Source organism: Candidatus Pantoea bituminis, assembly GCF_018842675.1.
Lineage (GTDB): Bacteria > Pseudomonadota > Gammaproteobacteria > Enterobacterales > Enterobacteriaceae > Pantoea > Pantoea phytostimulans.
The window spans coordinates 3514582-3572252 of the sequence record NZ_JAGTWO010000004.1 but is presented as its reverse complement, the minus strand read 5'-3'; the positions used below and the strand labels follow the sequence as shown (position 1 = coordinate 3572252).

General features: G+C 50.7%; 52 protein-coding genes, 4 pseudogenes and 1 riboswitch (1 of these 57 running past the window's edge). Of the genes and pseudogenes, 34 read left to right on the top strand and 22 right to left on the bottom strand.

Features of this window, described 5'->3' with window-relative positions; genetic code table 11:
- Positions 1–507 precede the first annotated feature (507 nt).
- A complete protein-coding gene (gene pgi / locus KQP84_RS20530; protein WP_215847920.1) occupies positions 508–2154 on the bottom strand; it encodes a glucose-6-phosphate isomerase in 1647 nt (548 codons plus the stop codon).
- A gap of 423 nt (positions 2155–2577) precedes the next feature.
- Positions 2578–2770: riboswitch (Lysine riboswitch) on the top strand.
- Between the two features lie 118 nt (positions 2771–2888).
- Here pgi and lysC point away from each other — a divergent pair.
- The 3 genes from lysC to panS all read left to right on the top strand — a co-directional run bounded on the left by lysC (position 2889) and on the right by panS (position 6315).
- The gene (gene lysC, locus KQP84_RS20525) at positions 2889–4241 is read left to right on the top strand and encodes a lysine-sensitive aspartokinase 3 (protein ID WP_215847919.1); all 1353 of its coding nucleotides are present in this window, start codon (positions 2889–2891) and stop codon (positions 4239–4241) included.
- A gap of 279 nt (positions 4242–4520) precedes the next feature.
- Positions 4521–5213 (top strand): aquaporin Z, encoded by a 693-nt coding sequence (gene aqpZ, locus KQP84_RS20520; RefSeq protein ID WP_215847918.1) that lies wholly within the window; start codon positions 4521–4523, stop codon positions 5211–5213.
- Positions 5214–5397: 184 nt separating this feature from the next.
- A complete protein-coding gene (gene panS / locus KQP84_RS20515; protein WP_215847917.1) occupies positions 5398–6315 on the top strand; it encodes a ketopantoate/pantoate/pantothenate transporter PanS in 918 nt (305 codons plus the stop codon).
- Positions 6316–6371: 56 nt separating this feature from the next.
- On the opposite strand, the gene KQP84_RS20510 is transcribed toward panS, so the two are convergent.
- From KQP84_RS20510 to KQP84_RS20480, 8 genes and pseudogenes are all read right to left on the bottom strand, one after another.
- The gene (locus KQP84_RS20510) at positions 6372–6710 is read right to left on the bottom strand and encodes an SMR family transporter (RefSeq protein WP_215847916.1); all 339 of its coding nucleotides are present in this window, start codon (positions 6708–6710) and stop codon (positions 6372–6374) included.
- Between the two features lie 39 nt (positions 6711–6749).
- Entirely contained in the window at positions 6750–8375 is a 1626-nt protein-coding gene (locus KQP84_RS20505) for a Na/Pi cotransporter family protein (RefSeq protein ID WP_215847915.1), read from the bottom strand.
- Positions 8376–8485: 110 nt separating this feature from the next.
- The gene (locus tag KQP84_RS26290; RefSeq protein WP_370661506.1) at positions 8486–8860 is read right to left on the bottom strand and encodes a TOBE domain-containing protein; all 375 of its coding nucleotides are present in this window, start codon (positions 8858–8860) and stop codon (positions 8486–8488) included.
- 195 nt (positions 8861–9055) lie between these two features.
- Positions 9056–9477 (bottom strand): annotated as a pseudogene (locus KQP84_RS26285) (ABC transporter ATP-binding protein); the annotation flags it as partial.
- A 2-nt stretch (positions 9478–9479) separates the two neighbouring features.
- Complete coding sequence (locus KQP84_RS20495; protein ID WP_215848358.1) at positions 9480–10265, bottom strand: ABC transporter permease; 786 nt, start codon at positions 10263–10265, stop codon at positions 9480–9482.
- Positions 10266–10274: 9 nt separating this feature from the next.
- Positions 10275–11114, bottom strand: coding sequence for an ABC transporter permease (locus KQP84_RS20490; RefSeq protein WP_215847914.1), 840 nt, complete (start codon positions 11112–11114; stop codon positions 10275–10277).
- The gene (locus KQP84_RS20485; RefSeq protein WP_215847913.1) at positions 11111–11923 is read right to left on the bottom strand and encodes an alkaline phosphatase family protein; all 813 of its coding nucleotides are present in this window, start codon (positions 11921–11923) and stop codon (positions 11111–11113) included. The genes KQP84_RS20490 and KQP84_RS20485 overlap by 4 nt, the downstream gene beginning before the upstream one ends.
- 20 nt (positions 11924–11943) lie before the next feature.
- A complete protein-coding gene (locus KQP84_RS20480; RefSeq protein WP_215847912.1) occupies positions 11944–13005 on the bottom strand; it encodes an ABC transporter substrate-binding protein in 1062 nt (353 codons plus the stop codon).
- 216 nt (positions 13006–13221) lie between these two features.
- On the opposite strand from KQP84_RS20480, the gene KQP84_RS20475 reads away from it, so the two are divergent.
- From KQP84_RS20475 to ubiA, 4 genes are all read left to right on the top strand, one after another.
- Positions 13222–13929 (top strand): UTRA domain-containing protein, encoded by a 708-nt coding sequence (locus tag KQP84_RS20475; RefSeq protein ID WP_215847911.1) that lies wholly within the window; start codon positions 13222–13224, stop codon positions 13927–13929.
- A gap of 82 nt (positions 13930–14011) precedes the next feature.
- Positions 14012–14404, top strand: a complete 393-nt coding sequence (gene psiE / locus KQP84_RS20470) for a phosphate-starvation-inducible protein PsiE (RefSeq protein WP_215847910.1) — start codon at positions 14012–14014, stop codon at positions 14402–14404.
- Between the two features lie 87 nt (positions 14405–14491).
- Positions 14492–15004, top strand: coding sequence for a chorismate lyase (ubiC, locus tag KQP84_RS20465; protein ID WP_215847909.1), 513 nt, complete (start codon positions 14492–14494; stop codon positions 15002–15004).
- Between the two features lie 29 nt (positions 15005–15033).
- Positions 15034–15900, top strand: a complete 867-nt coding sequence (ubiA, locus tag KQP84_RS20460; protein ID WP_215848357.1) for a 4-hydroxybenzoate octaprenyltransferase — start codon at positions 15034–15036, stop codon at positions 15898–15900.
- Positions 15901–15976: 76 nt separating this feature from the next.
- Here ubiA and plsB read toward each other — a convergent pair.
- Positions 15977–18399: pseudogene (plsB, locus tag KQP84_RS20455) on the bottom strand (glycerol-3-phosphate 1-O-acyltransferase PlsB).
- A 128-nt stretch (positions 18400–18527) separates the two neighbouring features.
- On the opposite strand from plsB, the gene KQP84_RS20450 reads away from it, so the two are divergent.
- From KQP84_RS20450 to KQP84_RS20435, 4 genes are all read left to right on the top strand, one after another.
- A complete protein-coding gene (locus tag KQP84_RS20450; protein ID WP_215847908.1) occupies positions 18528–18896 on the top strand; it encodes a diacylglycerol kinase in 369 nt (122 codons plus the stop codon).
- Between the two features lie 105 nt (positions 18897–19001).
- Positions 19002–19616, top strand: a complete 615-nt coding sequence (lexA, locus tag KQP84_RS20445; protein WP_215847907.1) for a transcriptional repressor LexA — start codon at positions 19002–19004, stop codon at positions 19614–19616.
- 108 nt (positions 19617–19724) lie between these two features.
- Positions 19725–21047 (top strand): MATE family efflux transporter DinF, encoded by a 1323-nt coding sequence (gene dinF / locus KQP84_RS20440; protein WP_215847906.1) that lies wholly within the window; start codon positions 19725–19727, stop codon positions 21045–21047.
- A gap of 173 nt (positions 21048–21220) precedes the next feature.
- Positions 21221–21433, top strand: a complete 213-nt coding sequence (locus tag KQP84_RS20435; RefSeq protein ID WP_215847905.1) for a CsbD family protein — start codon at positions 21221–21223, stop codon at positions 21431–21433.
- Between the two features lie 71 nt (positions 21434–21504).
- On the opposite strand, the gene zur is transcribed toward KQP84_RS20435, so the two are convergent.
- Complete coding sequence (gene zur / locus KQP84_RS20430) at positions 21505–22026, bottom strand: zinc uptake transcriptional repressor Zur (protein ID WP_215847904.1); 522 nt, start codon at positions 22024–22026, stop codon at positions 21505–21507.
- A 440-nt stretch (positions 22027–22466) separates the two neighbouring features.
- On the opposite strand from zur, the gene KQP84_RS20425 reads away from it, so the two are divergent.
- The 3 genes from KQP84_RS20425 (at position 22467) to pspG (ending at position 25259) form a co-directional block, all read left to right on the top strand.
- Positions 22467–23717, top strand: a complete 1251-nt coding sequence (locus KQP84_RS20425; protein WP_215847903.1) for a conjugal transfer protein TraF — start codon at positions 22467–22469, stop codon at positions 23715–23717.
- A 104-nt stretch (positions 23718–23821) separates the two neighbouring features.
- A complete protein-coding gene (dusA, locus tag KQP84_RS20420; RefSeq protein ID WP_215847902.1) occupies positions 23822–24817 on the top strand; it encodes a tRNA dihydrouridine(20/20a) synthase DusA in 996 nt (331 codons plus the stop codon).
- A 175-nt stretch (positions 24818–24992) separates the two neighbouring features.
- Positions 24993–25259 (top strand): envelope stress response protein PspG, encoded by a 267-nt coding sequence (gene pspG / locus KQP84_RS20415; protein WP_215847901.1) that lies wholly within the window; start codon positions 24993–24995, stop codon positions 25257–25259.
- A gap of 185 nt (positions 25260–25444) precedes the next feature.
- Here pspG and KQP84_RS20410 read toward each other — a convergent pair whose 3' ends face one another.
- Positions 25445–26428 (bottom strand): quinone oxidoreductase, encoded by a 984-nt coding sequence (locus KQP84_RS20410; protein WP_215847900.1) that lies wholly within the window; start codon positions 26426–26428, stop codon positions 25445–25447.
- A 95-nt stretch (positions 26429–26523) separates the two neighbouring features.
- On the opposite strand from KQP84_RS20410, the gene dnaB reads away from it, so the two are divergent.
- The 6 genes from dnaB to KQP84_RS20380 all read left to right on the top strand — a co-directional run bounded on the left by dnaB (position 26524) and on the right by KQP84_RS20380 (position 31658).
- The gene (dnaB, locus tag KQP84_RS20405) at positions 26524–27930 is read left to right on the top strand and encodes a replicative DNA helicase (protein WP_215847899.1); all 1407 of its coding nucleotides are present in this window, start codon (positions 26524–26526) and stop codon (positions 27928–27930) included.
- Between the two features lie 128 nt (positions 27931–28058).
- On the top strand, positions 28059–28538 hold the full coding sequence (locus KQP84_RS20400) for an Lrp/AsnC family transcriptional regulator (RefSeq protein ID WP_215847898.1): 480 nt from the start codon (positions 28059–28061) through the stop codon (positions 28536–28538).
- 239 nt (positions 28539–28777) lie between these two features.
- Entirely contained in the window at positions 28778–29392 is a 615-nt protein-coding gene (locus KQP84_RS20395) for a YitT family protein (protein ID WP_215847897.1), read from the top strand.
- Positions 29393–29452: 60 nt separating this feature from the next.
- On the top strand, positions 29453–30646 hold the full coding sequence (locus tag KQP84_RS20390; protein WP_215847896.1) for an amino acid aminotransferase: 1194 nt from the start codon (positions 29453–29455) through the stop codon (positions 30644–30646).
- 269 nt (positions 30647–30915) lie between these two features.
- Positions 30916–31332 (top strand): secondary thiamine-phosphate synthase enzyme YjbQ, encoded by a 417-nt coding sequence (locus tag KQP84_RS20385; protein WP_215847895.1) that lies wholly within the window; start codon positions 30916–30918, stop codon positions 31330–31332.
- Positions 31333–31334: 2 nt separating this feature from the next.
- On the top strand, positions 31335–31658 hold the full coding sequence (locus KQP84_RS20380; protein ID WP_215847894.1) for an MmcQ/YjbR family DNA-binding protein: 324 nt from the start codon (positions 31335–31337) through the stop codon (positions 31656–31658).
- A gap of 63 nt (positions 31659–31721) precedes the next feature.
- On the opposite strand, the gene KQP84_RS20375 is transcribed toward KQP84_RS20380, so the two are convergent.
- Both KQP84_RS20375 and uvrA read right to left on the bottom strand, forming a co-directional pair.
- Positions 31722–32786: an NAD(P)-dependent alcohol dehydrogenase gene (locus KQP84_RS20375; RefSeq protein WP_215847893.1), complete on the bottom strand. Its 1065-nt coding sequence runs from the start codon at positions 32784–32786 to the stop codon at positions 31722–31724.
- 232 nt (positions 32787–33018) lie between these two features.
- A complete protein-coding gene (gene uvrA, locus KQP84_RS20370) occupies positions 33019–35847 on the bottom strand; it encodes an excinuclease ABC subunit UvrA (protein WP_215847892.1) in 2829 nt (942 codons plus the stop codon).
- Positions 35848–36071: 224 nt separating this feature from the next.
- Here uvrA and ssb1 point away from each other — a divergent pair, with 224 nt between their 5' ends.
- Complete coding sequence (gene ssb1, locus KQP84_RS20365; protein WP_215847891.1) at positions 36072–36623, top strand: single-stranded DNA-binding protein SSB1; 552 nt, start codon at positions 36072–36074, stop codon at positions 36621–36623.
- A gap of 73 nt (positions 36624–36696) precedes the next feature.
- On the opposite strand, the gene KQP84_RS20360 is transcribed toward ssb1, so the two are convergent.
- The gene (locus tag KQP84_RS20360; RefSeq protein ID WP_215847890.1) at positions 36697–37218 is read right to left on the bottom strand and encodes an isochorismatase family protein; all 522 of its coding nucleotides are present in this window, start codon (positions 37216–37218) and stop codon (positions 36697–36699) included.
- 128 nt (positions 37219–37346) lie between these two features.
- Between KQP84_RS20360 and KQP84_RS20355 the strand changes: the two genes are divergently transcribed.
- Both KQP84_RS20355 and KQP84_RS20350 read left to right on the top strand, forming a co-directional pair.
- Positions 37347–38174, top strand: coding sequence for an AraC family transcriptional regulator (locus KQP84_RS20355; protein WP_215847889.1), 828 nt, complete (start codon positions 37347–37349; stop codon positions 38172–38174).
- A 78-nt stretch (positions 38175–38252) separates the two neighbouring features.
- On the top strand, positions 38253–39212 hold the full coding sequence (locus KQP84_RS20350; protein ID WP_215847888.1) for a DMT family transporter: 960 nt from the start codon (positions 38253–38255) through the stop codon (positions 39210–39212).
- A gap of 931 nt (positions 39213–40143) precedes the next feature.
- Here the strand turns inward: KQP84_RS20350 and KQP84_RS20345 are convergent.
- A complete protein-coding gene (locus KQP84_RS20345) occupies positions 40144–40539 on the bottom strand; it encodes a transposase (RefSeq protein ID WP_215847887.1) in 396 nt (131 codons plus the stop codon).
- 527 nt (positions 40540–41066) lie between these two features.
- On the opposite strand from KQP84_RS20345, the gene KQP84_RS20340 reads away from it, so the two are divergent.
- Both KQP84_RS20340 and KQP84_RS20335 read left to right on the top strand, forming a co-directional pair.
- Positions 41067–42323, top strand: a complete 1257-nt coding sequence (locus KQP84_RS20340) for an oligosaccharide flippase family protein (RefSeq protein ID WP_215847886.1) — start codon at positions 41067–41069, stop codon at positions 42321–42323.
- Between the two features lie 8 nt (positions 42324–42331).
- A complete protein-coding gene (locus tag KQP84_RS20335) occupies positions 42332–43282 on the top strand; it encodes an ATP-grasp fold amidoligase family protein (protein ID WP_215847885.1) in 951 nt (316 codons plus the stop codon).
- Positions 43283–43336: 54 nt separating this feature from the next.
- Here KQP84_RS20335 and KQP84_RS20330 read toward each other — a convergent pair whose 3' ends face one another.
- Positions 43337–43618, bottom strand: a complete 282-nt coding sequence (locus tag KQP84_RS20330; protein WP_215847884.1) for a YjcB family protein — start codon at positions 43616–43618, stop codon at positions 43337–43339.
- 281 nt (positions 43619–43899) lie between these two features.
- Positions 43900–44325, bottom strand: a complete 426-nt coding sequence (soxS, locus tag KQP84_RS20325) for a superoxide response transcriptional regulator SoxS (protein WP_215847883.1) — start codon at positions 44323–44325, stop codon at positions 43900–43902.
- 100 nt (positions 44326–44425) lie between these two features.
- Between soxS and soxR the strand changes: the two genes are divergently transcribed.
- The 4 genes and pseudogenes from soxR to KQP84_RS20305 all read left to right on the top strand — a co-directional run bounded on the left by soxR (position 44426) and on the right by KQP84_RS20305 (position 49114).
- Positions 44426–44911: a redox-sensitive transcriptional activator SoxR gene (gene soxR / locus KQP84_RS20320; RefSeq protein WP_215847882.1), complete on the top strand. Its 486-nt coding sequence runs from the start codon at positions 44426–44428 to the stop codon at positions 44909–44911.
- 40 nt (positions 44912–44951) lie between these two features.
- Positions 44952–45616: pseudogene (locus KQP84_RS20315) on the top strand (glutathione S-transferase).
- A gap of 350 nt (positions 45617–45966) precedes the next feature.
- Positions 45967–47316, top strand: coding sequence for an NCS2 family permease (locus tag KQP84_RS20310; protein ID WP_215847881.1), 1350 nt, complete (start codon positions 45967–45969; stop codon positions 47314–47316).
- Between the two features lie 149 nt (positions 47317–47465).
- Positions 47466–49114 (top strand): annotated as a pseudogene (locus KQP84_RS20305) (Na+/H+ antiporter).
- Between the two features lie 138 nt (positions 49115–49252).
- Here KQP84_RS20305 and KQP84_RS20300 read toward each other — a convergent pair.
- Positions 49253–50155, bottom strand: a complete 903-nt coding sequence (locus tag KQP84_RS20300; protein ID WP_215847880.1) for a LysR family transcriptional regulator — start codon at positions 50153–50155, stop codon at positions 49253–49255.
- A 103-nt stretch (positions 50156–50258) separates the two neighbouring features.
- Here KQP84_RS20300 and KQP84_RS20295 point away from each other — a divergent pair, with 103 nt between their 5' ends.
- The 4 genes from KQP84_RS20295 (at position 50259) to KQP84_RS20280 (ending at position 52422) form a co-directional block, all read left to right on the top strand.
- Positions 50259–50684 (top strand): CidA/LrgA family protein, encoded by a 426-nt coding sequence (locus KQP84_RS20295; RefSeq protein ID WP_215847879.1) that lies wholly within the window; start codon positions 50259–50261, stop codon positions 50682–50684.
- The gene (locus tag KQP84_RS20290) at positions 50677–51372 is read left to right on the top strand and encodes an LrgB family protein (protein ID WP_215847878.1); all 696 of its coding nucleotides are present in this window, start codon (positions 50677–50679) and stop codon (positions 51370–51372) included. The genes KQP84_RS20295 and KQP84_RS20290 overlap by 8 nt, the downstream gene beginning before the upstream one ends.
- 90 nt (positions 51373–51462) lie before the next feature.
- Positions 51463–51735 carry a YfaZ family protein gene (locus KQP84_RS20285; protein ID WP_215847877.1) on the top strand — a complete coding sequence of 91 codons (273 nt, stop codon included), beginning with the start codon at positions 51463–51465 and terminating at the stop codon, positions 51733–51735.
- A 141-nt stretch (positions 51736–51876) separates the two neighbouring features.
- Positions 51877–52422, top strand: a complete 546-nt coding sequence (locus KQP84_RS20280) for a YfaZ family outer membrane protein (RefSeq protein ID WP_215847876.1) — start codon at positions 51877–51879, stop codon at positions 52420–52422.
- Between the two features lie 44 nt (positions 52423–52466).
- On the opposite strand, the gene actP is transcribed toward KQP84_RS20280, so the two are convergent.
- The 3 genes from actP to acs form a co-directional block, all read right to left on the bottom strand.
- Positions 52467–54122 carry a cation/acetate symporter ActP gene (gene actP / locus KQP84_RS20275; RefSeq protein WP_215847875.1) on the bottom strand — a complete coding sequence of 552 codons (1656 nt, stop codon included), beginning with the start codon at positions 54120–54122 and terminating at the stop codon, positions 52467–52469.
- Entirely contained in the window at positions 54119–54448 is a 330-nt protein-coding gene (locus KQP84_RS20270; RefSeq protein ID WP_215848356.1) for a DUF485 domain-containing protein, read from the bottom strand. Before KQP84_RS20270 ends, actP begins: the two co-directional genes overlap by 4 nt.
- Positions 54449–54581: 133 nt before the next feature.
- Positions 54582–56537, bottom strand: a complete 1956-nt coding sequence (acs, locus tag KQP84_RS20265; RefSeq protein WP_215847874.1) for an acetate--CoA ligase — start codon at positions 56535–56537, stop codon at positions 54582–54584.
- Positions 56538–57123: 586 nt separating this feature from the next.
- Here acs and gltP point away from each other — a divergent pair.
- Positions 57124–57671: the start of a glutamate/aspartate:proton symporter GltP gene (gltP, locus tag KQP84_RS20260; protein WP_215847873.1), read on the top strand. The gene runs 754 nt beyond the window's last position; the window shows 548 of its 1302 coding nt (coding positions 1–548); it begins with the start codon at positions 57124–57126; its stop codon lies off the right edge, out of view.

Sequence of the window (57671 nt, the reverse complement as noted above, 5' to 3'; positions counted from 1 at the left end):
TGCGCACCAACAACGTAAAGACTGCGGGGTTGCCCATTGCGGGCGCGTTCAGTATAGGGCAACAAATTACCAGAGTTCAGCGTATGTAAAAGCCAGCGAAAAAGAGGGCGCAAGACGCTCATAATTAAGCCAATTTGGCGTTAATCACTTTTTAAATCGGAGGTTTACGCCATCTAGCCAGATATTTGGCTGGCGCTATGAATATTTCAAAGTGTTTTGTGCCATTTTATTAAATATTGGTACGGAATAGGAATAATCAGATTTTCCTGATCACAGACAAATAATAATTACGTTAATAATCAATGGTTAGTTATTTTTCGGATGCGTTTTAGGGCCAGTTTTAATAGGGTTAAACCCAAGAAAAAAACAGCAAGTTCAGAATTTACTGAGGTTATTTTAAGAATTATCTAACGGTTGAGCAGGGGAAAGGGGTTAATTAGCGCTCAATTGCAGCTTTTATGGCAAAAAAGGGCGGCAATAATGCCGCCCAGTGAAATCAGCAATAAATTAACGCCAGGATTTATAGCGGTTAATTAAGGCATTGGTGGAACTGTCATGGCTCTCAATTTTGTCGTCATTTTCGAGTTCAGGCAGAATACGGTTTGCCAGTTGCTTACCTAATTCCACACCCCACTGATCGAAAGTGAAGATATTCAGAATGGCGCCCTGAGTGAAAATTTTGTGCTCATACAGTGCAATCAGTGCGCCCAGGCTGAACGGCGTAATTTCACGCAGCAGAATCGAGTTGGTTGGGCGGTTACCTTCAAACACTTTGAATGGCACGATGTGCGCAACGGATTCCGCTGTTTTACCGGCGTCAGTAAACTCTTTTTCAACCACTTCACGCGACTTACCAAATGCCAGCGCTTCGGTTTGAGCAAAGAAGTTCGACAGCAGTTTTGGATGATGATCGGTTAAGGCATTGTGCGTAATCGCAGGTGCGATGAAGTCACACGGAACCAATTTGGTGCCTTGGTGAATCAGCTGATAGAACGCGTGCTGACCATTGGTGCCAGGCTCGCCCCAAATGATTGGGCCGGTTTGGTAATCCACCGGATTGCCTTCGCGATCGACATATTTACCGTTGGATTCCATATTGCCTTGCTGGAAATAGGCCGCAAAACGGTGCATGTATTGGTCATACGGTAGAATAGCTTCGGTTTCAGCACCAAAAAAGTTGTTGTACCAAATACCAATCAGCGCCAGCAGCACCGGCAAGTTTTGTTCAGCCGGCGTGTTGGAATAATGCTTGTCCATTGCATGCGCGCCGCTTAGCAGCTGCTCGAAGTTATCGAAACCGATGGAAAGAATGATCGACAAGCCAATCGCTGACCAGAGTGAATAGCGTCCGCCAACCCAGTCCCAAAATTCGAACATGTTATTGGTATCGATACCGAACTCACCCACCGCTTTCGCGTTGGTCGACAGCGCGGCAAAGTGTTTCGCCACATGCTGCTGATCGCCCGCCGTCTTCAGGAACCAGTCACGCGCGCTGTGGGCGTTTGTCATGGTTTCTTGCGTGGTGAAGGTTTTAGATGCCACCAGGAACAGCGTGGTTTCCGGGCTGAGATCTTTCAACGTTTCGGCGATATGGGTGCCATCAACGTTGGAGACAAAATGCATGTTCAGATGATTTTTATAGGGGCGCAGCGCTTCGGTCACCATGAAAGGGCCGAGGTCCGAGCCGCCAATACCGATATTGACGACATCGGTGATCGGTTTGCCGGTATAGCCTTTCCATTCGCCGCTGATGATGCGCTCAGAGAAGCCTTTCATCTTATCCAGCACTGCGTTCACTTCCGGCATTACATCTTTGCCATCAACCACGATTGGCGTGTTGCTGCGGTTGCGCAGCGCAACGTGCAGAACCGCTCGATCTTCGGTGCGGTTAATCTTCTCGCCAGAGAACATGGATTTGATGGCACCGCTCAGATCGGTCTCTTTCGCCAGCGCCTGTAATTTATCGAGGGTTTCCTGAGTGATGCGGTTTTTCGAGAAATCCACCAGCATCTGATCATCAAAGGTGGCAGAGAATTTGGCAAAACGATCGGCATCTTGGGCAAACAAGTCGGCGATTTCTACCGTTTTCATCTGTTCAAAATGCTGTTGCAGCGCTTTCCAGGCTGCGGTTTGTGTCGGATTGATATTTTTCATGGCAACACTCTTGTTGATATTAAGAACCGTCATTCCATCGGGGTCACAGCGTACCCGGTTAGCGTTTCAGTATGACCACAGTTGCAACTGAAAGGAAAAAATTTGTCACCGCAGTGATTGTGTTGGTATCGAACCATTCGCGGGCAGGTGCGGCCTGGCGCGTCGTTTCGCCAGATTTTTCTGGCCTCAATTTTCGGGTTAGTTCGATGCAAAAACAGGGCGTAGTGTGGCGAAAATCTGCTTCTCCTTCCTTGTGCCGCATCAGGAAATAGCCTGCTGGCTGAACCCATTTAGCACTCTAATTGCTGCGGCGCGGGCAAATTTGCCACGGGGTGCTCTGAAAATGAAAAATCCTTCAGGCAACAGCGTTGACAGCGGGGCCAGAAACCGATATTTCTATGCGCCTACTTGCGCCACTAAGCGCAAGCCAGAAGAGGCGCGTCGCCCAGGCAGTGTGTTGGAGGAACCGTAATCCAGTGAAAACACATCAGGGGAGCGACGCCGAGGTGGTCAATTCGCGGTGGATTGATTGTCGGCTACAGGGGCTGAATCCCTTGGGTTGTCACCAGAAACGTTCCCAGTCGGACGTTTTGCAAGGTGGGGCGCTTCTGGGTGACTCGTCTACCCGATCTGGTCTGCCCATTTCTGCTCTTTCCTTGTGCCAAGGCTGATAGAATGTCTCTCGTCCGCAGTTAAACGTGCGGGAGCAAGATAACCTGACACGAGGTCGTAACATGTCTCAAACTCTGATTGTGGCGAAATTTGGTGGCACCAGCGTTGCCGATTTCGAAGCCATGAACCGCAGCGCCGATGTGGTGCTGGCCAATGCCAATACGCGTCTGGTGGTGCTTTCCGCCTCTGCGGGCATTACCAATCTCCTTGTTTCTCTCGCTGAAGGTCAGGAACCGTCGCAACGCGTCCTGCTGCTGGAAGAGATCCGCCGTATTCAATACAACATCATTGATCATCTGCAACGTCCCGACGTCATTCGTGACGAAATCGACCGCATGATCGAAAACATTGCCATGTTGTCTGAAGCTGCCGCGCTGGCAACCTCTACCGCGTTAACCGACGAACTGGTGAGCCACGGTGAGTTGATGTCGACGCTGCTGTTTGTGGAGATTCTCCGCGAACGTCAGGTAAACGCTGAATGGTTTGATGTGCGTAAAGTGATGCGGACCAACGACCGTTTTGGCCGCGCTGAACCGGAAGTCAACGTGTTGGCAGAACAGACGATCGCGCAACTTAAGCCGCGTATCGAGCAAGCGCTGGTGGTAACGCAGGGCTTTATCGGCAGTGAAAGCAAAGGTCGCACCACCACGTTAGGCCGTGGCGGCAGTGATTACACCGCAGCGCTGTTAGGCGAAGCGCTGCATGCTGCACGCATTGATATCTGGACCGATGTGCCCGGTATTTACACTACCGATCCTCGCGTCGTGCCAACAGCGAAGCGCATTGATGAAATTACCTTCGAAGAAGCGGCCGAAATGGCAACCTTTGGTGCCAAGGTGCTGCATCCCGCTACGCTGTTGCCTGCGGTTCGCAGCGATATTCCGGTATTTGTAGGTTCAAGCAAAAACCCGTCTGCGGGTGGCACACGCGTTTGTAATGAAAGTCAGAACCCACCGCTGTTCCGTGCGCTGGCGCTGCGTCGCAAGCAAACCTTGCTGACCTTACACAGCCTGAACATGCTGCATGCACGTGGCTTCCTTGCCGAAGTCTTTAACATCCTGGCGCGCCACAGTATGTCGGTTGATTTGATTACCACTTCCGAAGTGAGCGTGGCGTTGACGCTCGACACCACCGGTTCAACCTCCACCGGTGACAGCCTGCTGACACAGGCTTTGCTGACTGAACTTTCGTCGCTGTGCCGGGTAGAAGTGGAAGAGAATCTGGCGTTGGTGGCCATTATCGGCAACAACCTGTCGAAAGCTTGCGGTGTGGGCAAAGAGGTCTTCGGGGTACTCGAACCTTTCAACTTGCGTATGATTTGCTATGGTGCCAGCAGCTATAACCTCTGTTTTCTGGTGCCAGGCACCGATGCGGAGAGCGTAGTACGTACTCTGCATCACAACCTTTTTGAATAAACGCGGATATTTTACGACTAAATATTTCGTTAATAAGCCAAGCCGGACAGGGTCCGGCTTTTTTATTTATTATCTTTGTTTAAGTAAGTAAATATCACACACCCGCCTTGAAAGTCGTCCCGGCTATTTCTGACAAACCGCGCTACACCAGCAAGATGTGTCTTGAATCACCTCTTTTTGCTCAATAAGTGAACTGAAATCCCTCTCTCCGGTTGCGCTTAATGCGTGCTAATCGATAATCAGCGCCGCTGAATTATTTCAGTATTCTAAGGGAAAGTTATGCAAAAGTTCGTGGCGGAGATCCTCGGCACATTTGTGCTGGTGTTAGGCGGTTGTGGCAGCGCAGTGTTGGCTGCAGCGTTTCCAGAGTTAGGTATTGGCTTTGCTGGCGTCGCGCTGGCGTTTGGCTTGTCCGTATTAGTGATGGCCTACGCGGTGGGTCATATTTCGGGTGGTCACTTTAATCCAGCGGTCACTATTGGCTTGCTGGTCGGTGGCCGCATCCCGTCATCACACGTTTTACCCTATATTATTGCGCAACTTATTGGTGCGGTAGGTGCAGGTGCCGTGTTGTATTTGATTGCCAGCGGTAAAGCGGATTTCGATGTTGCTGCCAGCGGTTTTGCATCAAATGGTTACGGCGAACAATCACCGGGCGGCTACAACTTGATGTCAGCGATGATCATTGAAGTGGTGCTGACGGCCATTTTCCTGATTGTCATCATGGGCGCGACAGATAAGCGTGCACCGGCAGGCTTCGCCCCTATCGCAATTGGCCTGGCCTTAACCTTAATTCATCTGATCAGTATTCCTGTCACCAACACCTCCGTTAACCCAGCGCGCAGCACCGGCGTTGCCTTGTTTCAGGGCGATTGGGCGATTTCACAACTGTGGGTCTTCTGGCTGATGCCCGTCATTGGTGCGGCAATTGGTGGTGTGATCTACCGCTTTATACTGGAAAAAGCAGAGTAATTTTGACATTTTCAGGCGGATTGGCAGCAGTCGATCCGCATTTTCCCTTCAGACCTCATCTCCGCCTTACGTCGTGATAACGAAATGTTATGATCCTACTTCCGCCTTCGCAGCCGTTCCTGCGTCGCGTATTTCTATGGCAAACCTGCGTAAAAACACAACATTCTTATAAGGAAGTCTGGCCATGCTCGCCACTTTAACCCGCCTGTTCCCACTGTGGGCCGTGCTGTTATCTGTTGCCGCTTACTATTCCCCAACGACATTTCTTGGTATTGGTCCCTGGGTTACTTACCTGCTGATGCTGATTATGTTTGGTATGGGTGTAACGCTCAATATTGATGATTTCAAACGGGTGCTGGTGCGCCCGGCACCGGTCATCGCCGGTACGTTTTTGCATTATCTGGTCATGCCATTGGCAGCCTGGGGATTGGCCAAACTGTTTCATATGCCGCCGGATCTCGCAGCGGGCATGATTCTGGTGGGAAGCGTTGCCAGTGGTACCGCATCTAACGTGATGATCTATCTGGCGAAAGGGGATGTCGCGCTGTCTGTCACTATCTCATCGGTTTCCGCGCTGGTGGGCGTGTTTGCCACGCCGCTGCTAACACGTTTCTATGTTGATACGCATATTCAAGTCGATGTGGTCGGCATGCTGTTGAGCATTGTAAAAATCGTCGTCATTCCAATCAGTTTGGGTTTGATCATTCACCACAGCATGAACAGCGTGGTACGTCGCGTAGAACCTTATTTACCTGCGTTTTCGATGATCTGCATTCTGTTAATCATCAGTGCAGTGGTCGCGGGCAGCCAGAGCTTTATTGGTTCGGTGGGCTTGGTGGTGATCGTCGCGGTGATTCTGCATAACGCCATTGGCCTGCTTGGCGGCTATTGGGGTGGCAAACTTTTTGGATTCGACGAATCTACCTGCCGCACGCTGGCGCTGGAGGTCGGCATGCAGAACTCAGGTCTGGCGGCGACGCTGGGCAAGCTCTACTTCTCACCGCTGGCCGCGTTGCCTGGCGCACTGTTCTCGGTATGGCACAATCTTTCGGGTTCGCTGCTGGCAGGCTACTGGTCAGGCAAACCGATCAAGAAGAAGTAAGTTGATACTGCCCGCTACATTTCCTGGAACTGTAGCGGGTTTTACGCTGCGCGGTGTTATCCGTGAGTGACCGATTTTGAAAACAGCTGAATCACCACCACGCCGGCAATAATTAATCCCATTCCCAGCAGCGCCGGTAGATCCAGTTTCTGTTTATAAATAGCCCACGACAAAATGGACACCAGCGTAATGCCCATTCCTGCCCAAATCGCATAGGCGACGCCGATATTCATGGTTTTGACTACCTGAGACAGGCCATAAAACGAGATGGCGTACCCAACCACCACCACAACGCTGGGCAGCAGGCGAGTAAAACCCTCCGATGATTTCATCATGGTCGTTGCTAAGGTTTCGGCGCAGATGGCGATCGCTAATATGATATAAACGTTAAACATCCTTTCTCCTTAAATGCGCAATGACATGACGCAAACAAGTCATTCATAATCTCGCTCATCATCGGGCTGTTCTAACACCGTGTAAGCGGTGGCACAGAACAGAGAATTCAGACGTTTCATATCCCCTAATAAACCCAAATGTAGCGAGCTGGTTTCAATACTTTGCACATTCTTCTGATGCAAGCGATCCACATGCGCATGCGAATAGCGGCGAATCATCAGGCGAAAGCGATGCTTGGCGCGGCGTAGTCGTTTGGCGCTGGTGACATCATGTGAAAGAAATACGGACAAGCTAAGCCGTAGGTTAGCAATCAACTGTTCGTGTAATGCTTCCAACTCTTTTAATCCTTCAGCGGAAAAAGCACGCCGTGCGGCAAGGGACTTGTCGGCAACATCGCTGCTCATGCGCTCAATAATGTCGCCGGCCTGCTCGAGATTCAGCGACATCTCGATAATTTCGCTCCAGCGCCGCGAATCTTCTTCGCCTAAATCCTCTTTTGGCATACGCGCCAGGTAAAGTTTGATGGCGGTATAAAGCACATCCACATCGTCATCTAATCTGCGAACCGTACGCTCTTCACGCGGTTCGCGGTGTACGACCTTGCTGAAGGCATCAAGCATCTGCTCCAGCACGTCACCCATCCGTAATGCCTCACGAGCAGCATTGACCAGCGCCAGCGCTGGTGTATCCAATGCGCTTCGATCCAGATGCTTGGGTTTAAGAATAAGCGCGCTTTCGGTGTCATCACTGATCAGGCGACGGCACAAACGCGCCATAGGATCAGCAAAAGGCACCAGCACCACACAGCGAATCAGGTTGTAAAAGACGTGGAAGAAGATCACTAACTCTTCATCGCTGACCGGCAGTTTATCGAGCCATATCGCGACCGGATTGACGAACGGCAAGATGATGACGCAGCCAATCAACTTGAATAACAAGCTGCCCAATGCGACGCGTTTGCCCGCAGCGTTGGAACCGCTGGCGTTGATCATTGCCAGCAATCCGCTGCCGAGATTGGCACCAATCACCAGGCAAAGCGCGACTTTGAATGAGATCACGCCGGTGGCGGTTAAGGTTGCAGTGATTAATACCGCCGCCAGGCTTGAGTAACTAATAATGGCGAAGACCGCGCCAATCAGCGCATCCAGCATGATGTCGCCGGTCAGGCTGGAAAACAGCACTTGTACACCGGAAGCTTGCGTAATCGGCCGTGCGGCCTCGACGATCAGCTGTAGCGCTAAAAGAATCAATCCCAACCCAATGCTGGCCCGACCGAGTTGACCGGCTCGCGTCTGTTTACGCCCGAGGAAAAACACCACGCCAAAAAAGATAAACAGCGGTGAAAGCCAGGAGAGATCAAACGTCAGAATACGCGCCATGATCGCCGTGCCGACATCTGCGCCCAGTACCACCACTAAGGCGGGCGTCAGGCTGACCAGGTTTTGCGCGACAAAGGAAGTGACTAAAAGCGTGGTGGCATTACTGCTTTGCACCAGCGTGGTAACGCCGATTCCGGCAAGGAATGCCATGGGTTTTTGTTCAATACTGCGACTTAACACGCGCCGTAAATCAGCACCATAAACGCGCATAATGCCAGTACGCACGATATGCGTGCCCCATACCAACAGTGCGACCGCGGAAAGGAGATTAAGCAGGGTTAACACGTATAGATGCTCCTCGACCATCAGGCTTTAAACAGCACAGATTGCCAGCCTGACGGAGAGAGCAATCTGTGAAGGATATTGCCGAGCGAAGCGCGATTTTTTCCTGTGTTTTAAGCCACCTGGCGCAACGTCGACATCTCTAACTGTAGACCAATCTGCATGCCAACAGGGTGTAAATCCGCCGCCGTGCGGTTCAAAACGTCAATGGAAAGTTCTATACCGTGCGCGCTGACACGATAACGGATTACGTTGCCAAGCAGAGTGTGGCTAATGATCTCAGCCGGGATGCCGCTACCTAACGGGGTGAAACGTATCGTCTCTGGGCGGATCGCGACCTGTGAATGGAATGTTTGCCCGGTGAGTTGCGTGGCTTGCTCTGCGCTTAACAGGTTGTAGTGGCCAATAAAACCGGCGGCAAAGTGATCAACCGGCTGGGTATACAGCGACTCAGCATCGCCGTTTTGCACAATTTTCCCTTTGTTCATCAGGACGATACGATCAGAGAGCGTTAACGCTTCTTCCTGATCGTGCGTCACGAAAAGGGTGGTGAGTTTGAGCTCTTTCTGGATACGGCGAATCTGATCGCGTAGATGGCGACGAATGCGCGCATCCAACGCCGAGAGCGGCTCATCCAGCAGCAGTAAACGTGGGCGCGTCACCAGCGATCGCGCCAGCGCCACACGCTGACATTGCCCACCGGAGAGCTGATGTGGATAGCGGCGGGCAAACTCGGTTAACTCTACCAACGCCAGTACTTCGGTTACACGCTGCTGCACTTCATGGCCCGGCAGCTTTTGCATTTTCAAACCAAAGGCGACGTTTTTTCTACTGTCATATTGGGGAACAGCGCATAGCTCTGAAACACCATGCCGATGTGGCGATTTTGTGGCGACAGCGGCACGATGTCTTTGCTCTGCAATAAAATCTGCCCGCTATCCACCGAGGTCAATCCTGCCAGACAGCGCAACAGCGTAGATTTTCCGCAGCCGCTGGGGCCGAGTAACGTCACGAACTCACCCTCTTCGGCACTGAAATCAATCTGCTGGAAAATCTGCGTTGGGCCGTAGCTTTTATTCAGTTGTTTGACTTCAAGGTAGCTCATGATCAGCCTCGCTCAGGATTCAGGACGTTGGCCAGCCAGGTCACCAGCAGCACCACGAAGAAATAGGAGATAACCAGTGCGCTGGTGAAGTGGCCGCTGCCGTTGCGCATATTGAAGAGATAAACCTGCAACGTTTCATAGCGGTTGCCGACCAGCAGGTTAGCGAATACAAACTCACCGATCAAAAACGAGAATGAAAGCAGTACCGCAATTAATACGCCTTTACGCAGGTTCGGCAGCACCACGAACAAAGCCGCTTGCCAGGTGCTGGCACCTAACAGATGCGCGGCGTCGATCAATTCTCTCAAATTAATTGCCTGCATATTGTTCGCGATAGCGCGGTAAATAAAGGGCAGAGCGATAGTGAAATAACAGCCGATAAGAATCCACGGTGTGCCGGTCAGCATCAGCGGCGAAGACGAATAGAGCTGTAATAAGCCAACCGAAGAGACAACGGGCGGTACGGCAAACGGCATTAAAATCAGCACATTCATTACGGCATCGAGTCGTGGATAGTAGTAAGCGATTACAAACATTGCAGGCAGCACCAGCACTAGCGAAAAGATCAGCGCGCCAAAGCAAATCAGCAAAGAATGGCCGAGTGCTGTTAAAAATCGGCCATCGCTCCACAGCTGAATAAACCACTTCAGCGAGTAACCTTCAGGAAGGATCGTGTTGCTCCAGTCCGATGAGACGGCATAGAGCAAGGTCGCTACCAGCGGCAGTGCCAGTATGAGAAACAGCAACCACACGATCAAACGATGATAAATCTGTTCCGCACGCGACATCATTGCTCCCTATTTCGCGTTGAGATAGCTGCGGCGCACCAAATACTGCTGCACCACGGTAATCAGCGCCATGATCAGCACCAGCAGCATGGCCAGCGCGCTGCCAGTGTTGGGATCCAGCGAGATATCACCCGAAACCAATGCCGCAATCCGTACCGGAACGACGTTGAAATTGCCGGTGGTCAGGGCATAAATGGTGGCGTAAGCGCCCAACGCATTCGCCAGTAAAATGACAAAGGTGCCAAGCAGTGCCGGAAACAAAATCGGCAGGCCGATATGCCACCAGTAGCGCCAGCGGCTGGCACCCAGCAGCGCGGCAGATTCCTGCCAGTCACGTTTTAATCCATCAAATGCCGGATAAAGCAGCAGTACGCCAAGGGGGATCTGGAACCAGGTGTAAACCAGCACCATGCCGTTACGCGAGAACAGCTTGAAGCTTTCAATCAATTCATAATGGCGCAGCAGTAAGGTCAGGCAGCCATTCAGGCCGAGTAGAATCACGAAAGCAAACGCCAGCGGCACGCCAGCAAAGTTGCTGGTCATGTTAGTGAACGACATCATGAAGCGTTGTAAACGCCCGCTACCGACCTGATGCAGTGAATAACCGGCAATCAGGGAAATCAGCAGCCCATACACACTCGACCAAAACGAGATGTCTAACGAGAAACGGAAGGCCTGTAAATAAAAGGGTGACGTCAGGATGTCGTGATAGTTATCCCAGCCCCAGGCTTCATTCATCTCGCTCCAAAAGCTGTTGATAGCAATCCATACCAACGGGGCGAGCTGAAAAGCGACCCAAAACAGCGCGAAGGGGAGCAGAAGCAGCAAAGCTAACCTCTTTCCCCTCATGCGTTCGGCTCCGCCAGTAAGCCACGACAGATGGGCTTGTCATGCGCAACACCCAGCAGTTCGCACACCGTGCCGCACAGTTCAGTTTGCTGTGGCGCAATCTCGGCTTGAAGTGAGAAAGCGCGGCCAAACACAAACAGCGGAACCTGAGTTTCTTCCGGCAAAATACCCCCGTGCGAGCGATCGTCATTCATGCCGTGATCGGCGGTAACAATCACCTGATATCCTTCTGCCAGCCAGGTCGGCATCCAGTGCGACAAATAACCATCTGCCATGCGCGCTCGATTACGGTATTGCGGTGAAGACAACCCGTGTTTATGGCCTGCATCGTCAATGTTCATCGGATGAATGAACATAAAGTCAGGGTTGTGGCGCAGGCGCAAACTTTCTGCATCTTCAAACAGATGAGAATCGGGGTAGCTGTCGTCAGAGTAAAAATGCCCATATTGAATGGGCAAGTCCGGCGCGTCGGTATGACGATCGCGCGCCGGAACGAACGGTGTTTGATTATAAAGCTCACTCACCCAGTGGTAGGCCGCTGCCGCCGTGGTCAGCCCAGCTGCACGCGCATAGTGAAAAATGCTGCGCTCACGACTCAATCGACTCACGCCGTTATGAATTATTCCGCTCTTAACCGGCGGAATGCCGGTCAGGATGCACTCATACAACGGACGCGACAGGGACGGCAATTCGCAGGTAAGGGTGTAATAGTGACCATGACCTTGCGCACATTCGGCATACAAGTAGCCCATTGCATGTTGCGCGACCTGATTGTTTAAGCCGTCCAGCACCACGAGGATCGTTTTCATTCCGTTCTCCTTGCCACGCGCTACTGTTGCATATTGATGATGACGTTTTCCTGCCACAGGCGCGGCAGCATTTTGGAGGATTTATCCCACGCAGCCTGATCCTTGATAGGGCGCGCATTTTTGTACTCAGATTGCGGCAGCAGCTTGGCTTGTACATCAGCAGGTAAAGTCAGATGTTCAGCGCGGATCGGGCGTGCATAGCCTTTTGCCAGATTAATTTGGCCAGCGTCAGAGAAGATATATTCACGCGCCAGTTTGGCCGCGTTCGGGTGTTTGGCATATTTGTTGATGATGGTGGTGTAACCGGAGGTCACTGAACCATCGGAAGGAATCACGATTTCATAGCGGTTTTTATCGATTTGATCGCGATAGTTGAGGCCATTGAAGTCCCACAACACCGCCATCTGAACTTCGCCTTTCTCAATGTTAGCAATCACCGGATCGGTTACGCCGAGACGACCTTGCTTCGCCAACTCAGCAAAGAAATTAAGCGCGGGTTTCAGGTTCTTTTCATCGCCACCTAACGCGTAGTTTGCTGCCAGCACACCGTTAGCCGCCTGAGCTGCCACGCCGACATCGCCGATAGTGATTACATACTTACCTTTCTTCAGATCGGCCCAGCTGTGCGGGACATCTTTCACCTGCTGTTTATCCACCAGAAACGCGATAGTACCGGTGTAGGCCAGCGCCCAGTTGCCTTCTTTGTCTTTCGCCCAGGCTGGAATCTGATCCCAATGTGTGGGTTTGTAGGGTTGTGCAACACCTTTAGCCACAGCGATGGGACCAAATGCCGCACCCACATCACCGATATCTGCACTGGCGTTCTCTTTTTCTGCATCGAATTTAGCCAGCTCCTGCGCCGAGGACATATCGGTATCGCTGTGCTTCAAACCGTATTTGCTGTTGATGTCATTCCAGGTATCTTTCCAGTTTGCCCAGCTGTCCGGCATACCGACGCTATTGACCTGACCTTCACTGCGGGCGGCTTTTTCTAAGGCGGCAAGGTCATTATCGGCAGCCTGCGCAGCAGGCAAGGCAAGGAATACAGCACTGGCTACTACAGAGGCGATAAACGCTTTCATCTCAGTTGCTCCCGGTGTAAGTTGAGTGGCCTGTCTGGTCTAGTCCAGCAAGAACCGAGCCAATGTAGCGGGTGTATATGAATGATTTATGACAAAGACGTGCAGGGCGAGGGGATGCGTAATATTTCCCATAAAATCCATTCGGAATGATCGAGTACGGAAAGGTTGTCATCGAACTGACGCAGTGCGAAAGCGCACCAAAATGAGGCTATTGTTGTGGAGTCGATAGCACCTAAAACGGCAGATGTGATTGCCAGCGCCTTGCTGGCGCGCATTAAAGCGGGTGAGTTCAATGGTGGCCGACTGCCTGCAGAACGGGCGTTAAGTGAAGCGTTTTCCACTACGCGTATCACGCTGCGCGAAGCACTGGGGAAGCTGGAAGCGCAAGGCGTAATTTATCGTGAACTGCGCCGTGGCTGGTTTATTGCACCTCCGCGACTTATCTATAATCCTCTGTATCACAGTCATTTTCATGCCATGGCAGCCGAGCAAGGACGTCATGCCAGCACCGAAGTCATAGCCGCACAGGAAGTGTCTGCGCAGGGCGCTGTAGCCGCCGCGCTGATGCTGGAAGAAGGGGAAACGGTTTTCTGTATTCGTCGTCTGCGTCGCATTGATGGCCGGGCCGTGTTGTATGTTGAGCATTACCTCAATCCACACTTTTTCCCCGGCCTGCTTTTCGAAGATCTTACGCGCTCTCTGACCGATCTCTACGATCAGCGTTACGGCATTCGCTACGGCGGCGCACGTTTCACCATTCTCCCTGGCCCCTTACCCGACGTTGCCGCCCCGGCGCTTAATGTCGCAGCCGGCAGCCCAGGATTGCTTATCACGCGAATCAATCGCAACCAGCAGAAGCTGGTCATTGACTGCGATTGTGAATACTGGCGTTACGACGCGCTCTGTGTTGAGGTGGAAGCATGATTGTGATTTGCGTCACGCTAACGCATGATAGCGCCAGCGAATAATCGACTTTTCAGAGACACAACATGAGTGAAAAAATCCTATGGCGCAGCACTTTGCAACCGTATTGCAATGGGTGCTGAATTTAGGTCTGCTGAGCCTGGCCATTATATTGGTGGTATTCCTTGGTAAAGAAACCATCCATTTAGCCAATGTTTTACTCAACAGCAGCGAACAGGCTTCGTCCTATTTGCTGATTGATGGAATCGTGATCTATTTCCTCTACTTTGAGTTTATTGCCTTGATTGTTAAGTATTTTCAATCGGGTTATCACTTCCCATTACGCTATTTCGTGTATATCGGTATTACGGCGATTATTCGTCTGATTATCGTTGACCACAAAAATCCGTTCGATACGTTGTGCTATTCAGCCGCCATTTTGGTGCTGGTTGTAACGTTATGGCTGGCAAACAGTCAGCGACTAAAACGCGAATAAACCAGCTAAGGGTTCTGCACGACGACAGGTGTTCACTGGGCCGCTCTGCGTTAAACTAGCGCCCTGCAAATTTTTGGGAGTGGTGCTATGTCGCAAGATGCGCTCAGCCTATTACGTGCGCTCAACTGGCTTTCGCCCACGCAACCGGCGCTTTCGCCTGTGCTATTGGATTGGTTGATGGAAGAAGATTCCATGACGCGGCGCTTTGAGCAACATTGTCAGCGAGTAACGGTGCAGCCGGTGCGCGAAGGTTTCATTAACGCCAGCGAGCTTACTGACGAACTGACATTGCTACCAAACGATGAACGCTATTGGTTGCGTGAAATTATTCTTTTCGGTGACGACGAACCCTGGCTGGCCGGGCGAACGCTGGTGCCGGAAAGTACCTTGAATGGCCCGGAGGCAATGTTGCAGCAGTTAGGCACACGCCCGCTTGGCCGCTATCTTTTCTCCTCTTCAACGTTGAGCCGTGATTTTATCGAGCCGGGAAAGGTCGATGATTTATGGGGCCGTCGCTCTCGCCTGCGCTTGTCAGGTAAACCGCTGCTGCTGACTGAACTGTTTTTGCCCGCTTCGCCGCTCTATCGCGATCGGGGTTAAGGAATTGCATTGTGCAAAAGACATTACAAATGAGTAAGTTGCAGGCATACAGCCGCCTGATGCGTATCGATAAACCGATTGGCACCTTGTTGTTGATGTGGCCTACGCTGTGGGCATTGTGGCTGGCTAACATGGCGGTGCCACCCATTTCCGTGCTGGTGGTGTTTGTTTTGGGCGTTATCGTGATGCGTGCTGCGGGATGCGTCATTAACGACTATGCCGATCGCAAGGTGGATGGTCACGTCCAGCGCACGCAAAATCGTCCGTTACCCAGCGGTGCGGTGAGTTCAAAAGAGGCAAAATATCTGTTTGTTGGGTTGGCATTAGTGGCATTCGTACTGGTGCTGACCATGAACCTGATGACTATTCTGCTCTCCGTCGTGGGGCTGGCGCTGGCTTGGGTTTATCCTTTTATGAAGCGTTATACCCATTTGCCGCAAGTGGTGCTGGGGGCGGCATTCGGCTGGGCTATTCCAATGGCGTGGGCCGCAGTTAGTGAGTCCTTACCTTTTGTTTGCTGGTTGGTATTCATCGCTAATATTTGCTGGACGGTGGCTTATGACACGCAATATGCCATGGTTGATCGCGATGATGATCTGAAGATTGGCGTGAAGTCGACAGCGATTCTGTTTGGTCGTTTTGACAAACTGATCATTGGGTTACTGCAGCTGGCAACGCTAATACTGATGGCGTGGGTAGGGTTAGTACTGCAGTTAAATGGCGCATTTTACTGGTCTTTATTATTGGCTGCTGCGCTGTTTGTGCATCAGCAGCGACTGATTGCCCAGCGCGAGCGTCAGCTCTGTTTTCAGGCCTTCCTCAACAATAACTATGTTGGGTTGGTGCTGTTTATCGGTGTGCTGATGAATACGGCGCCGTTCAGCCATATTTTCTAACGCATTCTTGGCACTCAATAAAAAGGCGACCTGTTTAAAGAGGTCGCCTTTTTTTGACATCAATATGACCAAACGCTTACTCGTGCGCCACTGCGCTCTCAATCGTCAGGCGTACATCGCTGGTAACCAGGTCGGCCAAAATAAGCCAGGTTGCCTGCGTCTGTAACACGTCTGCATCACCGCTGTCGCTGATATAGCCTTCGTGGCGTAGCGTCAGCACCAGTGAGGTAAAGACCGCTTTGTCGAAGAACTCCGGCGCATTGATGCCGTGCAGAACTGAAAGGCGCTGCGCTAACGTGCGGCTCTCTTTTTCCAGCGTGCCGCGGTTAATTGCAGGCTTAGCGCTTAGAATCGAGAAAGTAATGGCATACCGTTGCAATGTTTCGCGAATACCGGCCGCCAGCAGTTGCAGAGTGCGATAGCGTGCGGCAGTAAAACGTAACTGACCATTTTCGATAGTGATCAGGCCCTGACGCGCCAGTTCTTCACAGAAATTGGACAGCAGCTGCGGCAACTCATCGGTTTGCCAGCGCAGGAAAAGCTCACTCTTCAGCATGGGGTAAATCAGGCTAACCTGACGCAATAACTCAGCTTCGCTCAAATTCGGATGCTGCTGCACGATAGCGGCAATCAGCGACGGCATCACCAGCATGTGATGAATATTGTTGCGATAGTACGTCATCAAAACCGCCTGCTCACGCGGCAGAATGATGATATCGCCAATGCTGTCTTTCTCACTTTCAAACTTGTTCATGCCCATTGCATGATCAAGCAGCGCTTCGGCGGTAAGATCCGGCACGGTTGAGTTGGGTGAGTAAGGCACGTTACGCAGTAGCTGGGTATAGCATTCGAGCTGCTCAATCAACTGTTCACGCGTGAGTGAGCGCTGACGCGAAGCGAGCAGGGCTGTCACGCACAGGTTCATGGCATTGGCAGCGCCTGCTTCATTAATCCTCACCATCAACCGCGCGGCAATGTCATTCACCGTTGGCGTTAGCCAGCTTGGGCGTTGTGGCTCAATAGGATCGATTGCATCACGCCATTCTGGCACTCGCTTGTTGAGATAATTGACCAGCGGCAGCGGTTCGCCAAAGTTGACGTAGCCCTGGCCCAGGTTGCGCAGCTTACGCAAGCCGCGCACCATCTGCATAAAGCCTTCTTTCTCTTTGGCTGCGCCACGTAACTCTTTAGCGTAGGTGCCGACTTCCATCACGTGTTCATAGCCGATGTAAATGGGCACTAACGTAATCGGACGATTACCCCCACGCAGCATCGCCTGAAGCGTCATTGCCAGCGTACCGGTTTTAGGATCAAGTAAGCGACCGGTGCGAGAGCGTCCGCCTTCAACAAAGTACTCAACGGAATATCCGCGGGTAAACAGCTCACCCAGATATTCGCGGAATACGGTGGAGTAAAGCTTATTGCCTTTGAAAGTACGACGAATAAAGAAGGCGCCCAAACGACGGAAAATCGGTCCAGCAGGCCAGAAGTTGAGGTTAATACCCGCTGCGATGTGAGGCGGTACTAATCCTTGATGGTAAAGCACGTAAGAAAGCAGCAAATAATCCATGTGGCTGCGATGGCAAGGCACATAAACAATTTCGTGACCATCTTGTGCTAACTGACGTACGCGCTCGCCGCCGTTGACGTTAATGCCCTGATAAAGACGGCTCCACAACCAGCCCATTACGCGGTCGGTAACGCGAATCGCCTCATAAGAGAAGTTGGCTGCAATTTCTTTCATCATCTCAACCGCATTTTGCTGCGCTTTTTCATGAGAGATTTTTTGCTGCGTGCCTCATCTTCAACGGCTTTCTCAATCGCTTTCGATTGCAGTAACCGATTAAAGAGATCCTGACGAGCCGGCAAACGGGGGCCGATCGCGGCCAGACGCTGACGTGCAAAGTGAATACGCGCAACACGCGCTAACTTCTGAGCGATGGATTGATCTGTACCGTGTTCAGTCGCCATGCGGCGCAGCGAAACGGTGGGTGAGAAACGCACAAAGCTGTCGCGCCCGTGCCAAATCACCGCAAAAAATTTCTGTACGCCATTTAATACGCGCAGATGCGGCGTATCTTCACCCTGAACTTCGCGCCCCGGTGCACGACCAAACATCACCGTTACCGGCAGCATTTGAATGTCGAGTGCCGGGTTGTTGCGATGCAAGTCGAGGTAATCATGGAAGATTTTCACCGACTCAACGCTGGGCACAAAATAGGGAAATACGCGCGGGCCATCGTGGATAAAAACGTGGCGTGGAAGCAGCGATCCATCAATCTCGAGTGGAGAGAGGGGATCGGGCAGATCGTGCTTAATGCACTGCGCGCGTAATGTCAGTAAGTCGGCCTTCGAATCGTACGGCAGAACATACATAATGGGCCGGGTAGGATCCAGACCATGTTCAGAAACGGGATCGGCCGGAATAGCCTTACTCTTTACCAAAAACGAGAGTGGTAAATTCAGTAATTTATAATAAAGTTTACGCCAACCTGACATAGACAACATGAAGCCTCTTGTTAGCAAAGCGCCGCAAGCATACCAGAAAGCGCAGCGAAGATCTGTGGTGGTGCCATTAGCCGGCAGCCCAGACATTGACGTCAATCCGTTGAAAGGGTTCCCATAATATGGCAAATAATGCCACCGGTCTTATTAGAATTGTGAAAGCTGCCGGTTATTCGTGGCAAGGTCTTCGTGCTGCATGGCAATACGAAGCGGCGTTCCGCCAGGAAGCTATCGCCGCGTTAATCGCCATTGCGGTAGCGTGTTGGCTGGATGTGGACACCGTTTCTCGCGTATTGATGATTGGGGCCGTCGTGCTCGTGGTCATCGTTGAAATCCTCAATAGTGCGATTGAATCTGTCGTTGACCGCATCGGGCAGGAGCACCATCCCCTTGCCGGGCGTGCAAAAGATATGGGTTCAGCCGCCGTCTTGCTGAGTATCTTACTGGCCGTTTTCGTCTGGATCGCTTTGCTTTGGTCGCATTTGCGATAGGCTTTCCAGAACCCGTCAAACGGCTGATTATTGCCTGACTTTTGGTTTCCATTTCACCAATACCTGTATATACTCACAGCGACTGTATAAACAACCAGGGGCGGGATGAAAGCGTTAACCAGCAGGCAGCAGCAGGTCTATGACCTGATTCGCGATCACATCAATCAAACAGGCATGCCGCCAACGCGTGCAGAAATTGCCGCACAGCTGGGATTCCGTTCACCCAATGCGGCAGAAGAGCATCTCAAAGCATTAGCGCGTAAAGGCGTTATTGAGATTGTTTCTGGCGCTTCTCGTGGTATTCGTCTGTTAATGGAAGAAGAAGCCTCGGAAGGTTTACCGCTGATTGGCCGCGTGGCCGCAGGTGAACCGCTGCTGGCGCAAGAACACATTGAAACGCATTACAAAGTTGATCCCGGTCTGTTTAAGCCTTCAGCTGATTTCCTGCTGCGCGTAAGCGGTATGTCGATGAAAGATATCGGCATCATGGACGGTGATTTGTTGGCGGTGCACAAAACGCAAGATGTGCGTAACGGACAAGTGGTTGTCGCGCGTATTGATGATGAAGTGACCGTTAAGCGCTGGAAAAAACAGGGTTCAATTGTTCATCTTCTGCCAGAAAATAACGACTTTGAACCGATTGTGGTCGATACGCGTGCCCAGTCGCTGACCATTGAGGGTCTGGCTGTTGGCGTCGTTCGCAACGGCGAGTGGCTGTAATCTTCCTATAGTCGCTTTTGTTCGCCAGTCTGATGCTATTCTGTCTGCCCAAATTTAGCCGCTGCTGTCTTACCTGCTGATGCAGCGGCGCTGAGCACGGATTTGCGAATGCGTTTTTTGACTGCAACTGATAAAAATCTTTGGCGGCTTGCGCTGCCGATGATCCTTTCTAATATCACCGTCCCGCTGCTGGGATTGGTCGATACCGCTGTTATTGGCCACCTTGATAGTCCTGTTTACCTCGGCGGCGTCGCTGTAGGCACCACTATCACTAGCTTCCTGTTTATGCTGCTGCTTTTCCTGCGTATGAGCACCACCGGTTTAACGGCACAAGCATTCGGTGCGAATGATAAAGCTGCGCTGGCACGTGCCCTGACTCAGCCATTAATGATGGCGCTTGTCGCCGGCGTAATTTTCATTTTCTTACGCGACCCTGTCAGCCAGCTTGCCACGCGTATGATTGGCGGTAATCCACAAGTGCTGGAGCAGGCAACGCTGTTTATCCATATTCGCTGGCTTAGCGCCCCCGCGATGCTGGCGAATCTGGTGATCCTGGGCTGGTTGCTGGGTGTGCAATATGCGCGAGCGCCGGTGATCCTGCTGGTAGTGGGTAATCTGGTCAATATTTTGCTCGACCTGTGGCTGGTGCTTGATTTGCATTGGGGTGTCGCTGGGGCGGCAACCGCAACCGCATTGGCAGAATATGTCACCCTGGCGGTGGGATTAGCCATGGTATGGCGCGTGTTGAAACTGCGGGGTATCAATATGGCGTTGCTCAAACAGAGTTGGCGCGGGGATATGCGCCGACTGTTACGACTTAACCGCGATATCATGCTGCGTTCGCTCATGCTGCAACTCTGTTTTGCCTCGCTGACCCTGTTAGGTGCCCGTATTGGGCCCAATGTAGTCGCAGTCAATGCGGTATTGCTGATGTTCATCACATTCACCGCTTATGCGCTTGACGGATTCGCCTACGCCGTAGAAGCCTTTGCAGGCGAAGCGCATGGTGCTAAAGATGGCGCTAAATTGCTGCGCGTCTGGCGCGCCGCCTGTCGGCAAGCTTTCCTGGTCGCACTTTTCTTCTCCTTGATTTACATCCTGTTTGGCACGCATATCGTTTCTATGCTCACTTCAATCGACGCGCTACGGCAAATGGCAGATCGCTATCTAATCTGGCAAATCATTATGCCGATAGTCGGTGTTTGGTGTTATTTGCTAGACGGAATGTTCATTGGTGCAACGCGTGGTCGTGAAATGCGTAACAGTATGGCGATTGCGGCGTTAGGCTACTTCATTACCTTACTGACTTTACCGTGGTTGGGTAACCACGCTTTATGGCTGGCAGTCATGGTGTTTCTTGCCTTGCGCGGCCTGTCGTTATGGTGGATATGGCGGCGTCACTGGCAAAACAACAGCTGGTTTACCGCTTAAAATAGGGTGTGGTACAGAACCGCGCTCTACAGAATATTCTGTAATGTTCCAGCAGATCTAAAATCCTCTACTATAATTAACTTTCAATAGCGCAAATGAGTAGCGCTTTATATCGATATTATCTTGCATGGCGAGATATAAGTTGAAACCTGAAGGATGACCGGAGGTCTGCTATGAATCACGACGAAGCGAGTGGTAACTGGAAGCAGTTCAAAGGCAAAATCAAAGAAAAATGGGGCAAGCTGACAGACGACGATATGCAAGTCGTTGAAGGTAAACGCGATCAGCTTGTTGGTAAAATCCAGGAACGTTATGGCTACGCTAAGGATGAGGCGGAGAAAGAAGTCACAGACTGGGAAGGCCATAACAAAGATTATCGCTGGTAATTAAGACAGTTTAAGGACGATGCTCCTACCCACCGGTACGCTCATACCGGACAGGCACAAGGATGTGCCAACTATCCCTTCTTCCCACGCTTTTTCACGTCAACGTGATGATCGTGTTCACAGCTCTCATGGTGTGTACAAGCTTCAACCGCAACGCATTTCTCACATAAACCGTGCGCCTCAATGACGCTATGACGTAGAGCGAAATGTGCATCCGTGGCCAGCGAACCAATGATGTTTTCTACGCCCTGTGCATGTTTTTCAATAACCGCCGCACAGCGATCGCATACCAGCATAACAGACGTATGCGCAGGTGCATCAAAATGGTGGCACATCACGTAGCTGTTGTTGGATTCAACACGATGAATAAAACCCTGCTCAAGCAAAAAATCCAACGCGCGATATACGGTAGGAGGTTTAGCCTGCGGCTCACTTACGCGTAACTGATCCAGCAAATCGTAGGCGCTGATTGAACCTGGCAGCTCAGCCATCAAACGTAATACTTCTGCACGCTGCGTAGTCAGACGAACACCGCGCTGCAGGCACAGTTTTTCCGCCTGGGACATAATTTGCTCTGACGTCATCGTCGACATGAAAATTCTCCGCTAAATAAGTGATGTTATTTTATCACACAAATTTTGTTCACGCAGGCGTTGCACCGGGCGTGAAAAACAGGCATTTACGTCACTTTCTACGCGTTAAAATTTCAGTTAAGTGCTGAAGCCTCGCTTAAACAGATCCAACCTATTTCAACAGGTTGAGGATTTTTCCGCCATTTCGCTTTGCATCTCACTGAGTTAAGTATTAATGTTCAAAAGTATTTAAGGAATGGCTGGTCTTGCACCTTTCTTTTTGCACCAACTTGAACAATAACAACGCTAATCTGATACAAAAACATCCAATCCGTTGAATTGAGACACTGTTTCCTTCGAATTCACAGCAATAACGTGTTAGCTGACGTTCACAATAGCGCTAACAACCTATTCAGTCGTTGAATGATTCGACGGCACTTTTTACAGGTGATGACAGGCAGATGGTGAAAAAATTCGTTCAGCGCTCAGCGCTGGCTTACCCGGTGATGTTAAGTGCACTGTTTATTTCTTCTTCCGCCATGGCGGCAGGGACATGGTATGACGCACGCAATGATGCCATGGGTGGAACCGGCGTCGCTTCATCAACCTATGGCTCTGCCGTGCTGGCAAACCCGGCGTTGATGACGCGCGCCAACCCTGAAGATAAAGTCAGCATTATTTTCCCTTCAGCGGGTGTGCAAATCACTGATAACGACAAGCTAATTGACAAAGTCGATGATATTTCCGATACCGTTGATCGCTATCAGGACGTTATTAATAATCTGACTTTTGCCGACTATTTACGTGGCTACCCTGAATTACGGGCGGCAACGGGTGATGTAGCAAATCAACTGAGCGATTTAAAGGGCAACAAAGCGGATGGCCGTGCGGGTGTGGCTGTCGCCGTGACCATTCCTAATGAAACCCTGCCTTTCGCTTTCATAACCAAAGCCTACGGAACTGTCCATGTGCAGGCCAACGTAGCGCAGAGTGATATTGATTACTTACAAGGTGTTGCCAATGGTTCCGTCATCCCAGTGCCTGGCGATGAGGACAATTTGCGTTCCAGCGCCAATGGCCTGGCGGCGCTGATTACCGATTACGGTATTTCCGTGGCGCATGAGTTCACGATTGCCGGCCAACCTGTTTCAATCGGGGTTACACCTAAGATTCAGAAAACCTGGCTTTATAACTACACCGATAGTCTCTACAACTACGACAAAAGCGATATCAACAGCTCACGTTATCGTAGCTCTGATACCGGCTTCAACGTTGATGCAGGCTTAGCCACAACCTTTGCTGAAAACTGGACCTTTGGCTTGACTGGACAAAACCTGATTTCACGCGATCTTGATACAAAAGAGGTCAACGGCTACCGCGATACTTACCAAATTCGCCCGCTGGTAACCACAGGTCTTGCCTGGGATAAAGGTCCATTTACCTTAACCGGCGATGTGGATTTAACTGAAACCAAGCGCTTCAAATCAGAGGGCAGTAATCAATATGCTGCGGTCGGTGGTGAATATCGGGTGTTAGACTGGTTGCAGCTGCGTGCCGGCTATCGAGCAGATATGCGTTCTAATGATGAAAACGTTATTACCGCCGGTTTCGGCTTATCGCCATTTAATAACGCGGTGCATGTAGATCTTGCAGGTACAGCAGGTGCCAATAATACCTGGGGCGCAATGATGCAGCTCGGGTTCAATTTCTAACGATCTGCATGGATAGAAAAGGGTGGGCGATGCAATGTCGCCCACCCTTGTGGTATTCTTGCACAGAATATCATCACTCATAACCACCGGATTCTCTGCGCTTCATGACCGATACCTTCTCTTCGCAACGTTTTTCCATTGCACCTATGCTCGACTGGACCGATCGTCACTGTCGCTATTTTCATCGCCAGCTCACCGGCGACACGCTGCTCTATACCGAAATGGTTACCACGGGCGCAATCATTCACGGTAAAGGTGATTACCTTGCATATAGTGAAGAGGAACATCCGGTTGCGCTACAGCTTGGCGGTAGCGACCCCACGGCATTGGCGCAGTGCGCTAAGCTGGCAGAAGAGCGCGGTTACGATGAAATTAACCTGAACGTAGGCTGTCCATCTGACCGCGTACAAAATGGTCGCTTCGGTGCATGCCTGATGGCAGAAGCCGATTTAGTGGCGGACGCTATCAAAGCCATGCGGGATGTCGTCAGCATCCCGGTAACGGTAAAAACCCGAATCGGGATTGATGAGCAGGATAGCTATGAATTCCTGACCCATTTTGTTGGCACAGTAGCAGAGCGTGGTGGATGCGATACCTTTATTATCCATGCGCGTAAAGCCTGGCTTTCCGGGTTAAGCCCAAAAGAAAACCGTGAAATTCCACCGTTGGATTATCCACGTGTTTACCAGCTCAAACGTGACTTTCCGCATCTAACGTTGGCAGTTAATGGTGGCGTTAAAACGTTGGAAGAAGCGAAACTGCATCTACAACATCTGGATGGTGTGATGATGGGCCGCGAGGCTTATCAAAACCCGGGTATTCTGACGCAGGTTGATCGTGAATTATTTAATCGTGAAACGTCTGTTATCGATCCAGTGGCGGTTGTGCGCTCGATGTATCCTTATATTGAAGCGGAGTTGAGCAAAGGCACCTACCTCGGCCATGTGACGCGTCATATGCTGGGCCTGTTTCAGGGGATCCCGGGCGCGCGTCAGTGGCGTCGTTATTTAAGTGAAAATGCGCATAAACCTGGCGCGGATGTACGTGTGCTGGAAGCAGCGTTAACGTTGGTGGCGGACAAAATTCCTCAAGAAGCCTAAATTAACGAAGCTTAACGAAGCCAGCCTGCAAAGGCTGGTTTTTTTACGCCAAAAAATGATGATTTTCGCTAATGCTGAAATTCAGTTATGCCGCTCTTTTCTTATAATTCAGGCAATTATACGTTGGCACATTTCTTGTAAGAGCTCAGTATTAGCTTATTAAAGAGGCGCTAACATGGAAATTTTATTTGTATTAGGGTTCTTCCTGATGCTGCTAGTAACCGGTGTTTCATTGCTTGGCGTTATTGCCGCATTGGTGGTTGCAACCATGGTGATGTTTGTCGGTGGGTTGTTTGCTCTTGTTATCAAACTGTTGCCGTGGCTAGTGTTAGCGGTGGCGTCGGTGTGGCTATACCGTACCTTTTTTGCTCACAAAGAGTCGCATTCTCTTGCCAGGCTTAAACGCAAAATCAATCGGTTAGATCGTAATAGTTGGCGCTAAATGCGGGTGCGATCACAGACTCAGAAATTGCTTAGAACAATTCGGCAATTAAACATATTTTTTACTTATGTTTTCTGTCAGGATTACTCTCGTTGAGTCAAAACGCATTCATCGCCGCTGTCCCTACACCAGCGCGAACGATAAAAAAGACAAAAAGGGCTTCCTAAGAGAAGCCCTTTTTGCATTTAAGGAATCAAAAGGCTTGAACCGTGAGTCGCTCGACTTTCCAGGGTTTTATGTGCCTGGCTGGCATCTTTAAGCGCAAATTTTTGCTGCTCCGGCACATCAACTTTTATGGCCCCGCTGGCTAAGAGCGAGAACAGCTCAGCACTGGCAATTTCCAGCTCTTCACGATTAGTGATGTAGCCAAACAGCGAAGGTCGGGTAACAAACAGCGACCCTTTCTTGTTCAAAATACCCAAGTCGATTCCGGTCACTGGACCAGACGAATTACCAAAACTCACTAATAAACCCTGTCGACGCAGTGAATCTAAAGAGGCTTCCCAGGTATCTTTACCTACCGAGTCATAAGCCACGGCAACTTTTTTACCCTCGGTTAACTCACTTACGCGTTGTGCAATATTTTCTTCGCGATAATTAATTGTGGCCCATGCACCGGAATTTTTAGCCAACTGCGCTTTATCTGCTGAACCCACAGTGCCAATCAAATGGGCACCTAACGCTTTTGCCCACTGGCAGGCAATCAGGCCAACACCGCCTGCGGCGGCGTGAAACAGGAAAATTTCGTCAGGTTTAACTTTGTAGGTTTGACGAAGGAGATATTGCACGGTTAAGCCCTTTAAAAAGCTGGCTGCGCCTTGCTCAAAGCTGATTGCATCGGGAAGCAACATCAATCGATCTTCCGCCACGTTATGCAGTTCGCTGTATGCGCCTAATGCCGCCTGACAATAAACCACGCGATCGCCAGGCGTAAAGCGAGTCACATTTTTACCGATGCGCTTTACTACGCCGGCCGCTTCGGTACCTAAACCTGACGGGAAATTGCCTACTGGATAGAGTCCACTGCGCACGTAGGTATCAATGTAGTTAATGCCGATGGCTTTGTTCTCAACCTGTATTTCATTCTCAGCGGGATCGGCAGGTTCAAAGTCGATCCACTGCAGAACGTCAGGGCCGCCGTGTGCATTGAATTGAATACGCTTTGCCATTCTTACTCCTGTGATTGTTTCATCATGAGGGTGAGGCGCGCGCGACAACAAGGTATACTGGCGCGTCCCCACAGAAGATCGGTATTGCATTCACTATGGCAGGAAATAAACCCACCAACAAATCGAACGAAACGCATGATCGTCAGCTGGCTGGCGTGAAAATGCCCCCGCATTCGCTGGAAGCGGAGCAATCGGTGCTCGGTGGGTTAATGCTGGACAACGAACGCTGGGATAACGTTTCAGAGCGTGTCGTCGCCAACGATTTCTTCAACCGTTCGCATCGTCTGATTTTTTCAGAAATGCAGCGTTTGCTGGAAGAGAGCCAACCCATTGACCTGATCACCCTTTCAGAATCGCTGGAAACCCGTGGCGAACTGGAAATGGCAGGCGGCTTTGCGTATTTAGCCGAATTAGCGAAAAACACGCCAAGTGCAGCAAACATTGGTGCTTACGCCGATATCGTGCGTGAACGTGCCATTGTTCGTGAAATGATTTCGGTCGCCAATCAAATTGCGGATGCGGGTTACGATCCGCAAGGCAGAAACAGCGAAGAGCTGCTGGATTTTGCGGAATCCAACGTCTTCAAAATTGCTGAAGCGCGCGCCAACAAGGATGATGGCCCGAAAAACATTGAGCAAATCCTTGAATCGACCGTCTCGCGTATCGAATCGCTATATCAAACACCACACGACGGCGTTACCGGTGTCGATACCGGTTATCAGGATCTCAACAAAAAGACCGCAGGCTTGCAGGGATCGGATCTGATTATTGTCGCGGCCCGTCCTTCGATGGGTAAAACCACGTTCGCCATGAACCTGTGTGAAAACGCCGCGATGCTGCATGATAAACCGGTGCTGATTTTCAGTCTGGAGATGCCCAGCGAGCAGATCATGATGCGTATGCTGGCGTCGCTTTCACGCGTGGACCAAACCCGTATTCGTACCGGCCAACTCGATGATGAGGATTGGGCGCGTATCTCCGGCACCATGGGCATTTTGCTGGAGAAGAAGAACATGTATATCGATGATTCTTCCGGGCTAACGCCAACAGAAGTCCGTTCACGCGCGCGCCGTATCTTTCGTGAAAACGGCGGGTTGAGCATGATCATGATCGACTATCTTCAGCTGATGCGCGTGCCGTCGCTGTCTGACAACCGTACGCTGGAAATTGCTGAGATTTCGCGCTCCCTCAAGGCGTTGGCCAAAGAGTTAAACGTGCCGGTGGTGGCGCTTTCGCAGCTTAACCGCTCGCTGGAGCAGCGTGCCGATAAACGTCCGGTCAACTCGGATTTGCGTGAGTCAGGATCGATCGAGCAGGATGCGGACTTAATTATGTTTATCTATCGCGATGAGGTTTATCACGAAAACAGCGACCTCAAAGGGATTGCTGAGATCATTTTGGGTAAACAGCGTAACGGCCCAATCGGCACGGTCCGTTTGACCTTTAATGGACAATGGTCGCGTTTCGATAACTACGCAGGCCCGCAATACGACGACGAATAAGCCTTTCTTTGTGCTGACATGCACGTTCTGTGCATGTCAGGCCTGCCATCAGAAAATAGTGTTGGACAACCTCACCAGTGATCGGGTTATCTGTAACAAAGCGACGCTTATAACGCTCTGGAATCAGAATGACGCATGTAGACGATTACGACCTTAAAATACTGACTTTATTGCAAGCTAATGGCCGACTGACTAATCAGGAATTGAGTGACTTGGTGGGTCTTTCTGCGTCTCAATGTTCCCGCCGCCGTATTAATCTCGAACAGGCCAATTTGATTCTTGGCTATCATGCGCGGCTTTCGCCCGACGCGATTGGTCTAGGTATGGTGGGATTGATAGAAGTTCGCCTGATTAACCATACGGCAGAATATGTAGAGAGCTTTCACCGTATGGTGGAGCAGGAAGATGCAATTGTTGATGCGTATAAAACCACGGGCGATGCCGATTATCTGTTGAAAGTAGCCGTCTCTGATCTGCCCTCGCTGGGGGCACTAATCAGCCAGTTAGTCGCCGGACATCAAAGCGTTTCACACGTTAAAACATCGGTAGTACTGGGCCGGTTAAAAGAGAATGGATTAATGATGATTCCTGAGCATACCGCGCGCTAAAACAGTGCGTGATGTGCGGTTTTGGTGCAGAATGTTGGCAATTAATGCAAAAAACGCGCACCAAAAAAGAATTTGTGCATGATTTGACGGTTTAATTGATATTCATGCACAAAAACCTGCAATAAAGCGCCTTAGATATCAATGGGATAATCGCTGGCACCTGCCGACAGCAGAAAAACGTTGTCGGTATGGTGCGTTTTTTGCATTTGAACCGCATCATTTGCAATGAGAAAACACCCATGGATAACGTTGTTCAACCTTCCCGTATTCCCCATTCCCGTATAGAAGATGCGCTGGCGATAGTGATGGGCACATTAATGGTGTCGTTTGGCGTCATTATGCTGAAGCAAGCGGGCGCCTTAACCGGCAGCACCGCCGGCATCGCTTTCCTGATCAGCTATATCTCCCCGCTGTCATTTGGTAGCGCATTTTTTCTGATCAACCTGCCATTTTACTGGTTGGCTGTGCGCCGCATGGGCTGGGAATTTACGCTTAAAACGTTTTGCGCTGTGGGGTTAGTTTCACTCTTCACTCACCTTCATCCGCTGTTCGTTCACTTTTCCAACCTCGATCCGTTTTATGCGACATTGTTCGGTAACGTAATCATGGGGATTGGGTTTATAGTGTTGTTTCGTCATAAAGCCAGCCTCGGCGGCATCAATATTCTGGCGCTCTGGCTGCAGGATCGTTTTGGTATCCGTGCCGGTAAACTGCAAATGGCAGTCGACACCTGTGTGGTGCTGGCGTCGCTGTTCGTGGTCAGCATGCCAATATTGCTCGCCTCGATAGCAGGCGCGGTAATTCTTAATCTGATTATCGCTATGAACCATCGTCCTGGACGCTACATGGTTTAATGAGACAAGTGATCTGCTTACATTCCCTGCTTAACAAGACCAATCATGGAGATCTGCACCGTGTTTCAAAACGTTGATGCCTATGCCGGCGACCCGATTCTGTCGCTGATGGAAGCCTTTAAACAGGATCCTCGCGAACATAAAGTTAACCTCAGCATTGGGCTCTATTACGACGAGCACGGCATTATTCCTCAGTTGCAGGCCGTTGCCGCAGCGGAAGAACAGCTGCATGCCGAGCCGCAGCAGGCTTCGCTCTACCTGCCGATGGAAGGCTTGAATCCTTACCGTAACGCGATTGCACCGCTGCTGTTTGGTGCTGAACACCCAATGCTAAAAGCAGGCCGTGTAACCTCCATCCAAACGCTGGGCGGATCGGGCGCACTGAAAGTCGGTGCTGATTTCCTCAAGCGCTATTTTCCGCAATCCAATGTCTGGGTGAGCGATCCAACCTGGGAAAACCATGTTGCTATCTTCAATGGTGCAGGTTTTGAGGTAAATACTTATCCATGGTACGACGCTGAAACTAACGGCGTACGTTTTGAAGCCTTTATTGAAAAACTGAAAACGCTGCCTAAGCAAAGTATCGTGTTACTGCATCCATGCTGTCATAACCCAACCGGTGCTGATCTGACCAACGCACAGTGGGATCAAACCACTGAAGTGTTGAAGGCGCAGGAGCTGATTCCATTCCTTGATATCGCTTATCAGGGCTTCGGCGCAGGCATGGAAGAAGATGCTTACGCTATCCGCAAAATTGCGGCGGCAGGTTTGCCAGCGTTAGTCAGCAACTCGTTCTCTAAAATCTTCTCACTGTATGGCGAGCGTGTAGGCGGATTGTCTATCGTCTGCGAAAGTGCTGAAGAATCAAGCCGCGTACTGGGTCAGCTGAAAGCGACTGTGCGTCGTAACTACTCAAGCCCACCGAACTTCGGCGCACAGATTGTTGCGCGCGTGCTGAATGACGCTGCCTTAAAAGCCAGCTGGTTAGCAGAAGTGGAAGCGATGCGTTTGCGTATTCTGGACATGCGTAAAGCACTGGTGCAGGTATTAAGCACCGCTTTGCCGGGTCAAAACTTCGATTATTTGCTGAAGCAACGCGGCATGTTTAGCTATACCGGTTTAAGCGCCGAGCAGGTTGATCGTTTACGTGAAGAGTTTGGCATTTATCTGGTAGGAAGTGGCCGTATGTGTGTTGCTGGCCTCAACAGTAAAAACGTACATCAGGTGGCTGAAGCGTTTGCTGCGGTGATGTAAATCTTACGAAAAGAAACAAACCGTCGGCGTCGTTCGGCGGTTTTTTTACCGTTTTTTTAGCCGCCACGATAAAGGAGACCGCTCTTGTGGGAACCTGAGTGCGTGTTAATATCAGGTTTAGCGTTTTCAACGGCCGCTGTTTGCGCGATCCGCGTACCCATCTCGAAACAATCCCCGCACCTTCGACCTTTTATTTAATTTCCCTGCAGGGTTTACCTTTTCGCGACATGCTGCACACTTAAAAGGTGTAACCGATTTAGGGAAAAAGCATGTGGTATCAACAAACCTTAACGCTGAACGCCAGACAACGCGGGTTTCATTTAGTTACTGAAGAGATTGTCGATCAGCTGCCTGCGCTGGCTGAAATCAAAACCGGACTACTGCATTTGCTGTTGCAGCATACCTCGGCATCGTTAACGCTAAATGAAAATTGCGATCCCACGGTGCGTAGCGATATGGAACAACATTTCATGCGCCACGTCCCAGAAGATGCGCCTTATCAGCATGATTATGAAGGTCGCGATGACATGCCTGCGCATATTAAATCATCGACGTTAGGTGTTTCGTTGCTGTTGCCAGTTCAGCGAGGAAAGCTGGTACTGGGAACCTGGCAAGGTATTTGGCTGGGAGAACACCGCATACATGGCGGTGCGAGGCGAATCGTCGCCACCTTACAAGGGGAATGAGGATGAATACTTCGGAGTTATTGACCTATTGCATGAGCAAACCTGGCGCGGAACAGAGCGTACACAGCGACTGGAAAGCAACGCAAATTAAATGCGATGGCATGCTGTTTGCCATGGTTCACGATGTCGAAGGACGTCCTGCGGTGTCACTGAAATCGACACCTGCCCTGGCAGACTTAATGCGTGAAGAACACAAAGATGTTTTCCCCAGCGAACATCTTAATAAGTCGCACTGGAATACACTCTTTCTGGATGGCTCGTTGAAGGACTCGCAGATCTACTATCTGGTTGATGCTTCTTATCAGCAGGCGGGAACAGCAAAGTAAAAGTAAAACAGCGGTCCTCGCCAGTAATACAGACGAGGACCTGATGGTTCAGCGGCGTCAGGCTTAAGCAGCGGTTTCTTCACGTAATGTTTTGATATCGATAACAAAACGATACTTCACATCACTCTTTAACATGCGCTCATAGGCTTCATTAATCTGATTAATGGCAATCAGTTCAATGTCTGAGGTAATGCCATGCTTGCCACAGAAATCCAGCATCTCTTGCGTTTCAGCGATACCACCAATCAGTGAGCCTGCAATGCTGCGACGTTTAAAAATCAGGTTAAATACTTGTGGAGCAGGGTGATCGTGTTCCGGTGCACCAACCAGCGTCATGTTGCCGTCGCGCTTCAGTAAAGCGATAAAAGGGTTCAGATCGTGCTGAGCCGCAACGGTATTGAGAATAAAGTCGAAGCTGTTGGTGTGCTGCGCCATTTGATCCGCGTCTTTTGAGACCACGACTTCGTCAGCGCCCAGACGTTTACCATCTTCGATTTTTGACGGCGAAGTGGTGAACAGCACAACATGCGCGCCCATCGCGTGCGCAATTTTCACGCCCATGTGGCCTAAACCACCCAAACCCACGATACCTACTTTTTTGCCAGGGCCAACATTCCAGTGGCGCAACGGCGAATAGGTAGTGATGCCTGCGCATAGCAGCGGCGCAACGCCCGCCAGTTCCAGGTTTTCTGGAATACGCAGCACAAAGCCTTCATCTACGACCATTGAGGTTGAGTAGCCACCGTAAGTGATTGCGCCGGTTTCGCGGTCTTCACCGTTATAGGTGCCAACAAAACCGTTTTCACAATATTGTTCCAGGCCTTCCTGGCAGCTTGGACAGCTGCGGCAGGAATCGACCATACAACCCACGCCAACCAAATCACCCACTTTGTATTTCTGAGTATCTGCACCCACAGCGGTGACGCGACCCACAATTTCATGACCTGGCACCACAGGGAAAATAGTGTTTCGCCATTCGTTACGAGCCTGATGAAGGTCTGAGTGGCAAACGCCACAGTACAAAACGTCAAGTTGCACATCATGTGCGCGGAGTTCGCGTGGTTTGAAATCGAACGGTGCGAGTTTGGATTTAGCATCCTGAGCAGCATACGCATGCGTGATATTCATGGTGTCTCCAGTTTCGTCGATGTGTCGTGATGATTTTTAGATAAGTGCAGCAGGGCAGAACAGCTGCAAATAGGGCGACGCGAAAGGCGTGCCAAAGAGGAACGCTTAAGGATAGTCAGGGATGCCGAAAGCGTATATGCCTATACATGTTTGAATCTTGCCTGATTCTGCATTTCTCGGGGCAATTGTGCAGGACTAAAAACAAGGCCCGCACGAGGCGGGCCTGAAAGATTTACTTCTTCAATAATGGCTTGAGGAAGCGAGCGGTATGCGATTTCTCGCACTCCGCTACCGTTTCCGGTGTGCCAGCAACCAATATTTCACCGCCGCCGCTGCCGCCTTCTGGCCCCAGATCAACAATCCAGTCAGCGGTTTTGACCACGTCAAGATTGTGTTCAATCACCACAATGGTATTGCCCTGGTCACGCAGCTGATGCAGCACTTCCAGCAACTGCTGAATATCGGCAAAGTGCAGGCCGGTGGTTGGCTCATCCAGAATATAGAGCGTTTGGCCGGTGCCGCGTTTTGACAACTCACGCGCCAGTTTCACACGCTGTGCTTCACCGCCTGAAAGCGTCGTTGCGGACTGCCCAAGACGGATGTACGACAGGCCAACATCCATCAGCGTTTGTAGCTTACGCGCCAGCGCCGGAACGGCATCAAAGAACTCACGCGCTTCTTCAATGGTCATCTCCAGCACTTCATGGATGCTTTTGCCTTTGTACTTAACTTCCAGCGTTTCGCGGTTATAGCGTTTACCTTTGCACTGGTCGCAGGGCACGTAAATGTCGGGCAGAAAGTGCATTTCTACCTTGATAACGCCATCGCCCTGACAGGCTTCACAGCGGCCGCCCCGCACGTTGAAGCTAAAACGTCCCGGGTTATAGCCGCGCGAACGCGATTCGGGAACGCCGGCAAACAATTCACGTACCGGCGTAAAGATGCCGGTATAAGTCGCCGGGTTAGAACGCGGTGTACGACCAATTGGGCTTTGATCGATATCGATAACTTTATCGAAATGCTCTAGCCCGTGAACCTCGCGATACGCTGCGGGTTCGGCAATGGTCGCACCGTTAAGCGCGCGCTGAGCAATCGGAAACAGCGTATCGTTGATCAGCGTTGATTTACCGGAACCGGACACGCCGGTGATACATGTAAACAGGCCAACCGGTAGCGTTAGCGTCACATCCTTCAGGTTGTTACCGCGTGCGCCAGTGACTTTCAATACTTTGGTTGGATCGCCTTTCACCCGTTCTTGCGGCACAGCAATTTCACGTTTTCCGCTCAGGAACTGACCGGTTAATGACGCCTCTTCTGCCATGATTTCATCAACGGTGCCTTCGGCAACAATCTCACCGCCATGCACACCTGCGCCTGGACCGATGTCGATCACATGGTCAGCGGCGCGAATAGCATCTTCATCATGCTCAACCACAATCACGGTATTACCCAGATCGCGCAGATGAATCAAGGTGCCGAGCAGACGTTCGTTATCGCGCTGATGCAAACCAATTGACGGCTCATCCAACACATACATAACGCCAACCAGGCCCGCACCGATCTGGCTAGCCAGACGAATACGCTGTGCTTCACCACCGGATAACGTCTCTGCGGAACGCGACATAGAGAGATAATTGAGCCCGACATTCACCAGGAAGCTCAGGCGATCGCCGATCTCTTTCAACACTTTTTCAGCAATTTGAGCGCGTTGCCCGCTTAGCTTAAGGTTCTCAAAAAACGACATCGCATGACCGATGCTCATATCAGAGATCGTAGGTAATGTGGTGTTTTCAAGATAGACGTGACGCGCTTCACGGCGCAGACGCGTGCCTTCGCAACTGGCGCAGGCGCGGTTGCTGATAAACTTCGCCAACTCTTCACGTACCGCTGAAGATTCGGTCTCTTTATAACGACGTTCCATATTGTTCAGTACGCCTTCAAACGGATGGCGACGTACAGACGTGTCACCGCGATCGTTGATGTACTTGAATTCGATACTCTCTTTACCTGAGCCGTACAGAATCACTTGCTGCACGTTCTCTTTCAGGCTGCCAAATGGCGCTTCGATGTCGAAATCGAGGTGCTCAGCCAGTGAGCGCAGCATCTGGAAATAGTAAAAGTTGCGACGATCCCAGCCACGAATTGCGCCGCCAGCCAGCGACAGCTCATTGTTTTGCACCACACGATCGGGATCAAAATATTGCTGTACGCCCAAGCCATCACACGTTGGACAGGCACCGGCTGGGTTATTAAAAGAGAACAAGCGTGGCTCCAGCTCACTCATGCTGTAACCGCAAATCGGGCAGGCAAAGTTCGCTGAGAACAGCAGTTCTTCCGCTGCGTTGTCGTCCATGTCGGCAACAATCGCCGTGCCGCCAGACATTCCTAACGCGGTTTCAAACGATTCTGCCAGGCGAGTTGAAAGATCCTCACGCACTTTGAAGCGATCAATGACCACTTCAATGGTGTGTTTTTTCTGAAGCTCAAGCTTAGGCGGATCGGAAAGATCGCAGACTTCGCCGTCAATACGCGCGCGGATATAACCTTGTGTCGCCAGGCTTTCCAGCGTCTTGGTATGTTCACCTTTACGATCTTTCACGACCGGAGCCAACAGCATCAAGCGGCGACCTTCAGGTTGCGCTAAGACTTGATCGACCATTTGGCTCACAGTTTGCGCCGCGAGCGTGACGTCATGATCTGGGCAGCGCGGTTCACCCACGCGTGCAAACAGCAAGCGCAGGTAATCATGTATTTCGGTGATGGTGCCGACCGTCGAGCGCGGGTTGTGTGAAGTCGATTTCTGCTCGATGGAGATAGCGGGCGACAGACCTTCGATATGATCGACGTCTGGCTTCTCCATTAAGGAAAGAAACTGGCGCGCATAGGCAGAGAGCGACTCTACATAGCGGCGTTGACCTTCCGCATACAGCGTGTCAAAAGCCAAAGAGGATTTACCGGAACCCGAAAGGCCGGTTACCACAATGAGCTTGTCACGCGGAATGGTCAGGTTGATGTTTTTCAAATTATGGGTGCGAGCACCACGAACTTCGATCTTATCCATTCACCTTTCCCGGATTAGCAGCACTCGCCGTGCCATGCCGACACGACCAGAATAAACGCATTATTATGGCACAAAAAATAGACTGAATAAATATCCAGTAGTCTTTGCCTTTTGGTGGCTAAGTGTTCAAAATTGGAACCCCGCTCTAAAGTGGGAACACTATTCAGGACGTGTTAGAATTGATCGTTTAGACTTTTAGCATTAACTCATCGGGAGACAGCAACATGGCCAGTCGTGGCGTTAACAAAGTGATTCTTGTCGGGAATCTGGGTCAGGATCCGGAAGTGCGTTACATGCCAAATGGTGGCGCTGTCGCCAACATTACGCTGGCCACGTCGGAAAGCTGGCGAGACAAACAAACCGGTGAAAATAAAGAGATCACCGAATGGCACCGCGTCGTGCTGTTTGGCAAGTTGGCCGAAGTAGCCGGTGAATACCTGCGTAAGGGTTCCCAGGTCTATATCGAAGGCCAACTGCGTACGCGTAAATGGCAGGATCAGGGCGGCCAGGAACGTTACACCACTGAAGTTGTGGTTAACGTAGGCGGCACCATGCAAATGTTGGGTGGACGTCAAGGCGGCAGCGCTGGCGGAGCAGCACCTGCTGGCGGCGGACAAAGCAACAACAACAACAACGGTTGGGGCCAACCGCAGCAGCCACAGGGCGGCGGTAATCAGTTCAGCGGCGGCGCGCAATCTCGTCCGCAGCAGCAGAGCGCACCTGCAAGCAACAATAATGAACCTCCAATGGATTTTGACGACGACATCCCGTTCTGATTTTTGTGGACTCGCGTTAAACCAAAAGAAAAGGCCCAGCTCGCTGGGCCTTTTCTTTTATAAACTTTTTCAATTATGACCATTCTGTCAAAATGGCATCACAGCTCAGCACACGTGGCACATTGCCAGGCAGTGAAAGCGCTGCCCACACCTCGTTGTGTTGATTAATCAGTTGTTCTGCGCTGACAAAAGTACGATCGGCCGTGGTATGCGCATCTGCCGCCACGGTAATGCGATAGCCAAGGCTGGCACCGACTTTAATCGTGGTATCGACGCAGTAATCGGTCGCGCAACCACAAATAACGAACGCTTTCACAGAAAGTTCATTTAACCGTTGGGTTAGAGACGTTTGCCAAAAGCTGTCGCAGGCCGTTTTGGTCACGAAATGTGCGTGAGCAGGCTGATGCAGTACTGGCAGCAAATCAAAAGAAGTCGCGCCTTCTTTCATGCTGCCTTCGCGGTGTTGGATAAAAATTGTTAGGTCGGATTGTTGAATAAGGCGGTTAATGCGTGCGACGCGACCGTCCTGATCAAAGCGGGGCGTTTCAAAAACGCCGTTTTGCATATCGACTACCATTACAACACGCTGTGCCATGTTAAAACTCCGTTTACGCATCAGCGAAGCAGTGTTACCTGGCGAGATGACATTGGCAAACTTTTGCATTTCAGCATCGTTCACATGCATGCTAGTAAAACAAACTCAATGTAACCAAGAGGTGTGTCGTGGAAGGCGTTCCAGCCGTTTTTCCCTGTGAAAAAGATTGCGCGCAGTTTCAGCAGTTGTCTGAGCTGCCGGGCGTAGAACTTTATCAGGCACACATCTCTCGCTATGCATTTGAACCGCATACCCATGAAGCCTTCGGTATCGGCACTATTGAGTCGGGTGCACAGCGCTTTCGCTATCGCGGAACACAATACACGGCGCCGGAAAACTCGTTGGTGATGATGAACCCTGACGAACTTCATACTGGCGAATCAGCTTGTGATGAAGGCTGGCGCTATCAGATGATCTACATTCAGCCGCAACTGATGGATGAATTAACCGGCGATCGCGGCTGGTGGTTTAATGAGGCCATGCTTACAGACCTGCGCCTGGCGCAGCCGCTGTCGCAAATCCTGACTGCGCTATGGCAAGCGGATTCAGCATTGGCGCGGCAAAGCTTGTTGTCGGAATTATTTCGCCTGATGCGGCCGCTGGCCCGCATGTCTGCTCAGCAAAAACCAGAGGCGCAGCACCGCTTTGATCATGTTCGTGACTATTTACGCGCAAATCTTGCAGAGCCGGTACGGCTTGAATCGTTAGCCGCGCTGGCATCACTGTCGCCGTGGCATTTTTTGCGTGCTTTTCGTGAGCACTTTCATGTCACGCCACAGCAAATGTTGATGGCGTATCGTTTATATGAGGCCAAGCAATTGCTTGCGCGCGGTGAATCAGCGGCCAGCGTGGCGGCAACGGTGGGACTTACCGATCAGGCACATCTGACGCGTGCTTTTGCTCAACGTTATGGCATTACGCCAGGTCGTTATCAAAAACAGGTGATGCGTCGCTAGCATCACCGCAATCTGCTACAAGCAATCTTTCCGCCATTTCGCCACACTGCGCCGGTTTCTCTATAAAGGAAGAAAAAGATGTTTGCTGGCGTATTGTTTGCCCTCGCGGCAGGGTTGATGTGGGGGTTAATCTTTGTTGGTCCGCTGCTGGTGCCCGATTATCCTGGCACGCTTCAGTCAGCCGGGCGCTATGTCGCCTTTGGCCTGATTGCGCTTCCGTTGGCATGGCACGATCGTCAGCGCCTGCGCAAACTGCTACCTGCCGACTGGCGAGAAGCGCTGAAACTCTCGCTGATAGGAAACCTTCTTTATTATGCGTTTCTCGCCAATGCGATCCAACGCACCGGCGCGCCCGTTTCAACCATGATTATCGGCACGTTGCCGGTCGTCATCGCGGTGACAGCAAACTGGCGTTACGGGCACCTTGAAGGACGGCTCTCCTGGCGTCGACTGATCCCCGCACTCATTATCATGGCAGTGGGATTGCTCTGTGTGAACGTGGCGGAACTGCGGACAAAGAGCGTAGATTTTGAATTAAGCCGCTATCTGACTGGCATCGCCTTGGCAATAATGGCGGTGGGATGCTGGACATGGTATCCGCTGCGCAATGCCCGTTGGATGCGTACGCATCCCCAGCTGAGACCGTCGACTTGGGCAACCGCGCAAGGCTTAGTCACCTTGCCGTTGGCGTTGATCATGTATGCATTAGTGAGTGTTCAGCTTGCCTGGCAACGCCCAGAGTTTGAACTGCCATTGGGCCCGCACCCTGAGGTTTTCGTTCCATTAATGCTGACGATTGGCCTGTTGTGCTCTTGGTTGGGCACCTTATGCTGGAACGCTGCAAGCCAGCGCCTTCCAACCGTGCTCATGGGCCCCTTGATCGTTTTCGAAATCCTGTTTGGCTTGTTGTGGACATTTCTTTGGCATCAAAGCTGGCCGCCACTCTTAACCACAGTCGGTATTGCTTGTTTGATTGCCGGTGTAATTTGGGCAATGCGAATTAAGCCTGAATCGCAGGTGTCTAAAGTCGATGTCTAACGTACTCGCGCTGACAGTGTTGAGGGTCAGCGCGACTCACTGATTTTGAAGCATTTTAAGAATTTGCCGTACTGCTTTTTAGCCCCTATTATCCGCTTTCTTCCTTAATTACCGTTTCTTTCTCTGTTTCTATCGTCTCCGTTCAACCTTCAATAGCCAAAATAAGCCTGTTTGAGAGGGAAGAAAAACGCTCTGTTAACCGGTTTCAGACTTTTAAAGTCCATTCCGGCTATTCTTTAAATCATTGGTTGTGGAAAAACTAGCCATTTAAGTCAGTGAATTAGCCCTGTTTGTGCATATTTATGGCCAGCCTCTGCGTTTTTATTGGCTATTGGCCCTGATAAAACAGCGAGATAAACCAGTTTTTACTTCAGTGAATTGGAAAAACGTCGGGTTCAGTTACCGTTTCGCTTATTTTAAAAGATTAATATTTAGTACCTTTGAACACTATTTTAAACAGATAAACCCTATGCTGATCATTAAAGTGGTAAGTATCTATAAACTATTTATCCTGGATTATTCCTGGAGAAAGTTTTTGGTTTATCCACTAGTGATGGTTGAAATTCATTCAATAGAAAAAGGCTTAGATCCACTCTAAACTGAGAGGAAAGAATCGATTTTATTAAACTTGTTTAAACTGGCTTAACAGAATTGTCTGTATTCAGTTCCGTTGGTTAGCAGGATTAACCTAATAATTAAGAAGCACCAATCTCACCGAAATGAGACTGGGCTAGGGGAAGTAGCGTAGAAAGCGAGACTTTTTGCTGTTGCGAATCAATTTTACCGCAAAAAAGAAGCTTAGCCGCAAATCCATTCATTAGGAATCAATGGTGCGGAAAGAGTAGCTACAAATGTCCTGTTAAATGATCTTCATCTCTTCTGGTAAGAACAAATCTCAGCTTTAAGTCCAGGAAAAGCGGTAGCATTGGAATTAACGGTTTTCAGTCCCTGACGGGTAATGATAAACACTGCGGCTAATATCCAGTAAGCGGCAGCTACGGCGCGTCCCGATGTCAAAGGTATCTTGTAAGAAGTTGACTGCTTGACGTTTTTCATTGGTCGTAAAGAAGTTCTTCAATACGCTCTGGAGCATCTCCTTATCTGAATTCAGCGTTTGCAGTTCGCGGGAAAGATTTTGCAATTTCTCTTCCAGCTCTTTGATTTTTCTACCTTCTTCCGAAGATAGCCCAGAAAACTTCTTCTTCCAGCTATAAAAGGTTGCTTCGGAGATGCCAAGCTCCTCACAAATCTCCCTGACTTTTACACCTGATTCAGAAGCTTTAATGGCATTTGTGATTTGATCTTCGCTATATCGTGACTTTCTCATAAATGCGCTTACCTTTCTTATCGATTAATGGATGAGAATGACTTTAATAAATCCTGGCACTGTAAGTTTTCTATTAATGCAGTATTAAAGTGCTCGAATTGAATTGCGAAGGTTAAATTAAGATATTTAGAATAAATATCATCATGGGATAAATCTTATTTTATTCTGATCGGGTTAGGACGCCTTCCTGGAGAAGGGTTTTTGATATAGATTCTTCACATCCTAAATACGAAAAAATTCTACGTACATTGGATATTTAGCATAACCGCCTTGATTAATACGCAGGTTATGACTCTACAAAACTGCGCTCATTTCAGCTTGAAATCGTTTCCATCTCAAGTTATTCGCGCCAAATATAATAAGAATAATCCTGAATTCATTCTCTGAATCGTGCTTTGATTCTCATTTTTTCGGACCAGTTTGGTTTGAAGCCTTTAATTTTCGCCAGGCCCACTGAGCGCTTATTAATTCGTTACAGGGATGTTGTACCGAAGAGGTTGTAGGTCAGTAATATTAAGGAAGAGTCGATGAAATTGAGCGTAATGTCTAATGCCGCCTGGATGATGTCTGAGAAGCTCATCTCTGTGTTTGGCGTCATATTTGTGACTTCTTACGTGGCTAAATCGTTTGGCCCAACGGTGTTTGGTCAAATGGCCTTCTCAACCTCTTTATTTGCCATGGTGCAAACCATTGCAATATTTGGCACCGAAACCATTCTTTTTAAACGTGTGAGTAAAAATGCGTCAAAAGGCTTACGCCTGATGACGATCGCGCGCACTATGCGAATGGTTTTATTGTTGCTCACCTCAATACCTGTGCTGATTTGGGTCTGGTACAACATGCAGGAAAATTTCCTGGCATTTGCACTGGCCTCATTCGTGGCATCGGTTTTTGTCACTCAAGACACGTTCAGCGTTTATAACAATGCGCGGCTTGCCTCACGGTTAAATACCATCGCTAACGCCATTGGCATGGTGCTGAGTTTTACTATCAGTTTCATCATTGCCTGGCAGCGTCTGAATCCACTGTGGCTCACGCTTTCTATTGTGGCGGTGACGTTGGTGCCGTATTTCATCAAACGCTACAACTTTTATCGCGAACACCAAGATCTCATGCCGCCGCGTGAAAAGCGCGCTGCTTATTTGCGTTACTTAATGTACGCCGGCTTGCCGTTAGCCATCTCCAGCATCTTTATTTCTGTGCAGGTTAGAACGGCGCAGATGTTTCTGGCAGGGATTGTTTCAGCACGTGATCTTGGCTTGTTTGCTGCCGCCAACACAATTGCCGCTTCGTGGATTTTTATCCCCGTCGCGCTGATTACTTCCTGCTTTAGCGAGATCTTCAGGGAGCGCGGCGATGCAGCGATAAAATTAGCTGCACGGCTACACGGGTATGTCGTGGGTGTTTCATTGTTGATGTTGCTGATCATTGCGTTGTTCGGTGAGCAGATCATCATCGCTTTATACGGTAAAGAATACACACAATCAGGAAGCCTCATTACGTTGCTGTCGATTGCAACCAGCTTTTCGGCAATGGGGACTGTAGCGTATCGCTACATGGTAAAAGAAGGTGGGTTTAACTATTTGCTGAGGAAAATCATTTGTTTGATGGTCATCAGTGTGCCGCTTTCCTGGTGGCTAATCCAGGACTACGGCGTCATGGGGGCCGCGTGGAGCGTTTTCCTTTCAGAACTGTTGTCCCTTACCGTAATGAATTACTTCTTCAAAAACGGCGTCATTCAAAAGATTCAAGTTTCCTCACTCAACTACAAAACCTACAAATGAGGTCCGATATGCTCAAGTTGAAAGAAGAACTCAGAAGAAGTGTGCAGTATTTCATCAAGAAGATGCCTTGGTCCTATCAGGATCGCATCTACTACTTCCATAAGTTCAGAAAACTGCCCAATCTTCGTCAGCCTAAAGTGTTTAACGAAAAGGTGCTGTACCGCAAATTTATCTACGGCGATTACCAAAATTATGGTCGCTTGTCAGATAAGTTTAGCGTGCGCGAATTCATTGCCGAGAAGATTGGCAACGAATACCTGATTCCGTTGGTACACGAAACCACCGATCCGACCACGCTGAATAGTTTGCCTTGTTGGAAAGGAACGGTGATTAAACCGAACCACGCGTCTAACATGGTAGAAATTCTGCTGGAAGAACCGGACGCGTTGCGTAAGCAGCAAATCATCCATGATTGCTATCGCTGGCTGAAAACGGATTTTGCTAATGAAGCGCGTGAAATCCATTATCGCTACATCAAGCCCCGTATTTTGGTGGAGCAATACATCGGTGATGGAAAAAGTGCGCCGATTGATTACAAGTTTCATATGTTCAACAAGCGTGATGGCAAGTTTGAATATGTGCTGCAAGTCATCTACAACCGATGTCAGCCGCTGTTATCCATGAATTTCTATGTGAATAACCTTAATGAGGCGTTTCACAAGATCCGTGATACCGGGCTGGATGTCACTAACATCATGCCGTCACTGCAACATGCGCTCGATATGAGCAAAAAGCTGGCCAGTGATTTCGACTATGTGCGTGTTGACTGGTATATCCATGAAGAGCGTATTTATTTTGGTGAATTGACGTTTACACCAGGCGCAGGTTTGGTGACAGGGTTAGATCGTGGACTCAATCAAATGATGGGAGACATGTGGATTCAAGATCGTCGCGGAACGCAGAGACCGGGCGTCACAGTGCAGGATGTTAATATCCCTGCCATGTTGAAGAAAATTTAAGAATACACAGCAATATAAAAAACCCCGCTTAGCGGGGTTTTTTATTGGAAAATTTTAAGGCATTGGCCATTCAGCAGGCGCTTGGCTCATCACCTGGATAAACACATCCTTAGAGATGGACATGAAATTGTGCACACTCTCCATAGTGAGTGTAATGCCCATTAAACCGGTGACAAACCAGCAGGTCATGCCCAAACCGATGCCACCACACATGAATGCCATAACGTGATGGCTATCCTGACGAAGTTTGGTTTTCAAGGTGCTGGCAAAAAACATCATAACGGCGCTAAGTAATTCCCAACGCATAACGATAAGACTGGTGGTTAACGTAGCCATCGGCTCAACCTCAATAGATCAGTGATTATTCCTGACAATCTGCGGACATCACCGGCGGCGAAAAAGCGTGTCAGGTCGTGCTTTTCCGTCGTCAACCCAAGGTCATAATGTGACTTGGCTCACATTATATCACTCGATTTTATATTTTGAACAAAATTTGCAACTGGTATGGTACAAAAAATTTGATTGAAGTTTGAGCAGAAAGTGGCGAGGAAGAAAAGGTGAGGAAAAACAATTAAGAAGGCGCGCCCGCTTGGGGCGCACTGAAGGCGAAATCAAATTTAGCTAACGGGACAGCATTCGCCCGTGGTTCGTTGGGTAAAGCTGGCCATGCTTTCGCTGCAATCAAAGCTCAGCAGGCGAGGGCGCTGAATGGCCTGACGACGCATGGTGTGGCGATAAGCGGTTGGCGTTTGTGAAAATTGGCGACGGAATACGCGTGAAAAAGTTTGCTGCGAGTCGTAGCCATATTGCATCGCGATATCAAATACGGGACGTTGCGTCAGGCTCAACGCTTCAGCCGCTAAGGTCAGGCGGCGTTCACGAATATATCCACCCAGCGTTTGTTTCGTCACGGTACGGAACATACGCTGCAGATGCCATTTCGAATAACCTGATTTTGCTGCGACTTCATCAATAGACAAACTCTTGTCCAGATTTTGGTCAATCCAGTGTGTCAGGGAGTGAATGATCTCTTCTTGCATCATAGCCTCATCCTTCTGGTGATAATTCAATGCGGTATAGGAATTCGTTGTTCTGATGGGAAGCGAGTATAATTCCTCAAGTTAACTTGAGGTAAAGGTCCAAATGAAAAAAGATCGCAACTACCCAAAACCCGTTTTGACGCCGGGCGAAGTCGCACGACGCAGCGGCGTTGCTGTTTCTGCGCTGCATTTTTATGAAAACAAAGGGCTTATCTTCAGCACACGCAACGGCGGCAACCAGCGCCGTTATAGCCGAGACGTGCTGCGACGTGTGGCGATAATCAAGATTGCCCAGCGCATTGGTATTCCCTTGGCGACGGTGAGCGACAGTCTCGAACATATCCCTGCTAATAAACGTATGTCGACCCACGAATGGGATGCACTGACGCAACACTGGCGTGAGGAACTGGATAAACGTATCGAAACATTGACCCGCTTACGCAACGATCTGGATGGTTGCATCGGCTGCGGTTGTCTTTCGATGCGTGACTGCCCACTACGCAATCCAGGCGATCGGTTGGGAGAGCAAGGTTCGGGTGCGGTACTGCTTGATCCCGAGCAGGATGACAAACTGTCAGGGCGGGAGTGATGTCTATACTTGGCTGATAATCACCTAACAGGGAATCACGATGATCACCGTTCACCATCTTGAGCATTCGCGCTCGCATCGCGTGTTATGGCTGCTCGAAGAGCTGGAAGTGCCTTATCAGATCAAACGCTATCAGCGCGAATCCACCATGCTGGCGCCTGAGGCGCTGAAAAAATTCACCCTTTGGGTAAATCGCCAATCATTACTGACGAAAACCGCGTGGTTGCCGAATCGGGTGCCATCCTCGAATATCTCGAAAATAAATATGATGCCGAATATCGACTGAAACTCACTGATGAGGAAGAGGCGCTGCAATCCCGTTACTGGCTGCATTATGCCGAAGGCTCATTGATGCCATTGCTGGTAATGAAATTGATTTTTGCTCGACTCGGGCAAGCGCCGGTGCCTTGGCTATTGCGGCCGATTGGCGGCATGTTTGGTAAAGGCGTACAAAAAGCCTTTCTTGATAAACAGCTGAAGCCGCACATGCAAATGATTGAAAACCATCTCGTCGCGCATCCGTGGTTTGCGGGCAAGCGTTTCAGCATCGCGGATATTCAAATGAGTTTCCCGCTTTTGGCACTGAATCAGCGTGCCGGTTTGCAGCAGATGCCCGCGACGCAAAAGTGGCTGGAAACGGTGAAACAGCGCGCCGCCTGGCAACGCGCCATTCAGCAGGGCGGCGACATTAACCTGCAAGGCTGAATCCCTTTTTTGTTGCGTAATGCTTGCCGTTGCGCAACCTCTTCTCCTTTTCATAAAATCCTGCAACTTCAAAGCGAAACGCGTGTTACGCAACAGAGCAAGTCTACGTCATACGCGATCCAGTGAAATCTTTATCCTGATTAATGACCATCAAGCAGTTGAAAATGTGCCAGCAAACGCCGGATAATCGTTTGCCTTTTTATTTGCCCATCTTTGAAGGGTCACTTATCTGCGGCAAGGTAAACGTTTGCCTTCTGTTTGACGCTGTTTGGCGCAAACAACTTACCCAGGGATTTCAGGGCGGCGGTCGCAGAGCGATCTACACAACAAAAACTCTTTGAGGCTCAATTATGTCAAACGAATCACGATCGGCCAGTGGAAAACTGGACGCCTGGTTCTCAATTTCTGCTCGTGGCAGCAGCGTTCGCCAGGAAATTCTGGCGGGGCTAACCACGTTTTTAGCCATGGTTTATTCGGTGATTGTCGTGCCAGGTATGCTGGGCAAAGCGGGCTTCTCGCCAACCGCTGTGTTCGTCGCGACCTGTCTGGTTGCCAGCTTTGGCTCCATCATTATGGGCTTGTGGGCTAACCTGCCGATGGCGATTGGCTGCGCCATTTCGTTAACCGCCTTTACCGCCTTTAGTCTGGTGCTGGGGCAGCAGATCAGCGTGCCGGTCGCGCTCGGTGCGGTATTCCTGATGGGCGTATTGTTTACGCTGATTTCCGTGACCGGTATCCGTTCATGGATTTTGCGCAATCTCCCGATGGGCGTTGCGCACGGTACAGGCGTCGGCATCGGGCTGTTTTTGCTGCTGATCGCGGCGGATGGCGTAGGTTTAGTGGTAAAAAACCCGGCTCCGGGTTTGCCGGTAGCGCTGGGTCATTTCAACTCTTTCCCGGTCATGATGTCACTGTTGGGATTGGGTGCGATTATTGGTCTTGAAAAGCGTAAGGTGCCGGGCGGCATTTTGCTGACCATTATTGCCATTTCGGTATTAGGGCTCATTTTCGATCCCGCGGTAAGTTATCAAGGTTTGTTTGCGCTGCCGAGCCTGGCTGATGCCAACGGTCAATCGCTGGTGTTTAGCCTCGATATCATGGGCGCCTTGCAGCCAGTCGTGTTACCTAGCGTGTTAGCGTTGGTGATGACAGCGGTATTTGATGCCACCGGCACCATCCGCGCAGTGGCTGGCCAGGCGAATCTGCTCGATAAAGACGGGCAGATCATCAACGGCGGTCGCGCTTTAACCACCGACTCGGTCAGCAGTCTGTTTGCTGGCTTAGTCGGCGCATCGCCAGCGGCGGTTTATATCGAGTCTGCGGCGGGCACGGCTGCAGGCGGTAAAACCGGTCTGACGGCAATTGTGGTAGGTTTGCTGTTCATGGTGATTCTGTTTATGTCGCCGCTGGCATACTTAGTCCCGGCGTATGCCACAGCGCCTGCGCTGATGTACGTTGGCCTGCTGATGCTGAGTAACGTCGCCAAAATCGACTTTACTGACTTTGTCGATGCGATGTCTGGCCTGCTGACGGCGGTCATTATTGTGCTGACCTGCAACATCGTCACCGGCATCATGCTCGGTTTTGCTGCGCTGGTGGTTGGACGCATTTTTGCTGGCGAATGGCGTAAATTGAATACAGGAACCGTGGTGATTGCGGTAGCCTTGGTGGCTTTTTACGCTGGTGGCTGGGCGATCTGACTGTAGAAGTGGGCGCGCAGAGGCGCGTCCAGGATTATTCTCTTTTTTACCCCTTGTCGCACGTGTAGTAATCCCAGCAACCTTGGGTTTGTTTTACACTTTAGCGCTTACGACATTGCTTGAGAGACTTTAAGGCGCTTAAGGAAAGCATGGAAATCTTTTTTACTATTCTCATTATGACGCTGGTGGTCTCGCTTTCTGGCGTTGCTGCTCGCATTCTCCCTTTTCAAATACCGCTGCCATTAGTGCAGATCGCGGCCGGTGCGCTGCTCGCCTGGCCAACGTTTGGCCTGCATGTTGACTTCGATCCAGAACTGTTTTTAGTGCTGTTCATTCCGCCGCTGCTGTTTGCTGATGGATGGAAAACACCGATTAGCGAGTTCCTGCATCACGGTCGAGAAATTATTGGATTAGCGTTGGTGCTGGTTCTGATTACCGTGGTGGGAATTGGCTACCTGATTTATTGGCTGGTGCCCGGCATTCCACTGATTCCCGCCTTCGCGTTGGCAGCGGTGCTGTCACCAACCGATGCCGTCGCACTTTCAGGCATTGTCGGTGAAGGGCGTATCCCGAAAAAATCATGTCGATTGTGCAGGGCGAAGCGTTGATGAACGACGCATCCGGCCTGGTGTCGCTCAAGTTTGCTGTTGCCGTCGCCATGGGCACAATGGTCTTTACCTGGGGCGGCGCCAGCGTTGAGTTCCTCAAGGTTGCGGTAGGCGGTTTGGTTGCCGGTGTTGCAATCTGCTGGCTTTACGGAAAATCGCTGCGCCTGCTGAGCCGCTGGAGTGGTGATGATCCGGCTACACAGACGGTTCTGCTGCTGCTGCTGCCGTTCGCCTCTTACCTGATTGCTGAACATTTGGGTGTGTCTGGCATCCTGGCTGCGGTTGCTGCGGGTATGACCATTACGCGCTCTGGCATCATCCGTCAGGCTCCTTTGGCGATGCGCTTACGTGCTAACAGCGTCTGGCAGATGCTGGAATTCGTCTTTAACGGCATGGTGTTCCTGATGCTTGGCCTGCAGTTGCCCGACATTCTGCAAACCTCCATCGACCAGGCTAACGCCGATCCTAATGTCGAGCTGTGGATGCTGTTTGCAGATATCGGGTTGGTCTATGTCTCGTTGATGGTGGTGCGCTTCGGCTGGTTATGGATCATGCAGCGCTTCAGTAAGCGCCTGTTGAAGAAAAAGCCGCTGGAGTTCTCCAACTACTCGTTTAAAGAGCTGCTGATTGCTTCATTCGCAGGTGTACGTGGTGCCATTACGCTGGCGGGTGTGTTATCTATTCCGCTGTTTCTCAGCAATGGCGACCCGTTCCCAGCCCGTTATGAACTGGTGTTTATCGCCACCGGTGTGATTCTGTTCTCGCTGCTGATTGGCGTGGTCATTCTGCCTATTCTGCTGCGTGGCTATGATGGTATCGATAAATCCAGTCATCGCCGTGAGTTGCAAAATGCCCGCGCGGTCATGGCCAGCGTGGCCATTGAGAGCCTACAGAAGATGGAGTCTCGTTTGGAAAATGAGACCACCGAGAACATCGATCCTGAACTGCTGAAAGAGGTCAGCTTGCGCGTGATTGGCAACTTGCGTCGTCGTGCAGAAGGTAAAAATGATATCGATCACGCGCTGTTCGCCGAGAATCTGGAGCGTCGATTCCGTCTGACAGCGCTGCGTGCTGAACGCGCCGAGGTCTATCATTTGCGTGCTACTCAACAGATTTCCAACGAAACCATGCAGAAACTGCTGCACGATCTCGATTTGCTGGAAGCGTTACTGATTGAGAAAGAAGAATAAGTTTTTTACGAGAATGAAATAACCCGCATCATCCATGCTGCAGGAAGGTGGCAAGCGTGTTTATCCTCGGAAGCTTACTCAGGTAAGTGATCGGGGAAAAAGTGAAGCCAACGCAACAGTAGCGTGAATGATGACGGGTCACACTGAAAGACGTGGGGCGTCATCGGGCCAATGTTCATGACAGCAATCAATCCATGCTTGCGCACTGCGAGACAAATAGCTGCCCTCACGCCAAATCAGGCCTAAACTCCACTTCAGTTCTGATTCCAGTGGCAGCCACAGCAGCGACTGTTTATCCAGCCTTTGGCAGATCGGCTCCGGCAATATTGCTACTCCCATTTCGGCCTGTACCATTGCAGCCAGAAAATCCCATTGCCCGCTTCTCACTGCGATCGTTGGCGTAATGCCGAGACGTTGAAACGCCTGCATTAACTGGCGATTAAGCGAAAACTCTTCATTAAAAATCAGTAAAGGATGTTCTGCCAATTCGGACAAACCAATATGGCTGCGATTGAGCCACTCGGCGCGGCGCGGCAGGAGCACGCAAAGGGGATGATGCATCAGCGGCAGCGTATTAAGAGGTAAATCTGCCTCCACGGGTAGCGCGGTAAGCGCGATATCTAAACTGCCCGCCAGCACGGCCTGCTGAACGGTTAAGCCACCGAACTCAGAAATTTTTAGTGCTACGCCAGGATAACGACGGCGAAAAGCGGAAATTGAACCGGCTATCTGCATACCCACCATGGGAGGAATGCCCAATCGTAGCTCGCCGGTTTTCAACTGATTAATGTCGCCGATTTCCGCCTCTAGCTGATGAAACTCTTGCAAAATCGCCAGGCCACGCTGATAAACCGCCTGCCCACTGTCGGTGAGATGCAAGCGTCGACCATCGCGTAATATCAACGTACAGCCCAGTTCTTCCTCAAGTTGACGCAACATTTTGCTGATAGTTGGCTGCGTCACATACAGTTTCTGCGCGGCGCGCGTAAAACTTTGCTGGCGAACCACTTCGGTAAAGTAACGCAACGCGCGGACATCCATGAGCTATTCCTTTTTGGCATGATTTTAATAATATTAATTCATTTTTTTCACCTTCTGTCTGGGATTTATACTGAGCACCTTGAATTGACGGGGAGAAGAAAAAATGGCGTTAGCAATCAGTCCGCGAAGAATGGGCATGCTGCAACGACTTGGATTGCCACTGCAGCTGGTACTCTATATCAGCGTGTTTGTAGGCTGCGATCGTCTGGTCAATTGGCTGCATTTGCCGTTGCCTGCCAATATCGTCGGCATGCTGCTGATGTTGGTTTTAATCGTGACACGCATCGTGCCGCTGGGTTGGGTAAAGGCGGGTTCAAACTGGCTGTTGGCGGAAATGCTGTTGTTCTTTATTCCTGCGGTGGTCGCGGTGGTGAACTACGGCGATTTGCTACGTATTGAAGGCTGGCGCATTTTTCTGGTAATTGCTATCAGTACACTGTTGGTCCTGGCCTCGACAGCCTTAGTGGTGGATCGCGTTTATCGCTATGAAGTGGCGCGCGCAGCGCGTAAGCAGGGCAATAATGCGTGATTTATTGCTCAGCCTGCTGTGTGTGGTCATTACCTTGTTGATCTATTACCTCAATAAACATCTCTACCGCCGCTGGCGCACCTTGTTGTTAATGCCGCTGGTGATGACACCGCTGGTGCTGGTGGCCTTGCTGATGGTGACGCACATTAGCTGGCAAGATTACATTGCCGAAAGTCACTGGTTGCTGTGGTTGCTGGGGCCCGCCACGCTGGCGTTTGCCGTGCCGGTATATGAAAACATGGCGATCATCAAACGGCATTGGATGTCATTAAGTGCTGGCGTCTTCACCGCAACCCTGGTCGCGGTGTGCAGCTCAGTCTGGCTGGCGCGTCTGTTGACGCTGCCGGAATCTATTCAGCGCAGCCTGGCGGTGCGTTCTATCACCACGCCATTTGCTTTAGCCGCTGCTGGGCCCATTGGGGGTCAACCCGATTTAGTGGCGCTGTTTGTGGTGATCACCGGCGTTTTTGGCATGGCGGTAGGCGACGTTTTATTCTTGCGAATTGCCATCAAACAGGGCGTGGCAAAAGGGGCCGGTTTCGGTGCGGCTTCACATGGTGCTGGCACGGCTCGCGCCTATCAGTTAGGCCAGCAAGAAGGCGTGGTTTCCAGCCTGGTGATGATGCTTTCAGGTGTGCTAACCGTGATAGCCGCGCCGTTGATTGGCCATGTAATGTGGGCGATCTGAGTTAAGACTTTTTCAAGCCGGTGCTTATATTCCACCTCTTGTTCTTTCCTTAAAGTGCGTGCTGTTTTTAAACACACAAGGAAGAACACAATGATGAAATTTATAGTCGTCGCCGGCCTGCTTTTGGCAGCATGCGATGTGGATGCAGCCGAACTCAGTGTGAGCGGTAGCAATAGCTGGATAGGTGTGAATCTTGAAAGCGATCACACTGCGTACCCGTTTGAAGCCGGTATCCATTATTATGCGCTACCCTCATTAAGCCACTCTGCGGGTTATCGCGCTCTTTCGACCGACGCCAATGTTGGGCAGCAAGATCGTCGCTTCATTGGTGGCGCGTTCATCGGCACCGCGTGGCGTTTCTGAGCAAAGGGCGGCAGCGAGCAATCCGCTGCCGCCAACCTAACGACATGTCTGTTTACGTAAAGCTTTCCAAATTTAGTTGTCTCCACATTTCAGGCTGTTAACCTTTGCGCCGAATTAATTGTCCTTTCATGGAGTGGAATCATGTTTAAGCAACTTGTTACTGGGAGCGCATTGGGTCTCGTTTTATTGAGCGGTGCGGCACAGGCAATCGAAGGCAGCGTTGATGTCGGCGAACACAACACCAACCTGAACGTAGGTCTGGGCACAACGTCACCAGGCCTGTTTTTAAAAGGTAACTGGCTGCGTAGCGATCACGATGGCAGCACTTACGGTGCAGGCTTGGGTTACAACGTAGATGTGGGCCCGCTGCGTTTAGCGCCGACCGCAAAGGCGATCTTCACCCATCCTGAAGATGGAAAAGACGGTTTTGCGCTGGCGCTGGGTGCGGGTGCAGCTTACAACTTCAACACCATGTGGGGCTTATATGGCGAATATTATTACGCGCCAGAAGGCTTCACCGATCACCTCGACAGCTATCAGGAAGCCGGGGGCGGCCTAAGCTTCACGCCAATTTCACTGTTGAATCTGCGTGTCGGCTATCAGTACATTGAGCTGAACAACAAAGGCGGACGTAAAGATAACGTGCTGGTCGACGGCCCCTATGTGGGCGCATCACTGCGTTTCTGATCCTGCTGAAATGAGAAAGCGGCTACCTTGGGTAGCCGCTTTTTTTAGTGCGCTTTACCTTGCTCAATCCCTGCGCCTGTTTGCGAACGAATGAACTGCGCCCGGAAGCGGCTGCGTTCTTCTGCACCCTGTGCGGAGTGATCGGTAATTGAGAACAACCATGTCCCGACAAAGGCGATCAGCATCGAAAACAGCGCCGGATATTCATACGGATAAATCGGTTTCGCGTGGCCCAAAACGGTGACCCAAACTGTTGGCCCAAGGATCATCAGCACCACAGCAGTAATCAAACCCAGCCAGCCACCGACCATCGCACCACGTGTGGTTAGCTTAGACCAGTACATTGAAAGCAAAATAATCGGGAAATTACAGCTGGCGGCAATCGAGAATGCCAGGCCAACCATGAACGCGATGTTCTGATTCTCAAACAGAATCCCTAACCCAATCGCCACGACGCCAAGCACCAGCACGGTAATTTTTGACACCCGCAGTTCATCCCGCTCGCTCGCCTGGCCTTTACGGTACACGCTGGCGTAAAGATCGTGCGATACCGCAGAAGCGCCCGCCAGTGTCAGGCCCGCCACCACCGCTAAGATGGTCGCGAAAGCCACGGCAGAGATAAAACCAAGGAAAGTGCTGCCGCCAACGGCATTGGCAAGATGAACCGCCGCCATATTGGTACCGCCAATCAGCGCGCCGCTGGCATCTTTGAAGGCAGGGTTTGCGCCGACCAGTAAAATGGCACCGAAGCCGATAATAAAGGTCAGGAAGTAGAAATAGCCCATGAAACCGGTGGCCCAAAACACGCTTTTACGCGCCTCTTTGGCGTCTGCCACGGTGAAGAAACGCATCAGGATATGCGGTAATCCAGCCGTACCAAACATCAGCCCAAGCCCCAGCGACAGCGCAGAAATAGGATCTTTGACCAACCCGCCAGGCTGCATGATCGCAATGCCTTTCGGGTGCACCGCCATCGCTTCGGTAAACAGCGCATTGAAGCTGAAACCCACCGTTTTCATCACCATGATGGCCATGAACGAGGCGCCAAACAGCAGCAGCACCGCTTTGATAATCTGTACCCACGTGGTGGCGAGCATGCCGCCAAACAGCACATACATCACCATCAAAATACCTACCAGCACCACGGCAACGTGGTAATCCAACCCAAACAACAGCTGAATCAGTTTGCCTGCACCCACCATCTGCGCAATCAAATAGAGCGCGACCACCACCAGCGATCCGCAGGCTGATAGGGTACGAATGGGTTTCTGCTTCAAGCGATACGAGGCGACATCCGCGAAGGTATAGCGGCCTAAATTACGCAAGCGCTCCGCAATCAGGAACAGGATCATCGGCCATCCCACCAGGAAACCGAGTGAATAAATCAACCCGTCATAACCAGAGGTATAAACCAGTGCGGAAATGCCCAAAAACGAGGCTGCAGACATAAAGTCACCCGCCATCGCCAGGCCGTTTTGGAAGCCGGTAATATTACCGCCCGCCGTGTAATAATCGCTGCGAGAGCGGGTACGTTTCGACGCCCAATACGTGATACCGAGCGTAAAGGCGACGAACACCACAAACATGATAATCGCCTGATAATTCGTCGACTGCTTTTGTACCGCGCCGGTAATCGCGTCAGCAGCCAGCGCAGAGAAGGGCAACAGCAGCGCCACTATCCACAGAGAGAAACGCGTCATGATTTTACCTCACTGAGGATCTGCTTAGTTAGACGATCAAATTCGCCATTGGCGCGCCAGACATAAATGCCGGTCAGCACGAACGACACCACAATCAAACCCACGCCAATCGGAATACCGCGTGTCACATTAGTGCCTTCATGAAGCGGTGTACCGAGCCAGGCGGGGGCGAAAGCGATCAGCAAGATAAAGCCGACGTAAAGCACCAGCATGATCAGCGAAAGCAGCGTAGCGAAAGCCTGGCGCTTGCGAACCAGCTCATGAAAGCGAGGATTACGTTCGATCTGTTGATAGATTGCATCCTGACTTGAAAGGGCGTCATTCATCACAGTTTCTCCAGAGGATTTGCAGGCGTGAACCTCACACAATCGTGCTAATAGGGCATATTGTTATGTGACTACAGAAACACACTACGTAGGGATGGAAGGGCAGGAAGCATGAGGCTTCCCGCCGGATAACTTACGGCATTTTTATGGACTGTTTTTCCTCGAGTAATTTTTCCACTACGCCCGGATCGGCCAGCGTTGAGGTATCCCCAAGATTGCTGGTATCGCCCGCCGCGATCTTACGCAGAATGCGACGCATGATTTTGCCGGAGCGGGTTTTTGGTAGAGAGTCAGTCCAGTGCAACACGTCTGGTGTAGCGATAGGGCCAATCTCTTTCCGCACCCAGTTTCGTACTTCAGTGTAGAGTTCTGGCGAGGGCTCTTCGCCGTGGTTCAGCGTGATATAGGCATAAATCGCCTGGCCTTTGATGCTGTGCGCAATGCCTACCACCGCGGCTTCGGCAATTTTAGGATGAGAAACCAGCGCCGATTCAATCTCCGCTGTCCCCAAACGGTGGCCCGAAACGTTGAGCACGTCGTCCACGCGGCCAGTGATCCAGTAATAGCCATCTTCATCACGTCGTGCGCCGTCACCGCTGAAATAGACGTTTTTAAAGGTCGAGAAGTAAGTTTGTTCGAAGCGCTCGTGATCGCCAAACAGCGTGCGCGCCTGGCCAGGCCACGAATCCGTAATCACCAAATTGCCTTCACTTGCGCCTTGCTGTGGATTGCCCTCGTTATCGACCAGCGCAGGCTGAACGCCGAAAAACGGCTTGGTCGCCGAACCGGCTTTCAGTTCGGTGGCGCCCGGCAGCGGAGTAATCATAAATCCGCCGGTTTCGGTCTGCCACCAGGTATCAACAATCGGACAGCGGCTGTCGCCAATTTTCTTGTAATACCATTCCCAGGCTTCGGGATTGATCGGTTCGCCGACCGATCCCATGATACGCAAGCTGCTGCGATCGGTGCCTTCAATGGCTTTATCGCCTTCTGCCATCAGCGCACGGATCGCCGTCGGCGCGGTATAAAGCAGCGTGACTTTGTGCTTATCGACCACTTCCGCCATACGGCTTGGCGTTGGCCAGTTCGGTACGCCTTCAAACATCAGCGTGGTGGCACCACATGCCAGCGGGCCGTAGAGCAAATAGCTGTGGCCGGTGATCCAGCCGACGTCAGCAGTACACCAGTAGACGTCGTCCAGATGGTAATCGAAGACAAATTTAAAGGTGGTAGCGGCATACACCAGATAACCGCCGGTGGTGTGCAGCACGCCTTTGGGTTTCCCGGTTGAACCGGAGGTATAAAGGATAAAAAGCGGATCTTCGGCCTGCATCTCGGCGGCGGAATGGTTGTGACTGGCATCCTTCATCAGGTCGTGCCACCACACATCGCGGCCTTCTTGCCAATCAATCGCTTTACCGGTGCGTTGAAACACCACCACATTGTTGATGCTGGTCACATTGGGATTTTTCAGCGCATCATCAACGTTCTTTTTCAGTGGAATGCTGCGTCCGGCACGAATACCTTCATCGGCAGTGATGACCAGTTTGGCGTTTGAATCCACCACGCGACCCGCTACAGCCTCGGGAGAGAAGCCGCCAAAAATAACCGAATGTACCGCGCCAATACGCGCGCAGGCGAGCATCGCAACTGCGGCTTCCGGCACCATCGGCATGTAAATTGCCACCACATCGCCTTTTTGTACGCCAAGTAATTCCAGTACATTGGCAAAGCGACAAACGTCGGCATGAAGCTGACGAAAGGTGATGGTTTTACTCTCGCTGGCGTCGTCGCCTTCCCAAATAATCGCGGGATGATCGCCGCGCGTTTCTAAATGTCGATCAAGGCAATTTGCCGCCAGATTGAGCGTGCCATCTTCGTACCAGCGAATAGAAATATTGCCTGGCGCAAAGGAGGTATTTTTCACCTGGCTGTAGGGCTTGATCCAATCGAGGATTTTGCCTTGCTCGCCCCAAAAAGCGTCAGGATCGTCAACAGATTGCTGATACATCGTTTGATACTGTTCGGCTGTGATCAGCGCGTTTGCTGCAATATTTTCAGGAACAGGATGTTTATGTATTTGGCTCATGGCGGATCTCCTTGAAGATGTTAATGATATGTCAATCAAAGGTTAAGTGAAGCCCAGCCTGAAGCTTTGTTTCTTTTTTGCGCCATAGATCACGCGTTAATCTTTAAGCGACTGCTAACGCATTTCCCCTCTCTATTAAGCCTAAGTCCTTGCGCAAAATAGGGAATAAAGTTGCAAATGTTTGTGTCTTTCTCTGTTTAAAAATACAGCAAACGAACCCGGCGCCTTTTTAGCCATTCCTGCATAGCTATGCGTAAATTCATCTAACTAATACTTTTCATAACAGCAGGTTAGGGTTTTAGTGTGCAATCAGCACATTATGCTGCTTTGGTGGTGAAGATTTAAACGAAGTCGCCAAGGGTTGCATTTACCTCAGTGAAAATGGTACTTATCTCGCCCCTGTTCTACAGGTATCAACTCAGACCGCGTCTGAAAATGGGTATGGGAATCATCGCATTTCTGTGCGAGGCGCTGTCTACAAACACCCTCTAATTTACCGGGCTTTTTGCTCACTTCCCTGTGTGTATTGTCTTCTGCACCTTCGCAGTTAGAGAAAAACGGGTTTTGACTGAGGAAATTACGCGTTATGAAAGGTTTTAAAATCACCCTTGCCTGGCAGATTCTGATTGCGCTTGTGCTTGGCATCGTGGTTGGCACCGTGTTGCATAATCAGCCAGAAGATCGTGAATGGTTAATCACCAATATTCTCAGCCCGGCGGGCGATATCTTCATTCATCTGATCAAGATGATTGTGGTGCCCATTGTGATTTCATCGCTGGTGGTCGGCATTGCTGGCGTCGGTGATGCGAAAAAATTGGGACGCATTGGCGTCAAAACTATCCTCTATTTTGAAGTGATCACCACCCTTGCGATTGTGGTCGGTATCACGCTGGCTAACGTATTCCAGCCCGGCAGCGGCATTGATATGTCAACGTTGGTCACAGTAGATATTTCCAAATACGAAGCCACCACCGAAGCGGTGCAGAACGGCCCACACAGCCTGGTTGCCACTATTCTGTCGCTGATCCCTCAGAACATTTTTGCCTCGTTGGTGAAAGGCGACATGCTGCCTATCATCTTCTTCTCAGTGTTATTCGGCATGGGCTTATCTGCGCTGCCGTCAGAACAACGCGA

What these genes read in the sequence shown, in the direction of transcription:
- KQP84_RS20345 (WP_215847887.1), bottom strand. Translation starts at nt 40,539, where the DNA reads ATGAGAAAGTCACGATATAGCGAAGATCAAATCACAAATGCCATTAAA.
- KQP84_RS20300 (WP_215847880.1), bottom strand. Translation starts at nt 50,155, where the DNA reads ATGGATGTCCGCGCGTTGCGTTACTTTACCGAAGTGGTTCGCCAGCAA.
- KQP84_RS20380 (WP_215847894.1), top strand. Translation starts at nt 31,335, where the DNA reads ATGAATACTTCGGAGTTATTGACCTATTGCATGAGCAAACCTGGCGCG.
- panS (WP_215847917.1), top strand. Translation starts at nt 5,398, where the DNA reads ATGCTCGCCACTTTAACCCGCCTGTTCCCACTGTGGGCCGTGCTGTTA.
- KQP84_RS20410 (WP_215847900.1), bottom strand. Translation starts at nt 26,428, where the DNA reads ATGGCAAAGCGTATTCAATTCAATGCACACGGCGGCCCTGACGTTCTG.
- KQP84_RS20490 (WP_215847914.1), bottom strand. Translation starts at nt 11,114, where the DNA reads ATGAGGGGAAAGAGGTTAGCTTTGCTGCTTCTGCTCCCCTTCGCGCTG.
- KQP84_RS20450 (WP_215847908.1), top strand. Translation starts at nt 18,528, where the DNA reads ATGGCAAATAATGCCACCGGTCTTATTAGAATTGTGAAAGCTGCCGGT.
- actP (WP_215847875.1), bottom strand. Translation starts at nt 54,122, where the DNA reads ATGACGCGTTTCTCTCTGTGGATAGTGGCGCTGCTGTTGCCCTTCTCT.
- uvrA (WP_215847892.1), bottom strand. Translation starts at nt 35,847, where the DNA reads ATGGATAAGATCGAAGTTCGTGGTGCTCGCACCCATAATTTGAAAAAC.
- zur (WP_215847904.1), bottom strand. Translation starts at nt 22,026, where the DNA reads ATGTCGACGATGACGTCAGAGCAAATTATGTCCCAGGCGGAAAAACTG.
- KQP84_RS20350 (WP_215847888.1), top strand. Translation starts at nt 38,253, where the DNA reads ATGTTTGCTGGCGTATTGTTTGCCCTCGCGGCAGGGTTGATGTGGGGG.
- lysC (WP_215847919.1), top strand. Translation starts at nt 2,889, where the DNA reads ATGTCTCAAACTCTGATTGTGGCGAAATTTGGTGGCACCAGCGTTGCC.
- psiE (WP_215847910.1), top strand. Translation starts at nt 14,012, where the DNA reads ATGGCGCAGCACTTTGCAACCGTATTGCAATGGGTGCTGAATTTAGGT.
- aqpZ (WP_215847918.1), top strand. Translation starts at nt 4,521, where the DNA reads ATGCAAAAGTTCGTGGCGGAGATCCTCGGCACATTTGTGCTGGTGTTA.
- dinF (WP_215847906.1), top strand. Translation starts at nt 19,725, where the DNA reads ATGCGTTTTTTGACTGCAACTGATAAAAATCTTTGGCGGCTTGCGCTG.
- KQP84_RS20330 (WP_215847884.1), bottom strand. Translation starts at nt 43,618, where the DNA reads ATGGCTACGTTAACCACCAGTCTTATCGTTATGCGTTGGGAATTACTT.
- KQP84_RS26290 (WP_370661506.1), bottom strand. Translation starts at nt 8,860, where the DNA reads ATGAACAAAGGGAAAATTGTGCAAAACGGCGATGCTGAGTCGCTGTAT.
- soxS (WP_215847883.1), bottom strand. Translation starts at nt 44,325, where the DNA reads ATGATGCAAGAAGAGATCATTCACTCCCTGACACACTGGATTGACCAA.
- KQP84_RS20495 (WP_215848358.1), bottom strand. Translation starts at nt 10,265, where the DNA reads ATGTCGCGTGCGGAACAGATTTATCATCGTTTGATCGTGTGGTTGCTG.
- KQP84_RS20480 (WP_215847912.1), bottom strand. Translation starts at nt 13,005, where the DNA reads ATGAAAGCGTTTATCGCCTCTGTAGTAGCCAGTGCTGTATTCCTTGCC.
- KQP84_RS20485 (WP_215847913.1), bottom strand. Translation starts at nt 11,923, where the DNA reads ATGAAAACGATCCTCGTGGTGCTGGACGGCTTAAACAATCAGGTCGCG.
- dusA (WP_215847902.1), top strand. Translation starts at nt 23,822, where the DNA reads ATGACCGATACCTTCTCTTCGCAACGTTTTTCCATTGCACCTATGCTC.
- KQP84_RS20310 (WP_215847881.1), top strand. Translation starts at nt 45,967, where the DNA reads ATGTCAAACGAATCACGATCGGCCAGTGGAAAACTGGACGCCTGGTTC.
- KQP84_RS20510 (WP_215847916.1), bottom strand. Translation starts at nt 6,710, where the DNA reads ATGTTTAACGTTTATATCATATTAGCGATCGCCATCTGCGCCGAAACC.
- acs (WP_215847874.1), bottom strand. Translation starts at nt 56,537, where the DNA reads ATGAGCCAAATACATAAACATCCTGTTCCTGAAAATATTGCAGCAAAC.
- pspG (WP_215847901.1), top strand. Translation starts at nt 24,993, where the DNA reads ATGGAAATTTTATTTGTATTAGGGTTCTTCCTGATGCTGCTAGTAACC.
- pgi (WP_215847920.1), bottom strand. Translation starts at nt 2,154, where the DNA reads ATGAAAAATATCAATCCGACACAAACCGCAGCCTGGAAAGCGCTGCAA.
- KQP84_RS20385 (WP_215847895.1), top strand. Translation starts at nt 30,916, where the DNA reads ATGTGGTATCAACAAACCTTAACGCTGAACGCCAGACAACGCGGGTTT.
- dnaB (WP_215847899.1), top strand. Translation starts at nt 26,524, where the DNA reads ATGGCAGGAAATAAACCCACCAACAAATCGAACGAAACGCATGATCGT.
- ubiA (WP_215848357.1), top strand. Translation starts at nt 15,034, where the DNA reads ATGAGTAAGTTGCAGGCATACAGCCGCCTGATGCGTATCGATAAACCG.
- KQP84_RS20425 (WP_215847903.1), top strand. Translation starts at nt 22,467, where the DNA reads ATGGTGAAAAAATTCGTTCAGCGCTCAGCGCTGGCTTACCCGGTGATG.
- ubiC (WP_215847909.1), top strand. Translation starts at nt 14,492, where the DNA reads ATGTCGCAAGATGCGCTCAGCCTATTACGTGCGCTCAACTGGCTTTCG.
- KQP84_RS20335 (WP_215847885.1), top strand. Translation starts at nt 42,332, where the DNA reads ATGCTCAAGTTGAAAGAAGAACTCAGAAGAAGTGTGCAGTATTTCATC.
- KQP84_RS20285 (WP_215847877.1), top strand. Translation starts at nt 51,463, where the DNA reads ATGATGAAATTTATAGTCGTCGCCGGCCTGCTTTTGGCAGCATGCGAT.
- KQP84_RS20375 (WP_215847893.1), bottom strand. Translation starts at nt 32,786, where the DNA reads ATGAATATCACGCATGCGTATGCTGCTCAGGATGCTAAATCCAAACTC.
- KQP84_RS20270 (WP_215848356.1), bottom strand. Translation starts at nt 54,448, where the DNA reads ATGAATGACGCCCTTTCAAGTCAGGATGCAATCTATCAACAGATCGAA.
- KQP84_RS20360 (WP_215847890.1), bottom strand. Translation starts at nt 37,218, where the DNA reads ATGGCACAGCGTGTTGTAATGGTAGTCGATATGCAAAACGGCGTTTTT.
- ssb1 (WP_215847891.1), top strand. Translation starts at nt 36,072, where the DNA reads ATGGCCAGTCGTGGCGTTAACAAAGTGATTCTTGTCGGGAATCTGGGT.
- KQP84_RS20290 (WP_215847878.1), top strand. Translation starts at nt 50,677, where the DNA reads ATGCGTGATTTATTGCTCAGCCTGCTGTGTGTGGTCATTACCTTGTTG.
- KQP84_RS20340 (WP_215847886.1), top strand. Translation starts at nt 41,067, where the DNA reads ATGAAATTGAGCGTAATGTCTAATGCCGCCTGGATGATGTCTGAGAAG.
- KQP84_RS20400 (WP_215847898.1), top strand. Translation starts at nt 28,059, where the DNA reads ATGACGCATGTAGACGATTACGACCTTAAAATACTGACTTTATTGCAA.
- KQP84_RS20395 (WP_215847897.1), top strand. Translation starts at nt 28,778, where the DNA reads ATGGATAACGTTGTTCAACCTTCCCGTATTCCCCATTCCCGTATAGAA.
- KQP84_RS20435 (WP_215847905.1), top strand. Translation starts at nt 21,221, where the DNA reads ATGAATCACGACGAAGCGAGTGGTAACTGGAAGCAGTTCAAAGGCAAA.
- soxR (WP_215847882.1), top strand. Translation starts at nt 44,426, where the DNA reads ATGAAAAAAGATCGCAACTACCCAAAACCCGTTTTGACGCCGGGCGAA.
- lexA (WP_215847907.1), top strand. Translation starts at nt 19,002, where the DNA reads ATGAAAGCGTTAACCAGCAGGCAGCAGCAGGTCTATGACCTGATTCGC.
- KQP84_RS20295 (WP_215847879.1), top strand. Translation starts at nt 50,259, where the DNA reads ATGGCGTTAGCAATCAGTCCGCGAAGAATGGGCATGCTGCAACGACTT.
- KQP84_RS20280 (WP_215847876.1), top strand. Translation starts at nt 51,877, where the DNA reads ATGTTTAAGCAACTTGTTACTGGGAGCGCATTGGGTCTCGTTTTATTG.